Annotated in this window: 59 protein-coding genes (2 of these 59 cut by a window edge); 16 read left to right on the top strand and 43 right to left on the bottom strand. The window is 62.2% G+C overall.

The window, feature by feature from the left end; all coding sequences use genetic code 11:
- The 6 genes from soxB to AAFG50_RS16380 form a co-directional block, all read right to left on the bottom strand.
- Positions 1-534 carry the 5' portion of a thiosulfohydrolase SoxB gene (gene soxB, locus AAFG50_RS16405; protein WP_028171927.1) on the bottom strand. Its footprint begins 1,158 nt before the window's first position, so only the first 534 of its 1,692 coding nucleotides appear in the window; it begins with the start codon at positions 532-534; its stop codon lies off the left edge, out of view.
- Positions 535-561: 27 nt separating this feature from the next.
- Entirely contained in the window at positions 562-1,383 is an 822-nt protein-coding gene (gene soxA, locus AAFG50_RS16400; RefSeq protein WP_028171928.1) for a sulfur oxidation c-type cytochrome SoxA, read from the bottom strand.
- A gap of 28 nt (positions 1,384-1,411) precedes the next feature.
- Positions 1,412-1,738, bottom strand: coding sequence for a thiosulfate oxidation carrier complex protein SoxZ (gene soxZ / locus AAFG50_RS16395; RefSeq protein ID WP_011086297.1), 327 nt, complete (start codon positions 1,736-1,738; stop codon positions 1,412-1,414).
- Between the two features lie 17 nt (positions 1,739-1,755).
- On the bottom strand, positions 1,756-2,208 hold the full coding sequence (soxY, locus tag AAFG50_RS16390) for a thiosulfate oxidation carrier protein SoxY (RefSeq protein ID WP_011086296.1): 453 nt from the start codon (positions 2,206-2,208) through the stop codon (positions 1,756-1,758).
- An 18-nt stretch (positions 2,209-2,226) separates the two neighbouring features.
- Positions 2,227-2,670 (bottom strand): sulfur oxidation c-type cytochrome SoxX, encoded by a 444-nt coding sequence (gene soxX, locus AAFG50_RS16385; protein ID WP_028171929.1) that lies wholly within the window; start codon positions 2,668-2,670, stop codon positions 2,227-2,229.
- Between the two features lie 129 nt (positions 2,671-2,799).
- Complete coding sequence (locus tag AAFG50_RS16380; protein ID WP_011086294.1) at positions 2,800-3,414, bottom strand: thioredoxin family protein; 615 nt, start codon at positions 3,412-3,414, stop codon at positions 2,800-2,802.
- Positions 3,415-3,468: 54 nt separating this feature from the next.
- Here AAFG50_RS16380 and AAFG50_RS16375 point away from each other — a divergent pair, with 54 nt between their 5' ends.
- Complete coding sequence (locus tag AAFG50_RS16375) at positions 3,469-4,188, top strand: hypothetical protein (RefSeq protein WP_028171931.1); 720 nt, start codon at positions 3,469-3,471, stop codon at positions 4,186-4,188.
- Between the two features lies 1 nt (position 4,189).
- Here AAFG50_RS16375 and AAFG50_RS16370 read toward each other — a convergent pair whose 3' ends face one another.
- Positions 4,190-4,921 carry a cytochrome c biogenesis protein CcdA gene (locus AAFG50_RS16370; protein ID WP_028171932.1) on the bottom strand — a complete coding sequence of 244 codons (732 nt, stop codon included), beginning with the start codon at positions 4,919-4,921 and terminating at the stop codon, positions 4,190-4,192.
- A gap of 75 nt (positions 4,922-4,996) precedes the next feature.
- On the opposite strand from AAFG50_RS16370, the gene AAFG50_RS16365 reads away from it, so the two are divergent.
- The 4 genes from AAFG50_RS16365 (at position 4,997) to AAFG50_RS16350 (ending at position 8,870) form a co-directional block, all read left to right on the top strand.
- Complete coding sequence (locus AAFG50_RS16365; RefSeq protein WP_028171933.1) at positions 4,997-5,368, top strand: thioredoxin; 372 nt, start codon at positions 4,997-4,999, stop codon at positions 5,366-5,368.
- A gap of 37 nt (positions 5,369-5,405) precedes the next feature.
- Positions 5,406-5,756, top strand: a complete 351-nt coding sequence (locus AAFG50_RS16360) for a metalloregulator ArsR/SmtB family transcription factor (RefSeq protein WP_011086290.1) — start codon at positions 5,406-5,408, stop codon at positions 5,754-5,756.
- A 72-nt stretch (positions 5,757-5,828) separates the two neighbouring features.
- The gene (locus tag AAFG50_RS16355) at positions 5,829-6,908 is read left to right on the top strand and encodes a YeeE/YedE family protein (protein WP_011086289.1); all 1,080 of its coding nucleotides are present in this window, start codon (positions 5,829-5,831) and stop codon (positions 6,906-6,908) included.
- Between the two features lie 1,464 nt (positions 6,909-8,372).
- Positions 8,373-8,870 carry a hypothetical protein gene (locus AAFG50_RS16350; protein ID WP_231166682.1) on the top strand — a complete coding sequence of 166 codons (498 nt, stop codon included), beginning with the start codon at positions 8,373-8,375 and terminating at the stop codon, positions 8,868-8,870.
- A 90-nt stretch (positions 8,871-8,960) separates the two neighbouring features.
- Here AAFG50_RS16350 and AAFG50_RS16345 read toward each other — a convergent pair whose 3' ends face one another.
- From AAFG50_RS16345 to AAFG50_RS16250, 20 genes are all read right to left on the bottom strand, one after another.
- Positions 8,961-9,497: a tetratricopeptide repeat protein gene (locus tag AAFG50_RS16345; protein WP_028171935.1), complete on the bottom strand. Its 537-nt coding sequence runs from the start codon at positions 9,495-9,497 to the stop codon at positions 8,961-8,963.
- An 80-nt stretch (positions 9,498-9,577) separates the two neighbouring features.
- Positions 9,578-9,976 carry a hypothetical protein gene (locus AAFG50_RS16340; protein ID WP_028171936.1) on the bottom strand — a complete coding sequence of 133 codons (399 nt, stop codon included), beginning with the start codon at positions 9,974-9,976 and terminating at the stop codon, positions 9,578-9,580.
- A gap of 9 nt (positions 9,977-9,985) precedes the next feature.
- Positions 9,986-11,650: a type II and III secretion system protein family protein gene (locus AAFG50_RS16335; protein WP_028171937.1), complete on the bottom strand. Its 1,665-nt coding sequence runs from the start codon at positions 11,648-11,650 to the stop codon at positions 9,986-9,988.
- Between the two features lie 400 nt (positions 11,651-12,050).
- Positions 12,051-12,464 carry a TadE family protein gene (locus tag AAFG50_RS16330; protein ID WP_231166681.1) on the bottom strand — a complete coding sequence of 138 codons (414 nt, stop codon included), beginning with the start codon at positions 12,462-12,464 and terminating at the stop codon, positions 12,051-12,053.
- Positions 12,464-13,792, bottom strand: a complete 1,329-nt coding sequence (locus AAFG50_RS16325) for a pilus assembly protein TadG-related protein (protein ID WP_028171939.1) — start codon at positions 13,790-13,792, stop codon at positions 12,464-12,466. Before AAFG50_RS16325 ends, AAFG50_RS16330 begins: the two co-directional genes overlap by 1 nt.
- A gap of 8 nt (positions 13,793-13,800) precedes the next feature.
- Positions 13,801-14,301, bottom strand: a complete 501-nt coding sequence (locus AAFG50_RS16320) for a hypothetical protein (protein WP_231166680.1) — start codon at positions 14,299-14,301, stop codon at positions 13,801-13,803.
- A 24-nt stretch (positions 14,302-14,325) separates the two neighbouring features.
- Positions 14,326-14,973, bottom strand: a complete 648-nt coding sequence (locus tag AAFG50_RS16315; RefSeq protein WP_028171941.1) for a methyltransferase — start codon at positions 14,971-14,973, stop codon at positions 14,326-14,328.
- Positions 14,974-14,975: 2 nt separating this feature from the next.
- Complete coding sequence (locus AAFG50_RS16310; protein WP_028171942.1) at positions 14,976-15,884, bottom strand: type II secretion system F family protein; 909 nt, start codon at positions 15,882-15,884, stop codon at positions 14,976-14,978.
- Positions 15,881-16,723 carry a type II secretion system F family protein gene (locus tag AAFG50_RS16305; protein WP_231166679.1) on the bottom strand — a complete coding sequence of 281 codons (843 nt, stop codon included), beginning with the start codon at positions 16,721-16,723 and terminating at the stop codon, positions 15,881-15,883. Before AAFG50_RS16305 ends, AAFG50_RS16310 begins: the two co-directional genes overlap by 4 nt.
- Before the next feature lie 86 nt (positions 16,724-16,809).
- Entirely contained in the window at positions 16,810-18,186 is a 1,377-nt protein-coding gene (locus AAFG50_RS16300; RefSeq protein WP_028171944.1) for a CpaF family protein, read from the bottom strand.
- Complete coding sequence (locus tag AAFG50_RS16295; RefSeq protein ID WP_039184189.1) at positions 18,183-19,385, bottom strand: AAA family ATPase; 1,203 nt, start codon at positions 19,383-19,385, stop codon at positions 18,183-18,185. The genes AAFG50_RS16300 and AAFG50_RS16295 overlap by 4 nt, the downstream gene beginning before the upstream one ends.
- A complete protein-coding gene (cpaB, locus tag AAFG50_RS16290) occupies positions 19,385-20,341 on the bottom strand; it encodes a Flp pilus assembly protein CpaB (RefSeq protein WP_028171946.1) in 957 nt (318 codons plus the stop codon). The genes AAFG50_RS16295 and cpaB overlap by 1 nt, the downstream gene beginning before the upstream one ends.
- A gap of 1 nt (position 20,342) precedes the next feature.
- Entirely contained in the window at positions 20,343-20,849 is a 507-nt protein-coding gene (locus tag AAFG50_RS16285; RefSeq protein ID WP_028171947.1) for an A24 family peptidase, read from the bottom strand.
- Between the two features lie 104 nt (positions 20,850-20,953).
- On the bottom strand, positions 20,954-21,295 hold the full coding sequence (locus tag AAFG50_RS16280) for a hypothetical protein (RefSeq protein WP_080668053.1): 342 nt from the start codon (positions 21,293-21,295) through the stop codon (positions 20,954-20,956).
- A gap of 657 nt (positions 21,296-21,952) precedes the next feature.
- A complete protein-coding gene (locus tag AAFG50_RS16275) occupies positions 21,953-22,423 on the bottom strand; it encodes a hypothetical protein (protein ID WP_028171949.1) in 471 nt (156 codons plus the stop codon).
- Entirely contained in the window at positions 22,407-23,324 is a 918-nt protein-coding gene (locus tag AAFG50_RS16270; protein WP_028171950.1) for a DUF2950 domain-containing protein, read from the bottom strand. The genes AAFG50_RS16275 and AAFG50_RS16270 overlap by 17 nt, the downstream gene beginning before the upstream one ends.
- Entirely contained in the window at positions 23,321-24,988 is a 1,668-nt protein-coding gene (locus AAFG50_RS16265; protein ID WP_028171951.1) for a DUF3300 domain-containing protein, read from the bottom strand. Before AAFG50_RS16265 ends, AAFG50_RS16270 begins: the two co-directional genes overlap by 4 nt.
- 94 nt (positions 24,989-25,082) lie before the next feature.
- Entirely contained in the window at positions 25,083-26,996 is a 1,914-nt protein-coding gene (locus tag AAFG50_RS16260) for a HAMP domain-containing sensor histidine kinase (RefSeq protein ID WP_039184186.1), read from the bottom strand.
- Between the two features lie 467 nt (positions 26,997-27,463).
- On the bottom strand, positions 27,464-28,696 hold the full coding sequence (locus tag AAFG50_RS16255) for a biotin/lipoyl-binding protein (RefSeq protein WP_011086267.1): 1,233 nt from the start codon (positions 28,694-28,696) through the stop codon (positions 27,464-27,466).
- The gene (locus AAFG50_RS16250) at positions 28,689-29,123 is read right to left on the bottom strand and encodes a hypothetical protein (RefSeq protein WP_039185057.1); all 435 of its coding nucleotides are present in this window, start codon (positions 29,121-29,123) and stop codon (positions 28,689-28,691) included. Before AAFG50_RS16250 ends, AAFG50_RS16255 begins: the two co-directional genes overlap by 8 nt.
- Positions 29,124-29,303: 180 nt before the next feature.
- On the opposite strand from AAFG50_RS16250, the gene AAFG50_RS16245 reads away from it, so the two are divergent.
- Both AAFG50_RS16245 and ppk2 read left to right on the top strand, forming a co-directional pair.
- Entirely contained in the window at positions 29,304-29,756 is a 453-nt protein-coding gene (locus AAFG50_RS16245) for a hypothetical protein (RefSeq protein ID WP_011086265.1), read from the top strand.
- Positions 29,757-29,798: 42 nt separating this feature from the next.
- Positions 29,799-30,599 (top strand): polyphosphate kinase 2, encoded by an 801-nt coding sequence (gene ppk2, locus AAFG50_RS16240; protein ID WP_028171954.1) that lies wholly within the window; start codon positions 29,799-29,801, stop codon positions 30,597-30,599.
- 94 nt (positions 30,600-30,693) lie between these two features.
- Here the strand turns inward: ppk2 and AAFG50_RS16235 are convergent, their stop codons facing one another.
- The 6 genes from AAFG50_RS16235 to AAFG50_RS16210 form a co-directional block, all read right to left on the bottom strand.
- Positions 30,694-31,128, bottom strand: a complete 435-nt coding sequence (locus AAFG50_RS16235) for a hypothetical protein (protein ID WP_053815118.1) — start codon at positions 31,126-31,128, stop codon at positions 30,694-30,696.
- A gap of 181 nt (positions 31,129-31,309) precedes the next feature.
- Positions 31,310-31,744: a hypothetical protein gene (locus tag AAFG50_RS16230; protein WP_028171956.1), complete on the bottom strand. Its 435-nt coding sequence runs from the start codon at positions 31,742-31,744 to the stop codon at positions 31,310-31,312.
- Positions 31,745-31,774: 30 nt separating this feature from the next.
- Positions 31,775-33,475 carry a transporter gene (locus tag AAFG50_RS16225; protein WP_028171957.1) on the bottom strand — a complete coding sequence of 567 codons (1,701 nt, stop codon included), beginning with the start codon at positions 33,473-33,475 and terminating at the stop codon, positions 31,775-31,777.
- Positions 33,476-33,488: 13 nt separating this feature from the next.
- The gene (locus tag AAFG50_RS16220) at positions 33,489-36,242 is read right to left on the bottom strand and encodes a decarboxylase (RefSeq protein WP_028171958.1); all 2,754 of its coding nucleotides are present in this window, start codon (positions 36,240-36,242) and stop codon (positions 33,489-33,491) included.
- Between the two features lie 194 nt (positions 36,243-36,436).
- Positions 36,437-38,128 (bottom strand): SulP family inorganic anion transporter, encoded by a 1,692-nt coding sequence (locus AAFG50_RS16215; RefSeq protein WP_011086257.1) that lies wholly within the window; start codon positions 38,126-38,128, stop codon positions 36,437-36,439.
- Complete coding sequence (locus tag AAFG50_RS16210; RefSeq protein WP_028171959.1) at positions 38,125-38,808, bottom strand: YoaK family protein; 684 nt, start codon at positions 38,806-38,808, stop codon at positions 38,125-38,127. Before AAFG50_RS16210 ends, AAFG50_RS16215 begins: the two co-directional genes overlap by 4 nt.
- A gap of 143 nt (positions 38,809-38,951) precedes the next feature.
- Between AAFG50_RS16210 and AAFG50_RS16205 the strand changes: the two genes are divergently transcribed.
- Genes AAFG50_RS16205 through AAFG50_RS16195 form a run of 3 tightly spaced genes read left to right on the top strand, consistent with a single transcriptional unit; the run spans position 38,952 to position 42,154 of the window.
- On the top strand, positions 38,952-40,640 hold the full coding sequence (locus AAFG50_RS16205; protein WP_028171960.1) for a TrkA C-terminal domain-containing protein: 1,689 nt from the start codon (positions 38,952-38,954) through the stop codon (positions 40,638-40,640).
- 11 nt (positions 40,641-40,651) lie between these two features.
- Positions 40,652-41,545 carry a dienelactone hydrolase family protein gene (locus tag AAFG50_RS16200; RefSeq protein WP_028171961.1) on the top strand — a complete coding sequence of 298 codons (894 nt, stop codon included), beginning with the start codon at positions 40,652-40,654 and terminating at the stop codon, positions 41,543-41,545.
- A gap of 30 nt (positions 41,546-41,575) precedes the next feature.
- A complete protein-coding gene (locus AAFG50_RS16195; protein ID WP_028171962.1) occupies positions 41,576-42,154 on the top strand; it encodes an invasion associated locus B family protein in 579 nt (192 codons plus the stop codon).
- A 21-nt stretch (positions 42,155-42,175) separates the two neighbouring features.
- Here AAFG50_RS16195 and AAFG50_RS16190 read toward each other — a convergent pair whose 3' ends face one another.
- Both AAFG50_RS16190 and AAFG50_RS16185 read right to left on the bottom strand, forming a co-directional pair.
- Positions 42,176-42,682 (bottom strand): response regulator, encoded by a 507-nt coding sequence (locus AAFG50_RS16190; RefSeq protein ID WP_028171963.1) that lies wholly within the window; start codon positions 42,680-42,682, stop codon positions 42,176-42,178.
- A gap of 47 nt (positions 42,683-42,729) precedes the next feature.
- Positions 42,730-43,362, bottom strand: coding sequence for a response regulator (locus tag AAFG50_RS16185; protein ID WP_162185827.1), 633 nt, complete (start codon positions 43,360-43,362; stop codon positions 42,730-42,732).
- Positions 43,363-43,688: 326 nt separating this feature from the next.
- Here AAFG50_RS16185 and AAFG50_RS16180 point away from each other — a divergent pair, with 326 nt between their 5' ends.
- Complete coding sequence (locus AAFG50_RS16180; protein ID WP_011086250.1) at positions 43,689-44,372, top strand: helix-turn-helix domain-containing protein; 684 nt, start codon at positions 43,689-43,691, stop codon at positions 44,370-44,372.
- Between the two features lie 137 nt (positions 44,373-44,509).
- Here AAFG50_RS16180 and AAFG50_RS16175 read toward each other — a convergent pair whose 3' ends face one another.
- The 4 genes from AAFG50_RS16175 to AAFG50_RS16160 are packed head-to-tail and all read right to left on the bottom strand — an operon-like array spanning position 44,510 to position 48,761.
- Entirely contained in the window at positions 44,510-44,953 is a 444-nt protein-coding gene (locus AAFG50_RS16175) for a potassium channel family protein (protein ID WP_011086249.1), read from the bottom strand.
- A 59-nt stretch (positions 44,954-45,012) separates the two neighbouring features.
- Positions 45,013-45,363, bottom strand: coding sequence for a phasin (locus AAFG50_RS16170; RefSeq protein ID WP_011086248.1), 351 nt, complete (start codon positions 45,361-45,363; stop codon positions 45,013-45,015).
- A gap of 17 nt (positions 45,364-45,380) precedes the next feature.
- The gene (locus AAFG50_RS16165) at positions 45,381-46,244 is read right to left on the bottom strand and encodes an alpha/beta hydrolase (protein WP_028171965.1); all 864 of its coding nucleotides are present in this window, start codon (positions 46,242-46,244) and stop codon (positions 45,381-45,383) included.
- 9 nt (positions 46,245-46,253) lie between these two features.
- On the bottom strand, positions 46,254-48,761 hold the full coding sequence (locus AAFG50_RS16160; RefSeq protein WP_028171966.1) for an alpha/beta hydrolase: 2,508 nt from the start codon (positions 48,759-48,761) through the stop codon (positions 46,254-46,256).
- 130 nt (positions 48,762-48,891) lie between these two features.
- Here AAFG50_RS16160 and AAFG50_RS16155 point away from each other — a divergent pair, with 130 nt between their 5' ends.
- The 5 genes from AAFG50_RS16155 to AAFG50_RS16135 all read left to right on the top strand — a co-directional run bounded on the left by AAFG50_RS16155 (position 48,892) and on the right by AAFG50_RS16135 (position 52,297).
- Positions 48,892-49,818 carry an alpha/beta hydrolase gene (locus AAFG50_RS16155; RefSeq protein WP_028171967.1) on the top strand — a complete coding sequence of 309 codons (927 nt, stop codon included), beginning with the start codon at positions 48,892-48,894 and terminating at the stop codon, positions 49,816-49,818.
- A complete protein-coding gene (locus tag AAFG50_RS16150; RefSeq protein WP_028171968.1) occupies positions 49,815-50,405 on the top strand; it encodes a hypothetical protein in 591 nt (196 codons plus the stop codon). Before AAFG50_RS16155 ends, AAFG50_RS16150 begins: the two co-directional genes overlap by 4 nt.
- A 112-nt stretch (positions 50,406-50,517) precedes the next feature.
- Positions 50,518-51,171, top strand: coding sequence for a CoA transferase subunit A (locus AAFG50_RS16145; protein ID WP_011086246.1), 654 nt, complete (start codon positions 50,518-50,520; stop codon positions 51,169-51,171).
- Positions 51,172-51,174: 3 nt separating this feature from the next.
- On the top strand, positions 51,175-51,825 hold the full coding sequence (locus AAFG50_RS16140; protein WP_028171969.1) for a 3-oxoacid CoA-transferase subunit B: 651 nt from the start codon (positions 51,175-51,177) through the stop codon (positions 51,823-51,825).
- Positions 51,826-51,838: 13 nt separating this feature from the next.
- A complete protein-coding gene (locus tag AAFG50_RS16135) occupies positions 51,839-52,297 on the top strand; it encodes a MaoC family dehydratase (RefSeq protein WP_011086244.1) in 459 nt (152 codons plus the stop codon).
- 29 nt (positions 52,298-52,326) lie between these two features.
- On the opposite strand, the gene fabI is transcribed toward AAFG50_RS16135, so the two are convergent.
- The 4 genes in view from fabI to AAFG50_RS16115 are tightly spaced (at most 29 nt apart) and all read right to left on the bottom strand, a layout consistent with a single transcriptional unit that may run on beyond the window.
- Positions 52,327-53,115, bottom strand: coding sequence for an enoyl-ACP reductase FabI (fabI, locus tag AAFG50_RS16130; protein ID WP_028171970.1), 789 nt, complete (start codon positions 53,113-53,115; stop codon positions 52,327-52,329).
- On the bottom strand, positions 53,112-54,326 hold the full coding sequence (locus AAFG50_RS16125) for an acetate kinase (protein ID WP_028171971.1): 1,215 nt from the start codon (positions 54,324-54,326) through the stop codon (positions 53,112-53,114). Before AAFG50_RS16125 ends, fabI begins: the two co-directional genes overlap by 4 nt.
- A 5-nt stretch (positions 54,327-54,331) precedes the next feature.
- Positions 54,332-55,294 carry a phosphate acetyltransferase gene (locus AAFG50_RS16120; protein WP_028171972.1) on the bottom strand — a complete coding sequence of 321 codons (963 nt, stop codon included), beginning with the start codon at positions 55,292-55,294 and terminating at the stop codon, positions 54,332-54,334.
- 29 nt (positions 55,295-55,323) lie between these two features.
- Positions 55,324-55,390, bottom strand: the 3' end of a protein-coding gene (locus AAFG50_RS16115; RefSeq protein ID WP_028171973.1) for a TerB family tellurite resistance protein. Its footprint extends 2,153 nt past the window's final position; only the last 67 of its 2,220 coding nucleotides appear in the window; the start codon falls outside the window, past its right edge — the gene reads right to left on this strand; the stop codon is at positions 55,324-55,326.

Below are 55,390 nucleotides of genomic sequence, written 5' to 3'. Positions count from 1 at the left end.
TCCGGTCATGGCGTCGGGCTTGAGCAGGGCCATGCAGTCGATCATGTCCTGGCCCCGCGTCTTCAGCGAAGACCACGAGCCCTGCCAGGTATCGCCGCCGTCGAGCAGCGCGACCTTGTCGCCGCGCTCGGCGCGGATCGCCTTGATCACGGTGGCGGCCCGATCGAGCCCGCCGATCTTGCCGTAGGTCTTGGCCAGCGCCTCGAAATCCTCCGACGTCAGTGCGTACGCGGCCGAAGAACCGGGTGCGATGCCGAAGCGGGCGAGAAACTCCTTGGCCGTCACGTGCGGCGGCAGCCCCTTCGCCTCGCCGACGCCGAGATTGGTCGAAGGCTCGCGGAAGTAAAGCGGCATGAGCTGGCCGTGAATGTCGGTCACATGCACCAGCGTGACGTTACCGAGCGGCTCGAAGGCCAGCAATTCCTTCTGGGTCAGGCGCTGCTGGGCGAACGCCCGGGTCAGGCTCGAACCGGTACTGGTCGCCAGTGTCGCCGTTGCTGCAGCAACCTGGATGAACTCGCGACGAGAGATCATGCGCAATGCTCCTGCAGGCTCATCGTTTCAATTGCGCACCGAGGGCGTCTCGACCGGCAGCCCGATGCCGCGCCAGGCGACATAGAGCTCAAGCGCGAGAAACTCGTCGGAGAGCGGCTTGAACGGCTCGGCGCGTACATCGAACATGCAGCCTTCGAAGCGCTCATGCAGCGGCACCAGGCGCTGGTCGCGCAACCGATAGGTCGGAAAGCCGTTGGTCTGGCCCTGGCTGAGAAAATCGGCGCGCATGAATTTTCCGTTGTTGCGCTCGTGGCACGACTCGCAGGCCAAATCGAGCTGGCCGTAGCGCGCGTAATAGATCTGCTTGCCGCGCTCGAACCAGGGCGACATCGGACCGTCGGTCTTCACCGCCACCGGCATACCGTGCGATTGGTATCGCACGAAGGTGGTCATGTCGGTCAGTTCCTGGGACTTGAATTTCCAGGGCTCCGCCTTCATGTGCTCGGTGCGGCAGATGTTGATGCGCTGCTCGAGATTGACCGGCCTCTTCCGCTTGTCGTCCCATTTCGGTATGGCGGCTCCGACGCCCTTCATGCTCGTTTCGGCCTCGCCGTGACAGCTCATGCATGACTTCCCTTCGCTGCCCTCCGCCCTCTTCCAGACGTCGGCGGCACGCTCCACCGCCAGAAAGCCGGGGTTCTCCAGGTCGTCGTCCTGCAGCGCCCGCGTTTCCTTGCTGCGGAACTGGTAGCCGGAGACGATCGTCTTGAAGACGTGTCCAGGCGGCGCGGAGATGCCTTTGCGTTCGGTCTCCTGCGCGAAAGCACGCGTCGCAAGCGATGCGACCGCGACGATCGCAACGGCGAGTCCAACGTATCGCGAAAGCATCCGCTGTCTCCCTCGAAGCTCTCCGGCATTACGCCTTGAGCGCGATCTTCTCTTCGGCCGTGATCACCGAGCCGTCGTCATCGGTCCAGGAGAACTTGAAGGTCCCGGCTTCCTCCACCTTCGCATCGAACTGGATGTAGGGGTTGGCCGAGATCGCTGGCTCGAGCGCGCAGGCGAAGACCGGCTTGCCGTTGAATTCGCAGGCAAACCTGTTGATGATCCTGCGCGGGATGGGCTTGCCTTGCGCGTCCTTGCGCTGGCCCGATTCCATGACGTGCGAGACCAGGGTCTTGATCTGGATGACCTCGCCCTTGGCCGCCTCCTTGGGAAGCTTGATGCGTGGTTTGTCTGCCATTGTTCTCTCCTTGCGCCCTAGCCGCCGCAGCCGCCGATCGTTACCTTCACGGTCTTCTGCTCCGTGAACAGCGCGCCGTCGCTCATCTTCGCGATCGCAACCACGTTCTGCGTGGCCGCGAGCCGGATCCGGATCGAGGCCTCCGCCTTGCCCGAGACCGGTGTGAACATCAGCGTCGCGACGCCGGCGTTCGGATTGCCGTCGGCGAGAATCATGACTTCCTTGACGTAGGATTCCGTGGTCATCGGGCTCTCGACCGTGAGCGACAGCGGCACGGTATTGCCATTCTCCGCGATCTCCGGCAGGTCGAGCGCGATCTTGCCCTTGACCGGCTGCTTGCCGCCGGTGAACTTCTCGATCCACTTCGCGGCGTCATTGCTCACTTCGGCATCGGCCGCCATCGGCATCAGGGTCAGCATGACGAAGCCACCCCCGAGCGCGAATGCCTGCCGTCGATTGATGGCTTTCATTCCAGATCCTCCTCGCCGTCAGTTGAGCGTTTTGAGATAAGCGACCACGTCCTCGACCTGCGCGGCCGACAGAATCGACTTGCCGACGAACTCCGGGCGCACACGGCTCAAGCCGTCGCTTTTGAAGAACGCCGGCATGACCGTGTCGGTGAAGATGCGCTTGGGATCGGCGACGATGAGGCGCAACTGTGCCTCGCTGTAGCGGCCGGCGACGCCGTCGAGCGACGGGCCGAACTCGCCGTGGAATTCCTCGGATTTCAGGCTGGTGACCTGGTGGCAGGCGAGGCAATTGCCCAGCGTGCGCGTCAGGAACACCTTCTTGCCGGCATCGGGATTGCCGGGTGCGCCGGTCAGCGATTTGGGCAGAGCGTCATTGACGACGTCGAGCTTGATCGGCTCCTGCGCGCAGGCGCTTCCGGCCGAAAGACATAGCGCAAACGCAGCCGCGAGCGAGCGCCGCATGTTCCCTACCCTTGATGGCGAGGTGACGCCCGCCTCGTTTGCGATGGACTCACAATCCATCAAATTCAGTTATTATGATATGTTCATATAAGAAGCGGCGTCAAGACAAATTCGCAGGGCCGGTGTCAACTAGCCGTTTGTGGTAAGAAAATCCCGGAACGAGCCGCGCTCGTAAGCCCGCTCCCGCACGAAGCGAAACATCGCCAGAAAATGCTGCGGCTTGAGATAGCCGGGTGCCCGCGCCACCTCCCGCGCCATCGGCTCCTTTGCCTCAATGCCGTTGGACGATGGAGGAAAGAACTGGAATGTCGGGGTGAACCTGATCCCGTATTTCTGGGCCAGATCCTTCTCGGACAATTCCTGGCGATCGAAATCCGTAACCTTGCGGGAGCCGATCAGATTGAGTTGCAACACCTCGAAATTGTCGCGAATGTAGGTCGTGATCGCCGCATCGGCAAAGTTTACCAGATGCGTCTCACGGCAATAGGGGCAACCGCGCAGCTCCCACATGATCGCAAGGCGCTTGCCGCCGGCGGCAGCGCCTTCGAGGTCCTCGCGCAGATCGAGGAAGCTCTGCAGAAACCAGGGCTCGTGATAGAGCCCATCTTCTCCAAGCGCCGGCTCAGCGGCCGCCTCGCCGCGGCGGGCGACAAGAGCCGCGCCCGATGCTAATGCGAGAAAGCCGCGTCGCGTCAGCCAGCCGGGCGACGTCAGGGATTTGTGCTTTGGAAGGATCTTGCGCATCGGTCACTTTCATTATGATATTCATATCTACGAATGTGACAAGGATTTCCGATCTTGCGCTGCATCATCGCCCTGTTGGCATGGCTGACGTCGAGCGCGCTCGTTCTCGGCGCGAAGGCCGGCAAACCCACGGATTTCGTATCGGCGATGGGGCCGATCATGGATAATCTGCGCAGCGCGGCGAGCTATGCGCGCACCGGAAGCATCGCGCTGGCACAGATGGAGACCGACGCGGCGGCGGCCACGTGGAAACGGCTTGAGCCAAGCGCGTCCGGTCCCCTGCCCGCTTATGCTCCGGCCGCACTGGCGGAATTTCTTGGTGACGGCGGTGAACGGCTCGCGGCCGCAACGCGCGCGCTGGACGGCGGCGACAATGTCGCCGCCGGTCGCGAACTGCTTGCGCTGCGCAGGTCCTTTCATGAACTCAGGCGTCGTTCGGGCCTCTACGATCTCGGCGACTGCGTATTCGAGATCGCGCCGGCCATGGAAAAGCTACGGGTGGCGGCCACGCGGTATGGCCAGCAGCCGGCGCAGGCATACGCCGAGGAAACCGTTGCCGCCGCAAGCGCATTCCGCGATCGTCTGCAGCGCTGCAACGAATGGGCAAGCACCGAGATCGCCGGACAAGGCGAGTTCCGCCGCCTCATAGACGGCGCGATCGCGAGCAGTGGAGAGATCGCCCATGCAGCGATGGCCGGCGAAGGGCCGCTCGTGCATCGTTACCTGATCGAACTGCAGTCCTATGCCCAACTGCTCGATTTCCGCTACGGCTAGCTCAGCCGATGGTGGTCAGCCCTGGAAAACGCTCCAGCAGCCACTCTGAAACCGCCGGCATTAGACCGGTCAAGAACATCAGGCCGGTCGCGACTAGAAAGACGCCCATCGTCTTCTCGACCAGGCCAAGATGCCGGCGCGCGCGGCCAAGCGCGACAATGAACCTACCGGTGAACGCGGCCGCGATCAGGAACGGAATGCCGGTCCCGATCGAATAGGCGAAAAGCAGCAGGGCTCCTCGTCCGGTCGTGTCCTCCGAGCCTGCCATCAGCAGGACAGCGGCGAGAATGGGACCTGCGCAGGGCGTCCAGCCGAACGCGAATGCCAGGCCCATGACGAAGGCCCCCGCCATCCCGGCCGGCCGGTTGTCGACCTGCACCGTCGCACTGCGATAGAGCAGCGGAATCCTCAGCACACCTAGAAAATGCAGGCCCATGACGGTGATCAGGCCGCCGGCGACGATGCCGAGCGTTGAGAGATGCGCGGAGATGAGGCGTCCCGCGAGCGAGGCGGTCGAGCCGAGCGCGACGAAAACCAGCGAGAAGCCCGCCACGAAAGCGAGTGCGGAGACCAGGATGCGCGGCCGCAGGTCGGGCTTGCCACCGGAGAGATCGTTGACCGAGACGCCGGCCATGTAGCAGAGAAAGGGCGGAACCAGGGGCAGGATACAGGGCGACAGAAACGACAACAGCCCCGCGACGAAGGCCGCCCCCAGCGTGACGTCCAAGGTCATTGCGTCTCATCCCTAGAACATATGCGAATTTAATGATATAAAGCGCCAAGGAAGTCCAGAGGTCCGTTACGCAGGATGAACAGAATCATCGCCTGGCTCGCAGTCATTGTCGCGCTCGCGCTGTCCGCAACGGGATCGCGCGCGGCCGAGCTCGTCATGTTCGAACGGGCCGGCTGCGTATGGTGCGCACGCTTCAATGCCGAGATCGCGCCGATCTATGGCAAGACCGAGGAAAGCCAGACCGCGCCGCTGCGCCGGGTCGACCTGAATAGGCCCCTGCCCGCCGACCTCGCCGGAATCGATCCCGGCGCCTTCACGCCGACCTTCGTCGTGGTAAAAGAGGGCCGTGAGATCGGGCGCATTCGCGGTTATCCGGGGGATGCCTTCTTCTTCGGCCTCCTGAACCGGATCCTGTCCAGCACAGGATCCGAACCGGGCAGGTCGTGACCGCTCTCAAGGATTTTACTCAGGGGAATTTGAGACGATGCCGCTGCCAAAGCTGAAGGAGATCGAGGGCTCCGCCGAGCTCGAGCAGATGATGGAGAAGGCACGCGAGGCGAGCGACATGCTTAAGGCGCTATCGCACGAGTCCCGCTTGCTGCTGCTCTGCATCCTCGCCGAGGGCGAGAAATCGGTGACCGAGCTCGAGCAGTTCCTCGGCGAACGGCAGTCAACCGTCTCCCAGCAGCTCGCGCGGCTCAGACTCGATCGGCTGGTCACCACCCGCCGCGACGGCAAGGCGATCTACTACAGCCTCGCCAACGAGGACGTCCGCAAGATTCTCACCGCCGTCTACGACGTGTTCTGCGAGCCGGTGCGGCGGCGCCGCCGGTAATTTTCCGTTCTGGATTTTCGCGCCTTCCCGGCGCAGACTGTCTAACAAGCAGAACGAACATCCCCGGGAGGAATGCTGGGCTCTTCGACCATAGCGTTTGCATGCGGGCTTGCCGCCGGTGCCGTGCTCGGCGTTTCCGGCCGTGCGGGCCGCTTCTGCACGCTCGCAATGCTCGAGGATGCGTTCTTCGGATCGGATTTTCGCCGGCTCAGATCCTTTGCTCTGGCCGCGGCGGTCGCCCTGCTTACGACCCAAGCGCTGGCCGAGTTCGGCATCATAGACCTGTCGCGATCGATCTATCTCACAGCATCGATCGGCCTGGGCGGCGCGATCATCGGCGGGTTGATGTTCGGCGTCGGCATGGCGCTGGTCGGCACCTGCGGTTTCGGCACGCTGGTGCGCATCGGCGGTGGCGATCTGCGTGCCATCGTGGTCTTTCTCGTGCTCGGCCTGTCCGCGCTCGCGACTATGCGCGGCATCACCGGCATGCTCCGCGTGAAGCTGATCGAGCCATTGTCGGTGCGCCTCGCCGAAGGCAACAACCAGACTCTGACTTCACTGCTCGGGGCCGGCAGCACGACGCATGCAATCCTCGTCATGTCGATTGCCGCCGCGCTCGCTTTCTGGGCACTCGCGGATGGCCGGCTGATCCGGTCGCCGCGACTATTGGTTTCCGGTCTTGCCGTCGGCGCCGCGATTGCGTTCGGATGGTTCGCGACGGGGTGGCTCGCGGATGACGAATTCGATCCCGCGCGCGTCTCCTCGCTCACCTTCGTTGCCCCGCTTGGCGACACTATCCTTTACATTGCCACCTTTTCCGGCGCGCGGTTGAACTTTGGCATCGGCTCGGTCGCCGGCGTCGTCGCCGGCTCGTTTGCGGCCGCCATGCTCGGGCGCGGCTTTCGCTGGGAGGCTTGCGACGACGCCCGTGAATTGAAGCGTCACATGAGCGGCGCGCTTCTGATGGGGATAGGCGGGATCATGTCAATGGGATGCACCATTGGCCAGGGATTGACCGCATTCTCAACACTCGCTCTCTCGGCGCCGATCACAATGCTGGCGATTGCCGTCGGAGCGCGGCTCGGGCTTGAGTTCACGATGACGGGCGAGTGGCTGCCAGCAGTGCGCAAGCTGTTCGGCGTCTCGACGTAGTGGAAAACCACCGCTTCTGCACCGAGGCATTTTCCGCCCCACTCAACTCTCGCGAACGTCCGCGGCGAGATGAAAAGCGGCAGACGCGTACGCATTCACCCCGAATAAAAACCGTCGCCGTCAACGGGAGCCGTGTCGATCAAGCTCATCGATGGGAGCCGGAAACAATTCCCGGATTGATGCCGACGACGTTCAACCCGCACAGACTTCCCAAACGACCGACACGCTCCCACTGATTGGTACTGCGTCCAGAGTACATTGACCAGGCCGACATGCTGGCTTGTCCGACGTTCATGGCGATCGGCGTCATCATGTGGAGACGAAATTCGGCTTCGGAGCGAGGGGCCGTCGCCGCGGCAGATCGGCAGCGCACCAGCTTCCCTCTCGGATATCAGCGTGCGTCGGGCCGCGCTCTACCCCACGATTACCAGCGCGAGCAGGCCGGAGCCAAGCAAGGCGACGCCCGCGAGCGTAACCGCCAAGAAAGCAAGAGATGTGAATTCCTCACGCATGGATGTGTGGCCAAGGATTCACCATGCTCCGACCATCACAAGAGTGGCGATGCTCAAAGCCGAGCAGCACAGAATGATGACTGGCGCGACTAAATCTTGGTGAGATCGCATTGCTGGCTCTCCCAGTTAGAAGGCTTGGAGATAGTAGCTCGGCAATGTGTTTCCCTGACTTCGAGGTTGCTGGAAAGTGGTTTCAATCCGATGTCATTTGTTTCGTCTTCGCGCGGGCGAATGAAGTCTCCTCACGGGTTCGCGAACGCGAAACGGAACCAGAGACCGATTCTCCCAATCTCGGATCAAACCTCTGGATGACGCCTCGTCCGGGTTGATTTTTGACAGACACAGTTGTTCCGAGGCCTCGATCTGGCGTACGCGTCTTTAGGGTGAACCGTCGTGCGCGGCCCCGCGCCCAGGGCTGGCGCGACTGAGACCATCTGCGGATGTCCCGGTTCGATGCTGCTGCCCTTTTCCTCAATTGACACAGGGCTCGCTTATCGGCACGGTTTACGTCCATATCCATGCTGGAATGATTTGCAGATCCGGCGGCGTCGGCCCGCAAACGCGCAGCGTGCAACACGACCGCCTCATTTGATGCTCCGGGCGGAACAACCGCTGAAGTTGGTAGATGGCTCCATCGAGAACGGATACGGGCCGGCTTAATCACCAGATGGAGGATGATCCGTCCCGCCCTCATCCGCACGCCACCGCTCATCCCCCGGCTGACGATCACGTCGCCGAGGACCGAGGGCCGCAGCCACGCACCGATCACGGCAACAGTGCGCCCATAATTCACCCGCCTCACGAGGCCCCCGCCTTGTCGTCCGCGCACTTCGGTTCCGGGCAGGAGGAGTCCGGACGTGTGACAGCGATCGCGAATTGGATGCAGCGAGGACGCCGCATCTGGCGCGGGCACCTTCAACGCGATCAACTTCCCGAGGCGACCGGAGGCTCGATGGGAAACATCGAGCGCTGGTTGCTCGCGTTGCTGAGCGTTCTCGTCATCGTGAGTTGCGTCTGCGCGACCATTGTCTTGATGCAGGCCACGGCGCTCAAAGCGGAGATCGCCACGCTGCAACGCGAAATCATCGCGCTCAAGCTACGCGTAGCCAGGCTCGATCAGATCGCAAGCGCCAATGAGGCCCGCGACAAGCCAAGCACCGAAGCACCCAAGCCGCCGGCCGAGAATCGCCCCGACCAGACTGCTCTCGTCCTGTCGCGCGAAGAGATTCAGCTGATCCGCGACTACATCAAGCCCGCCCCGGTTGCGGGCTCCGCGACCGAACAGATCAAAGTCGGCGATCCCGTCACGGGAGAAACAATCCCGTTCCCCTCTCCGATCACGGAGAAGGTCCGCAAACTACTCGGCGCGAGATTTACCATCCGCAACGGCGTGATCGTCATCACCCGAATCGGCAGCCGTCACGCTGATGTTGTGATCGGGCCCAATTGATGAGAGGCCGCTCACGCCACGTGCAGCCTCCCAAAGCACGTTAGCGTGCATATCCGACCAGCATCCGCCCTTTGCTGGTAGTTATTCCACCTATGGCTGATTATTCGGCGGCCTTTCAATGAACCGACGGCTACCATTGAGAAGCTCAAGGTTATTGGCGATAACCGGGTTACCCGGATCTAGCGAATAGGCCTTTTCAAACTTCCGTCGCGCCGCACTCAGATTGCCGCGCAGCATGTACGAATAACCCTGATCATTCAGGATCTGAACGGTCTCGCCCCCGAGCCGAATCGCCTGGGCATAGGCCTGATCAGCCAGGTCAAAACGACGCAGGCGGTCATAGCTTGCCGCGAGCCCAACCCAGGCCGTCACGTCCTTCGGCGATTTCTCGACGGCGTCCTTGAAATAGCGCTGGGAGATCCCGTAACTGCCGCGGTTGAAATGCTCCAGCCCCAGCCGCACGGGCTCGTCCGAAGGATAATATTTGACGTCGGTCGGCTCCTGCACGGGGTCTCCGCCCGGCGGCTCCACGGGAGCGACGATCGCCGCGTCTCTCAGCGTGGTCTCACACCCCGCAAGGCCGGTCGCCAACCAGCAACAGGTCAGCATAAAGATGATGCGCCGCATAAATCTTGTCCCCGCCCGGCCCATCGGAATCACTGAAATATCATCGTTGAATTACCCAAAGCTCAGGCCCCTTGGCCCCTTTACCTGCTCGGTGCGCCGCCGACCGGCACCGATACGCCACTGGCCGTTCCAGGCGGCAATCCTTCGATGTTGACGTTCTGCGTCGGCGTCGTCCGCACGCCCAGTTGCCTCGTCGCATCGCTGATGTCGGGAAGCTGATCCACCGGCTGTTGTGTCTTGCCATAACGAGTCACGGCGGCGCCAACGCGCCGAGCGTCGTACGCGATCCTGCGGTCACCGACGTTTCGCGGCCATGGATGGATCGTATGGGTGACGGCGTTGACCTGCTTGGCATCGCCGGCGGTCATCGTGAGGGTATCGGAGCGCTGGAAATAGCGGTCCATCTCGTCATGACCGGCGAGGCCGTAACATCCCCCGAGCAGCAAGGGCGCGAACAGAACCAGACACCTTATGGTCATCTCTCGCTCCTAGTTGAGGGTCTTTACGACCGGCTGGTCGACAACGGCGGCCGGGGGTGGAACGGGCGTCCGGAGCTCAGGAGCGATGATGTGGCCGTACGGGCCCTTCACGTCGCCGCCGGAATTGACGTAATCGTTGTAGCGCTTGCGGACTTCCATCTGGCCATTGAGGAAGAAGTCGACGTCATTGGCCGGAAGACGGGAGTCGAGCGGAGATGCCAGTTGCTGACCGGGCGCCGCCGGCGCAACCAGGCGCGGCGTGACGATGATGACGAGATCCGTTTCCTGCTGTTGGTACGACTTGCTGCTGAACAAGCTTCCGATCACCGGCACCGAGCCGATCCAGGGCAATTGCGAAACGTCCTGGCGGTTGCGGGTCTGGAGCAGGCCGGCGATCGCAAAGCTCTGGCCGTCGCGCAGCTCGACCGTGGTCCGCGCGTCGCGGCGGGTCAGCGCCGGAATGATCGTCCCCGCAATCTGCACCGCATTGGCGAAATCAAGCTCGCTGACCGACGGCTCGACCCGAAGGTTGATCACGCCGCGCGAAAGAACGGTGGGCACGAAAGCCAGCTCAACGCCGAACTTCTTGAATTCGATAGTCACGGTTGGCACGAGGCCAGCGGTACCTGCCGTCGACGCCACAGGCACTGGGAATTCACCGCCGGCCAGGAAGCGGGCGGCATCACCGGACAGCGTGGTCAAGTTCGGCTCCGCCAACCGGCGGGCCAATCCCTTGGTTTCCAGCGCCGAGATCAACAAGTCCACCGAGCCGCCATTGCTGGTTCGGATGATGCTGGTCAACAAGCTTCCAAACGGGGCCGGGGCGACACCGCCCGCAGTGCCAATGAGCGTACCCAATGTTCCAAGCACCGGCAGGCTCCCCGTCGGCGGCGTGCCGACAGGAGTCCCGCCCGCGCCGAGGGGACCAGTGGCGGTATTGAGACCCCCAATCGGTCTTCGACCGGCGGCGGTGACACCGCCCTGCCCGGTAATACCGACGTTGGTGCCATTGGCATTCGCCGCATAGAGGTTGACGCCGAGATCTCGGCCGGCGTCCCGGTTGACCTCGAGAAAGCGCACCTCGAGCATCACCTGCTGCGGCGCCGCGACGCTCATCGCGTTGACGACAGTTCCACCTTTCGCAACGGTGCTGGTAGCAATTGCCATGGCCCGCTCGGCCGCAACCGCATCGACGGCGGTTCCGCTCAGCACCACCTGGCCCTCGGAGGCCGAGACGCGAACACCCTGCATGCCGGTGCCGGTCCGGATGTTCTGCTGCAGATTGCCGGTGTCGATCACGACCTCGACGTCGAGGATCCCGATCTGCTTCATCGAGCTGTCGAACAAAATGACGTTGGTAGTGCCAGTCTGCTTGCCCTGGACATAGATCAGGTGATCGCTCAGCGACTTCACGTCGACGATGTCAGGCGAGCCCGCGACAATCGTCGCAAAAGCCGTATCGACCTTGAAGGTGCGTGACTTGTTGACGACCACCTTGACCCGCTGGACGTCGTTCATTTCGCTGACGAAGACGCCGCCGCCAGAGGAGCCGCGCCGATCTGCGGCCGTGGCGCTGTCAACGGAATTGAACAGGGCAAGCGTGGCGCCGAGAGCCATCACGCCGAAGGCGGGAAGCCCCCCTACCGTCTTACCTGAAACGCGACCGCCACCCATTCGAGTCCCCCCGCCGCGATCCGCGGCAATCCCCCGCGAATCTACGTGCTCGATGCCCCTAACAGTTCCCTCCGCGCACCACGTCGCAGAGTTTACATTCCATCCGATTACAAATCGTTATTACGTATTTCCAAGATCACACCCCTCATTCAGCCTCCTTGCAAGAAGAGAGGCTTACCGCACTGCGGCAACAGCTGAGAAAACTCTCCGATGTTGCCAGCCTGCACCACTTTTCCCCGTTTGCTTGGAACCCTCCTGCTGCACAAGCGCGCAGGCGTCCCGCCGGCGCCCCGCTTTGGCGAGTTCCTTGGCAATTTTCGGAAGATCCGTTCGGACAACCGCGACTCACGCTTCCTCTTGCCGAAATCCAGACGCTTTCTGGAATGGTTGCCTGGTTCCACTAAAAGGGAATTGTGGTGGACGCACTCGGCGCGTTCAACGCCGTGCCCCAGATCGGCATCAGCATGTTGAAACTCGGCTGCGATGCCGTAACCGTCAGTGCGGAGGCTCCAGTCGTCGTGTTCAGCGTCGGCGAGAGACCGCCGCGATACAGGAACGGCGCCGCGTTCTGCTTGCCGGTTGGGGACAGGGGATCGCCGGTGCAGGACGGCGACTGAGGCGGGCTTTGAAGCACGGCAGGCGTGTAGCAGTTGATCATGACCGCCCGGGCGCCGGCGCTCGCGAGCATCCGCAAAGACTGCATCGTGATTGCATAGCGTCCAAGATCGAAGATGGCGAAGATCAATGTGAAGAACGACACGAAGACGAGGATAAATTCGAAGGCCGCGAAGCCGCGATTGTCGAGCTTCCTCATCATTGCACCAACGCGACAACTTGAGTGTGAACGATGGTGGCCGGATCACACCCCTGCGTGCTCAGGTAGCCGCCACCGCTCATGTCGAGCGTTTTCGCGATCACTTGTGAACAGGTCGTATTGGTACTGGCAGTCGTTCCGGCCCAGCTAACGTCGACGTGGGGGAAGTACACGGTCCCGCCCAGGCTAACCAGACCATTACCGTTTATGGTGACCTTATTGCTGGTCTTGTTCGGAGCCTGATCATCAATCAGGACGCCATTCAGATCCGACGAGAAACTGTTGGTCGCAGGTGCGGAGAGGTCAACTGTGCCCCCGGTGATGGAAAGCTTCGTGTCTCCGAGCAGTACGAGGGTTACGCCTGTCCCTTTCAGTTGTCCGCCGGTCATCTTTATAGTTGCGTTGTAGAAGAAATATGTTCCCGGGTCCAAAACGTACTTATCCCCGTTCGACACCGTGAAGTTACCGTAAGCTCCACTCCCCGCGCTATTCGGCGCGCAATGCTTCCACCCATCCGCCTGAACAGGACATACCGGGTTTGTATTGCCAGTCCTGCTGTTGAACGATTTGGTGTCCAGTTTGCTGAGCGGATTGTTTGCGTACGGCATGAAATAATTGTGCGGCACGCTGACATTGCTACAGGAGCCTGAGGGGGTGCAGCCACTTGCACCATAAATGGCCCATCCCGAACCGGTGAAGGACGGAGTGCTGGCAAGTTGAACACTGGTGTCCGACATTATCGCGCAGCCAGTTCCGTTGTTGCTGAGGTTACCAGCAAGCTTGAGCGCGCCCGAGTCGGGTCCAAGCGCCAAGGCGCACACCTTGGTCGGCTGCTGGACCAGCGCAATGGCTTGGGAGGGGATGTTGACGGTCGTCAAACCCAGCACTGCCGCCAGGTAGGCGGGCTGTTGCTGGCTGACCCTGGCGCGAACGGCGTTGCCGACGCCCGCGGCCGGCGTTGTGAACGTACCGGCATTGTAATCGCCGATATCGATCTGCACTGCCCGCGAGATTCTGCTCGGAAGGCTCGTCGCACAATTGGTGCCCGGATAGGCGGTGTCGCCAGCGTTGCAGAACGCGTTCTGTGCCGCGAATTGCTTGCCGCGATAATCCACTGATTGTGCATCGCAGGCCGCATTGGCAATATTGCATGAAAGCCGCAAGGCGCCCGAGTAGGCGGCCGCGTCGGCGGCGTTCTGCGTGTGCTGCTTGGTGACGTACCACGATCCCGCCTCGGCCCCGAGTGCGACCACGCCGATGAGCGGCACGAGGGCGATGACTGTTACGAATGCGACCGAGCCTCGTCTGGAACGGAGCAGATTGCGCATGGAAGCACCTACTGGAAGCGTTCAGAGGAAGGCAACGTGTACGTACAACTGCTGGGGCACAGCACCGATCTCAAGACAATCGGCGCCAAAGTGACCGTCGTCGAAAATGTGATGTACTTGGGAGAAGCAATATTGCCTGGCGAGCATGTAGCGCCTGCATCACCGCATTTAACCTGGATGTTGCCGATCGTATAACCGGCGACTGTCGTCTGTAGCCCTGACCTCCAGGTCACCGTGCCGTCGGGGCCGAGCGGATTGTAGTATTGGACATATTGCCCGAAGCTGCGCAACGCCGACCAGGCAGAGATAAACCGGAAGCTGGCAGCGGCCACGTCGGCGAGCGGCATGAGCAGGAACGACACCAAGAAAATGTAGACGATGATTGTCTCGAACGCGACGGCGCCGCGTTGATCCGTGATAAAAGGCTTTTTACGACACGCGCGCCTGCCTCGATCGTTACTCGCCACTTCCGATCGCCGAGTCCGGGCAGCGATTTGGACGATCTCCATGACAATTCGGCCACGCATAGCCACTCACCAAATATAAGGGACCATTCGCCAACGCGACGCTTCGTAGCTGGAATACTCCGGGCAAGTGCGTCGAAGCAGGTCCTCCTCGTAAAGAATTCGGCATACCTGGATGCTGATATGCAGGACCAGCACGATCACCGTGACCGGTGTCAGGTATTGCAGCACGACGCCCAGCACCACGATTTCTTCTGCGGCATAGAGCGGGTGCTTGATCCATCGATACGGACCGGTCTGCACCACCGAACGCGCCTGTGGCACCAGACTGAACGATCGACCTAGATGCCGGATAGTGACAAGCATCATGATCGTGCCGACCAGCACGCAGGCTGTCGATGCTAGGTTTGGCAGCGTTTCGTCGGTCTTGCCCAGGAAGCTGATGGTCCATGGCAAATAGCTGCCGACGAACGCCGCTATTCTTGGAAGCAGGCCATCTGCGTGCGCCTTTGCCGGCGAGCGGGTCATGATCAACAGCGCCAGGAGCACGTAGAAAATGCCAAGGCAAAAGCCCGACAGAAGCGATGGCCATGGATCGGCAAGCGACGACCCAACCTTGATGGCGACGCAAAGTGCCAGCAGCATGAACCACAGGCTGCCGAACAGTTGCATGATCCGATCGTAAGAACAGTTTTTCGACAGGGCGACTGTGCTCATGGCTACTTCCCGAAGCTGGCGAACGAACGCACGAGGTGCAGAATGGGACTTCCTCCCATGATGACGAACATGGCCGGAAGCAGGAACAGCACCATCGGGATGGTCAGCTTGGCGCCCAACTTGTGCGCCCTTTCTTCGAGCTTGGTCATACGTTCCCGCCGCAGGTCGACGGCGATACTGCGTAGCGCCTGGCTCAACGGCGTTCCGTATTGCAGGCTTTGGCTGATCATTGTGCCGAACCGGCGAAGCCCCTCTGAGGTAGCTGCCAAATTATCGAATGCGTCGATGCGATTCGGCAGCATCCGCAGATCCTCAAGGAGACGGTGCAACACCCAGGCCATGGCGGGATTGGACGGTTTCATCTCTTCCGCGACACGTCCCAGCCCGCCCTCCATGCCCATTCCCGCTTCGCTGCACACAACCAGCAAATCAATCATATCCGGCGTGCCTTGCCGAATGGCGGCATCAAAACGCCGTTTCATCACCGACAGAATCAAACGCGGCCCCATAATTCCGACCACGACGCCCATGAGCGTGAAGATCACCACATCGGCAAGTGCCCTTCCCGAAAGCTTCGCAAGAAGCAGCGCAATGACCGGGAACAGGAACATGCTGACGACCTTGACGCCGATCCAGGTCGGCAAGGTTCGATGATGATTGAAACCGGATGAGTGAAGGATCGTTCGCAGCTGATCCAGATTCTCCTCGGCGTAGAAGCGCCGATACCGCATGCCGAGCCATGAAAACCAACCGGTCACGTCCTGGAAGGGTGCTGACCGGTAAGGCATGCCCAGCACGGCGTTTGACACCCGTGTATCCAATGCACGGACGTGCATCTCGCGGATGATCAACACACAGGTCGCCGTCCCAGCTGCCAACGCGAGAGCCACCAAACTGAGACCAAAGGTCATAGTTCTGTTTCCCGTCTGACCATCCAACTTATCACCAGGTGCCCGACAAGCACTGAGGCCACTGCGTAAGCAAGGAGCTTGTTTCCAGTCGGATCAGAGAACAATAGATCGACATTCTGCGGATTGGCCGTGTAGAGCACCCCACCCGCAATCACGGGCGAGATTGCGAGTGCTCGTGAGGAAAAGATCACCTCTCCTGCCAGTGCCTTGGCGCGAGCTGCCAGCGCAACACGCTGACTCACGGTGTCTCCCAGCGTCTGCAAGGTTTCGGCCAAGCTGCCGCCTGACTTCAACTGGACTGCGAGTGTCACCGCAAACATCGCATACTCTGCCACTTGCGATCGCTGATAGACTGCTTCGACGGCCTCCTCCGGAGCTCTCCCCAGAGTCATTTCGCTGCATACGATGGCAAACTGCCCAGCCGTTGGTTGCGGCATCTCGCGCGCGATGGTGCGAAATGCTTCATGCACAGGCAGACCCGATCGAACCGTACCTGTCACCAGCTGGATCGCGTCAGGCAGCTGTCGAAAAAGTTGAACGGCGAAGCGACGTTGCTGCCATCCGAACAGACCTCGCACGACCACCAAGGCAGCAATTGCAGCTACGACAGACGCGTAGAGAATGGAAAATCCCAGCTGGCCGTTAGCATAAAAGATTGCGGCTACCGTGATGGCGGCGGCAACTAGCACATACGCCGGATGCCAGGTGTGAACCATCTCGGGCTTGTAATTGGCCAGGCGGCGGAGAAACAGGGACCGGGCTCCAGTCTCCGACCGGCGAATGGATGGCAGGTTGGCCGGATGGGAGGCCGGTAGAGCTATCGCCAGCTGGCGCTGCATGCGTCGTTCTCGACCGTCGAGCCACAACGAACTGACTGCCGCGCACATCGCGAGTGCCAGAACAGCGAAGATCACCGACTCCGATATCATATTTCCCTCACGGCCTCAGCCCAAGCGCGATCAAGCCCGAAATAGACAAGACGGCTTTTGAATTTCGGGACTGCCAGGGTGGACCTGTAGGTGCCCGATATCCGCCCGTGCTCATCCTCTTCGTGATACTCGAAGGCTGCGATGTCATTGGTGGTGATCACGTCCCCTTCCAGGCCTATCACCTCGCTGATCTGAATAATGCGACGCTGTCCATCGCGCATGCGTTCGACTTGCACGATGATATCCAGCGCAGCGACGATCTGGGTTCGGATGGCCCGCGACGGCAGATTGACCTGTCCCATCTGCACCATGTTCTCGATGCGGGTCAGGGCATCGCGGGCGCTGTTGGCATGGACCGTGGAGATCGAACCATCATGGCCGGTGTTCATTGCTTGCAGCATGTCAAACGCTTCAGCACCGCGCACCTCACCCACGACGATCCGGTCAGGACGCATGCGCAGGGCATTCCACAAGAGATCGCGTTGTGTCACCAGCCCCGTGCCTTCGAGGCTGGGCGGCCGGGTCTCGAGGCTGATCACGTGCGGCTGCTGAAGCTGCAACTCGGCCGCATCCTCGATGGTGACGACGCGCTCGCTGTGATCGATGAACTGGCTCATGGCGTTGAGCAGCGTCGTTTTGCCGGACCCGGTGCCGCCCGAGACCAGAACATTGAGCCGAGATCGGGCGGCAATCTCCAGCAATTGTGCGACGGCCGCGGTCATTGAGCCGTTTTCGACCATCCCGGCGAGGTCCAGACGGCGGCTCGGAAATTTTCGGATCGAAATGCAGGGGCTATGGATCGCCAGCGGCGGAAAGATGATGTTCACCCGGCTGCCGTCCGGCAAGCGGCAATCCACCATCGGACTGGATTCATCGATGCGCCGACCAACTTGCGCGGCGATTTTCTGCGCCACCGATGCAATGTGATCATTGTCGCGGAATCGCACCGCGACCCGCTCCAGCTTGCCGGCTCGTTCGACATAAACGTTGCTCGGTCCGTTGATCATGATGTCGTTGATCGATTGATCGAGCAGAAGCGGACGCAGCGGCCCGTAGCCGGTCATGTCGTCCGCAATCTCATCCGCCAGTTGAAGCTGTTCACGACCCGAAAGCTCGAGCCGTTCCTCGTTGGCGATTCCATGGATGATTTCCTCGATCTGCCGCCGAAGAACATCGCGCGAAACAGTCGCGGCCACCGCTGGCTCAATCTGCTCGATGACCCGCTCGCGGAGCGACGCTGACATCAGGGGCTGCGGAAGCGAAGGTTCGTGCCTGGGCCCGGATGCAGGCAAGCTCGGCATCGACGCAGGCAACGGCGTCAATGCAGGCAAACGAGATGGCGTATCGTCGTCGCGCCTACCAAAGATCTTCATAGTCCGAGCAACCTCCTCACCCATCCCTTTCGCTCGACGCCGAGCCCCGTGATCTCCCGTACGATCGGGGCGAGGTGACGTCGCAGTCCTGATACGTGCTTCAGCGCCGGAATTCCGAGATTGACAGCCTGGGTCATTCCCTTTCCGAGATCGGGAACCACCATGTCCGGCTCTGCGCCCAGAGCCTTGACAATCGTAGCCCTGGGAAGGCCCCCGGGCCGACCGGCGCGGTTGAGCAAGGTGAAGACCCGATCCTTCCCGGCAATGTTGGTGACGGCGGCGCGCAGTGCATGGGCATTGCGAAGTCCGGTTACCTCGGCTTCCAGCAGCACCAGCACGTGACGAGAAAGAGTGATCACCGGATGGATGGACGGCGGAAACGGGACCGGTACATCGACAACGATGTAATTGAACCGCTGGCGGAGCAGGCCCAACACGTGCCTCACGCCCGCTTCAGTGATGTCGAGCTGCGCATCCAACTCCTCATCGGCGGAAATCAGGCAAACCCGCTCGTTGACCTCGATTGCGGCGCGCTCGAGGAACAACGTGTCCGCCCGCATCGGGTTCTCCAATGCGATGCGCAGCCCTGGTCCGGGCTGAACACCCAGCATCACCGCCGTTTCGCCGCCTTGCAGATGAAGGTCGAGCAGCGCGACCTTGGCCTTGGTGGTCTCGGCAAGCTGCAGCGCGAGATTGATGGCGATACTCGTTGCGCCGGCACCACCCTGCGCACCACAGATCGAGATCACATGTCCGCCACGATCAACCGAACCGTGCGTCACGTCGCCAAGCAGCTTCGGGCGGAGCTGGTCCAGCACCATGTCCCGCGTAAGCGGCCTCGGCAGGTACTCGGTCAAGCCGAGTTCCATAAGCTCGCGGTAGAAGGTGATCTCCCTGCTCTCACCGATCAGAGCCACCCGGACATCGGGTGGGCAGACGCCGGCCAGCCTTGCTAGTTCGTCAAATGGATCATCGATTCCACTGATGTCCGCCACCAATGCGAATAATTCGGTGTCGGTTTCGAGCATCCGTATCGCATTGCGGATCGTGCCACGCTTGATCGATATGTTGCTGCCCTCGAGGCCCTTGCGCAGCGCCGCAGCACTAAGCTCGTCGTTTACAAAACAGACGATCCGGTTGCGTGCTACTACCGATGGAGCTTCTTCAAGCGAACTGACGACTGCAATGTTAACGCTCATCAACGTTTCTCCAGCAACTTGCCTGCCTGAACCACCATCGTCGCACCCCGGCGGGAAACTTCCGACCCATCGCAGTTGACGATGGTGTCGCCGTCGCCGGTGTCCTGTCTCCTGACTGAGTATTGCTTTGTCTGTCCGCCAGAATGAACGACTATCGCTGCAGTCCGGCCGGCAATTGCGTTCTGGCGGGCGATTTCCGGCGACACATCGCAGCTGGACATGGCGCCAGTGTCCACCGTATCCCACTGTTCGACTGCTGCCCGTACAGCCAGGGAGAGCGTACCGATCTGCTTTGCGACCGTGACCTTCTTGACCTGGTCTGGCGCAAGCTCCAACGACACAGTTTGCGCTTGCTTGCCGGCCACCGAGGTTATGGTTCGCCCGCCTTGCACAATCTCCTGGTCAATCGCAATGACTCGAACATTTGCCAGAACGGTTTCGCTCATGGCCCGACGCGCGGGATCTGCCTTCTCGAACACCTGGGTCAGTAGGACATCGACATAATCACCCGGCCTGATCAGCCCCGAGACGCCGGACTCCTCGTCCACTTTGATGCTGATCGCACGGCTATCCGGTGCCAGGACGCTGGCCAAGAAACCCCGATCTCGCGGTCGCAATACGTCCTGCAAAGTGATCGGACTGCCAACGTCGACGAACTTGCGAACCAGAGAGCCGGGAAGTCCGGCCTTCGATTCGGAAGTTTCAAGAATCGCCCCTGCCGGAAGCCGTTCAGGCGGCACCGAGCGTACTACGAAATCTTCTTCGCGGGCCAATGTACCTTTCGACAGCGGACGTGCCGCAACAAAATACCCGACAGTCGAAGGAGGCGCCGGCCCCTGCTCCATGACCGCTACCGGAACCTGCTTCGGCAGGTTCATGTTGTAGGCAATCAGCCCGAACGCAGTGGTTGCGAGCAACAGCACCAGGATGATTGAGAGACGCAACGCGGACGACATGTCAAAATCCTTTGCTCAAGATGGTCCAGATGCCACCGCACGCTATGGCTACGCCGTAAGGCAGGGGAGCGTGTCGCACGTGGCGCCACCGCTCGATCGCATAGACGCGGCGTGCGAACGACGATCCGACCGGCGCCAGCTTCGGATATGGCAGGACGCGCATCATCAGATGCACAAGGGCAAGAACGCCGCCGGCCAACGTGGTTGTCGTCAACAACTGCATCACACCTGCCAGCGGCAGACCAATCGACAAAGCAACCAGCAACTTGACGTCGCCGCCGCCAATCCATCCGCGCTGGTAAATCGCGAACAGCAGCAAGAACAGGATCGTCGTGGCAATCAGGGATTCGACGAGCTGCATCGGGCTGGCAAGTTGACCGGCGATCCCAAGGAGCGCCAGCACCAGGCAGATGTCATTGCGGATCAAGCGGGTCGCGACATCGAGCGTTGCGACATACAGCAACAACAGAACTTCCAGTATCGAGGCTATGTAAGAAATCCAGCTCATGAAAATGCATGCCTCAAAGAGGAGGAAGGCACACCAAAAATGGAAGGAGCGCATTCAAGAGGGGGACACGTTCCGATGCCCCCCTCTGGCTTCGGATGGCCGTATCAAACAGCCGCAGTGAAAGCGTTGGTGATAGCGGTGATCCCGCCCCCGAGCGCCAGCCCGATCTGGCCGGCAGCTCCACCACCGAACACAGCCGAGACTGCGCCGATGATGCAAACTGCGACGATAATGTACTCGAACGACACCACGCCGTCCTGGTCCGTGCGCAGACGCTTCAACGCTTCTCTCGTCTCAATATAGTACGTCAACATAGGAGGATCCCTTCCTTGGAGATGACAGACTTCGGAATGTTCGTTGGCGAAAAACCCCTGCGCCAACTGGATTCTTTTATAATGTTCGCTCGGAGGGTTTCGCGTGCTCCATAGAGGGGTGATGCGGAGCATAAGGGGTACTCCTCGCTCGATTAACCATTTCGCCGAGCGGCCGGCGTTCGGTCGACGCGCGACAACGCGCTGGCGCTTGCCGATCGCTCAGCCATCGTGGGCATGACGATGCACGGCGTTGTCGATCGCAGAAAGAGCGTTGAGGAGTTGAACGCAATCGCGGACTGAGGGCGCTATTCAGCCGCCAATGTCGGTGCGCTCTGTTCTACCGATCGGCCGAATCCAGCCATTCCCGACCTTGAATAGCGGACAGCACCGAGATGACCAATCGCCGGCACTTCACACGAAGCACGGACAGCAGCTAGCGTACGCATTGGCGGACGTAATAGCCGTTGACCCGTATCCACTGGCAGGGGCTTGGCCGAGGCTCCTTGATGATTGTGTAGCCGTGGTAGTCGATGTTGGTTGGTGCGGTCAGGCCACGCCAGAATACTGCATTCGCGCTGGACGAGCTCAGGGTCATCGCTGCCCAGAGACAGGCCAGGGCGACACAGAATGGAAAGAGTGTTCGCATCAGCGTCTTCCGGTTTGGAATTGATTACCGTAGCTCGCTTATCCTGACTGCTCCCAAAGACGCTCGCAAGTCCGATCGCGACATGACGCGAGATGTGATCCGGTCTTGCGCAGGACCGGCGACAGCACCATTTCAAGACCGCCTCATCTCATCGTAATCGTGATTGCGCTGAGATTGGCGGCGAATTCCATGCCCGCCTTGGGACCTTGCAGCACGATCGTGACGCCCTTTTCGTTGCGCAGGTGAGCGCCGTTGATGCCGCCGACGAGGGCGGCTCCGCCGCCGACGGAGGTGTAGGTGCCGGCGAAATCGCGCACCTCTCTGATGCCTGACGCCCGCCCCGCCAGTCGCCCGACGGTTGCGCCGGCGGTGATGCCGAAGCTCAGGCCCGACACCCTGAAGGGATAGACGCGCCCTCGATAGGTCAGTACCCCGCTGCCGGCGCCACCGCCAATCAGCAATCCCGCCTTCACGATTTTGACCTCGACGTGACCACTAGCTTGCGCATGTGACGGCGTGGCGGGAATGATGAACGCGAGCAACGCGATTGCTGCCAGGTACCGGGCAATCCAACGCAGCCACGCTCGCCTGCTGCTCTCAGGGTTTTGCGGCATCGACCTTCTTCCAGGTCTGGTCCGGATCGAACAGCGTCGTGCGCTGGGCGATAGATTCGGTGCGCTCTCCCAAGTCCTTCTGGTAGACGGTACCAGCGTGATTGACCAGGAAGGTCATGACGCCGGAATTGCCGTATTCGGCTGGCCAGGCGATCAGGGCGAAGCCACCGATCATCTTGCCCTTGACGACGTAGTTGAGAGCACCGCCGGGCGCATCCGCCCCTTGCCCCTTCAGGATACGGAAATAGTATCCATGATATGGGCTCGGCTCTACACTTCCGGCCTTATAGCCTTCGGCCGAGGCTTCCGCCGCCAGTGCACCGAGTGGGCTCGGGTCGCTATCGTCGCGCCAGAACAGGCCGTCCTTCTTACCCGGGCTGCTGACGATGCGTTGCGCGTAGACGCCCACGCCCTCGCCGCGATCCTTGTCGGCATATTCATTCTGGGCATCGACATAGGCGAGCGCAGTCTGGATCGCGTCGAGCTCGTTGCGGCCGATGCGACGATAGAGAACCTCGATCCGTCCCTCGGCCGTGTCGAATTCCCAGCCGCTCTTTGCATTGACGAGTGGAATTGGGAACGGGAAGTCGTCCGGCCCCAGCATCAGCGTGGCCTTCTTGTTGCCTTCCGCCTTGATCGAATGCTTGGCATCATACATCGACGTGAAGCGCTGGCGTATGTCTGCATCGGCGACCTCGTCGCCGGACGAGACGATGTCGTCAGCAGCCCTGCCGAGCACCTTGAGAATATCGGCCGGACCTCCCTTGACCGCAGAGGCAAGCGCTGCCGCCGCATCCTCGGGCGTAGAAAAGGATTGCTGCGCGGGCGCCGTCGAACTCAGCAGTACCAGCGCCATGATGCCTGGCAACGCCGCGCGATGAAGTGACTTCAGAACATTCATGGCGCGACCTCCGCAGGGATCCTCGCACCACGGGCGAGCCAATCGCTGTAGGTTCGGAATTTCAATCCGAGCTTGTCGTAGTGGACAAGCAGATAACCGTCGTTGCCGCGGGTCACCGCCTCCGGCTTCACGCGTTCGACCTCCTGCGCCATGACACCGACATAGGCCTTGTGGCTGCCGAGATAGCTGAAGCGGTAATAGCCGAGGCCGTTGGCGAGATAGCCGAGCAAGACGACATCGTGCTTCAGCGCAATGTCGGAGCGCCGGCCGCCGCCGCCTCCCCGTCCGCCGCCGCCTCCTCGGAAGCCGCCTCCGGCAGACATGCCGCCACCGCCACGCCCGGCGAAGCTCGCACCACCGCCGCCGCGGGGCATGCTCGCCATGCTCGACCGCCCGCGGGCGGAGGCCGCTGCAGCCGCCCGGCCGGAGGAAACGTTCATGGCACCGCCGCGGCTGCCTCCACCACCGCGATTGGCAGACGCTGCGCGGTTGCCGGCACCAGCGCCGCCGCGGTTGGCGGCCTTGGCGCGGTCACCACCGCCCTTGGCTCGATCGCCTCCGCCCTTCGCACTCCCCTTGGCGCGGTCCGCAGCGCCGGCGCGATCGCCGCCACCGGGCCGGTCCCGCGTACCCGCACGGTCGCCGGTGCGGTCGCCCGCTCGATCTCCTGCACGATCGCCCGCACGATCAGCGGCACCGGCGCCCGGACGATCCTTGAGTACCTGCTGGCCGTCGCGGCCGCGAAAATCCATCCGGTCCGCGGCGCCCGCCTTCAGATTGTTGTTGCCAAAACGCTGCTGAACATTGGTGTTGTTGTAACGCACGCCCTGGCGGTGCGCCGGATTGTGCTGCCAGCCATTTCCGATGTTGGTGGTCCGGTGATTGACATAGACGTTGCGGTTGCCCCAGTTGCAGCCGCCGCCCCAGTAATTGCCCCAGCGTCCGATCGCCCAGGCGGTCCCAAAAGCGAGCCCCCCCGCGATCACGCCTGCGCCGATATAGGACGGATACCCGAAGTAATAAGGTGGGTAGTCCGCGTAGGGCCAGGCCCCGTAAACGGTGGCCGGCTCGTAGTACGGCACGTACATCGTTCCCGGCTCGGCCGGCTCGATGACGACCACCTGCTTGTTTTCCTGCGTCTGAACACTGACCTTCTGCTGTTTGGTCGTAACGAGCTTCTTGTTGTCATAGGCCTTGGTGCGCAATCGCTGGATCGCATCCATCACGTCCGGCTGCTGCGCGAGCACGGCATCACCCAGGCTCTTGGTCCAATCGAGCTTGTCACTCATCATCGTCAGAACGTCCGCCGTGCTGGCGAGCGCCTTGACGCTGTCGTCCCAGGCCTGCTTCTCGACCTCGGTCTTGAGCGCATCGCCCTTCAGCGACTTGTGTTCTTTGAGCCAGCGATCGGCCTGCACCACTTCCAGCGGATAGGTCGACGCGGCCAGCACATTGGCCAGCAGCTCGTCAGGATAGAGCGCGATCGGCGCCACCAGTGCTTCGAGCTGCTCGGGCTTCAGGAGCTCGGCGCTTGGCGGAGCCTGGCTTGCCGCTTGCGGCTGAGCGGTTGGAGCAGCAGGTTTGTCGGCCGTCTGCGCCGAGGCGACGGACGGGATGGCCATCAACAGCGCAAGCGCGATCACGGTCCTGGCACAGCGAAGCATCACATCCTCCATCGGAGTCACAATTTGGAGGATCGGTCCGCGGCCCGACCGTTCTTTGACAAAGATCAAGGGAAATGGCTGCGTCCCGGCTGCGCTAATCGTGCTGCTGCAACGCGAAAGCCTGGCGCGCGATCGGGAGCTTGATCTTGAACAGCGTCCCGCCGGAGGGCGCGTTCGCGGCGGAAATCGTGCCGTGGTGCGCCTCGACGATGGTGCGGGCTATGGCCAGGCCCATGCCCATGCCCTGCGGCTTGGTGGTGAAAAATGGATTGAAAATGCTCTTGAGATCATCCGTCGCAATGCCGGCGCCGGTGTCGCCAACCCGGATCTCCGCCCAAGCACCGGAAACGTTCGTCGTTACGTTGATTTCGCGTTTGCCTGTCTGAATTTCGGACATCGCGTCCAAGGCGTTGACAACGAGATTGAGAACAACCTGTTGCAGGTGAATCGGATCGCCCCGGACACGAAGTTCGGCCGTCGCCGGAAGGTAGTTCAACACGACGCCGCGTCCCTTGGCCACATCTGCGACGAACCCGATGACATCCCGCACGGTATTGTTTAGTTCAATGTCTCGAATTTCAAAGGGCGTTTTTTTCAGCATGCTGCGCAGCCGTCGAATCACTTCGCTTGCCCGCTGATCGTCGCGCCTGATGTCGGCCAGGATGGCTCTGAGTTCATCGAGGTTCGGCGAGGCGCTCTTCAGCATGAGCTCCGCCGTCTCGGCGTTGGTCAGGATCGAGCCGAGCGGCTGGTTCAGCTCGTGCGCGATGGAGGTCGTCATCTCCCCGGCGGCCGCATAGCGGCTGAGATGCGCGAGCTCCGCCAGGCGCTGCCGCGACTCGACGTCCGCCAGACGGCGCCGGCGACGTTCGTGGAGTAGCCCGCTGATCAGCCCGGCCTGGACTAGGAACGCTGCTGCGATCATTGCCATTTGCCAACGATATCTTTCCCAGAGCCCCCGCTCGCGAAATAGAACCTCGCTTCCCGTCGGCAAATCGCTCTCGCTGATGCCCCAACGCTGCATCTCGCGCCAGTCGTATCTCGGCGCGGCAAATCCGATCGGTTCGATCTTGATGTCGCCCGGCTTTTCGCCCGCGAAGATGCGAAGCGCCGCGCTGACAGTCGCCTTGCTGGACTCGGATATCGAGTGCATCGGGCCGCCGACGGTCTCGCGGCCAAAAAATGCTTCCTGATAGGAGAAGATCGGCCCGTTGGCGACCGCGTGCAGCCGGCGCAATGCTAGATCACCTTCGTGGGCGACGCCGACACCATCGACCGACATCAGTTGCCAGAACAGCACCGTATGTGGAGGCAGCGTGGAGGCGCGCTTCAATATCTCCTCAAACGACAGGTCTGCGTACCAGATTAATTCGAACCGGTCCTCGAAGGGCTTAGCCTCCCGTTTGACTTCGTCGAGCCAGAACTTCTCCAGCGGCGAGGCGCCAATGACGACGGCAACGGTCCGGGTTTCCGGCAACACCTGAAGAATGCTGCCGAAGAATGCTGTGAAGTCGTTGCGAACCGGAATGACGACATCGTTTTGGGTCAGTGCCCCCCGGTTCACCAGCCGCTGCTCGACCGCCGTCATCACCAGCGGTGTATCCGGGAAGAGCTGCTCGCGATATTTCTGAACGAACCGCGCCGCCGGCGCTCCGAGGCTCATCACGAGGTCGGGCGGACTGGCCCGGTAAAGCGAGCGCAGATAATCGACGAACGGCGCCTCCGGTCCGGGACTGTTGAACCGCGCTGAGAGAAGCGTGTGCTCTTGGATGTCCAGCGCAAACGAGGATTGCTGTTCGAACTCGGCCTTGATGCTCCGGGCATATTCGCTCCAAGGACGAAAATCCCGGCCGAAGGAATGGAGCAGCAGGAGCCGTTTTGGCTCGTTGCGATCGGCGGCAAGGGCCGCCGGCACCATTGCGCCCCAGACCAGCAAACACAGACTGAGACGTGCAACGATGATCGGCCAGCTTGACTTGATCGGGGCCATAGCGATGCGCCCGCTCATGCTTTCTCCACGAGAGTAACCGCCTCCCGGCCACACTCTAGCGCAAATCGTGCAGGCGCCAATCTTCCTCGCGCCATCGCATCAGCAGCGCGTTGTGACCCGGGCGTAGGCGTCCACGACCTGCACGCAGGACGAGCCATAATAGGCTCCCGCCGCACCCGCCGCTGCGCCAACAGCCACCGCCAGTCGGGTCGTTCGACGGGCCACTCCGGCATAGCTCATGGGGGTCAGCGGCCGCCCTACTCTTGCCTGCGCCTCTGAGAAGAGGGCGCCGTCAGCGAGACGGTTTGTCCCATTCATGGACAATCCCGCGGCAAGGGCGAGTGCCGCGGACGCGCAAACGATGAATTTGCGCGACTGGGTCATTTCTTCGCTCCTGACGGTGTGCCCGGTGTAATTTCGTCGAAATCGGCCATGGCAGCGGAGTCAAGGTCGACCTTGCTGGCGCCCGCGGGGGGCTCGCCGCATCAATGTCCGCTCAGAACGAGCGTCTTGATCGGCAGCAGCAGCGCCTGGATACGTAGCAGCAGCGCGTGCACAAGGCCGACGCCATCGACCACATGCAGCGCGATCTTGCGGAAGGTGCCTGTGTCCTTTGCGCTGATCTCCTCGTGATTGCTGGTATAGGCGTTGACAATGCAGCTGCTGCCCGCCGTCACGCCGTCAAGGCCGCCGTTGTAGAGCGGCTCGAGATAAACCAGGATGGTGCCGGGCCGCGCGATGTTCTGCGGATCGATCAACTGTTCGCCGGAGCGGAACTGTCCGGCCGCGATGTAGTCCTGCACCGTCGTCACAACCATCGGGATGATCACCCAGGGCTTCGAAATGCAGGTGGCTTCGGCGAGCATGCCTTCCTTCATCACCTGCGCCTCGATCTGGCCGAAGCCCGCCTGTAGGGCCCCGCGGCCGGCGCCTTCCGGGATCAGCACGCCGGCCGGCCGCATCAACTGGTTGACGACGTCGCCGGTGCGGACCAGGAACTGCTCGACACGGCCGTCTACGCCGGCGCGAACGACGGTTTTGTCGAGATCGACCTGGGCCTGAGCCAACGCCGCTTCGGCGCTCGCCTTCTGCGCCGGAATGAGCGTCGAGACCTGCAAGGCCGCCGATTGCTTTACGGCTGTCGCCGCGTCAACGCCGGCCTGGCGCTGATCGACCAGCACCTGAAGCTTCTCGATGTCGCGCTGCGGCACGATGCCGGGATTGCGGCGCTGAAGGTCGGACTTGGTGTCGAGCTCATCCCTGGCTTGCTGATAATTGGCTTTGGCCTCCTGGATCTGAGCTTCGGCCCTGACCACGTCGGATTGCGCCGCCAACATGGACGCTTCGACCTCGGCGACCTTGCGCGCGGCGGTCTCGAACGCGGCCCGCTGCCTGGAGCTGTCGAGCGTAAACAGCACGTCACCCTGCTTCACCGGTTCGCTGAAACCAACCTTGACCTCGGCCACCCGCCCCGCCCCTTCGGGCAGGATCGGCACGGTGCGGAAATAGAGCGCGGCCGACGTGGTGGAAGGATGGAAGTAGAAGATCATTGTGATGAGCGACACCGTCAGCATCAGGCAGCCCGTGATGCCCCATCTCAGCTCGTACCAGATTGAGAAGAAGGTGATCTCCTTGCCGAAGCGCTTGCCCTGGGCATAGCGGCGGTAGAGATAGTCGGGCAGGATCGTTAGGAGAGAGCAGAACATGAGCTCAAACATGGCTGTGCTCCTTCTCCTTCGCGGGACCGGATTTCCCCGTCGGCGGTATACCGGCCCCGGCGTCCGATCGGGACTCGGCCACCACGTCGCCTGCTTCGCTCGGCGTTGCGTCAGCAATCCTCTCAACGGAGCCGGCAATGCTGCGCAGCGGCGTGCCGAAATCGGGGAGATCAATCAGCGCAAGCAACAGGCCCGCCACCCAGAAGATATGCATATGGGTAAAGAGCGAGATCAGGCCGAGCACGGCTACGAATTCGAATTGCAGCTTCTGTGACTTGTGCGCCATCCGCTCGGGCAGGCTGTGCAGTTTCCAATAAAGCGTGCCAACCCAGAGCACGGTACCGATCAGGAAGATGCCCATCACGACCATCAGCGTGTCCACCCCGCTTCCCGGCGCGAGATAGAACGGCAGATGATGCGGGGCCATCGGATGAAGCTGCTCGCTCAACGGTCTCTCCCTTTCGGCCCGCGTGTTCACGTCAATGCGGCGAATGCAGTGTCGGTACCGGGTCTCGCAATTGCTTGATCTGAATCAACGGACCTGGAGCGGCCCTACCTAGCCTCGCCTGAAAGCCGACGCGCAACAGCCCAACAGGAGCCGCCCGCCATGCCCGGCATCGATGACCTCATCCCCAGTGCCACGCAGATCCGCAAGGAAGCAGCCCTCAAGGAGGCCGAGAAGGCGGACGAATATGCGCGGCTTGCCGCCGCCGCCGAAGCCGAGAAACGGGCCCTGATTGAACGCCTCAGCAAGCCTTCTGGCAAGACCGAAGAGGAGAAGGTCAAGCTCGCCTCGACCATCATCCAGCGTGCGGTGCGAAATGGCTTGACCGAGGTTCAGGTCTATCGCTTCCCCAACACGCTATGCACCGACAAGGGCCGCGCCATCAATCAGATGGAGAAGGGCTGGGAAAGCACGTTGACCGGCATCCCGAAGGAAATCTTCCAACTCTGGACCGACCATCTGAAGCCACGCGGCTATCGCATCGCCTACCAGATCATCGATTTTCCCGGCGGCGTGCCGGGGGACATCGGCATCACGATTTCCTGGGGTGATTGAGCGCGGGACCGCCAGCTGAGACCTGACGGCGAAAGGGCGAGCATGGCCAAGGACAAGCCTGCCGAGCGGATGAAGCGCAAGGACTACGAGAAGGAATTGGAGAAGCTCCAGGTCGAGCTGTGTCATCTCCAGGACTATGTCCGAGCGAACAAGCTGCGGGTCATCATCCTGTTCGAAGGCCGCGACGCCGCCGGCAAGGGCGGTACGATCAAGGCCATCACCGAAAAAGTCAGCCCGCGCGTGTTCCGCGTGGTTGCATTGCCGGCGCCATCCGACCGAGAGAAGACGCAGCTCTTCTTCCAGCGCTACATGCAGCAGTTTCCCGCCGGCGGCGAGATCGTGATCTTCGACCGGAGCTGGTACAACCGCGCCGGCGTCGAGTATGTGATGGGGTTCTGTACGCCCGCCGAGCACGAGCGCTTTCTCACGCTCTGTCCGCAGATGGAGAAATACGTCATCGACGGCGGCATCATCCTGATCAAGATCTGGCTGGAAGTGGGGATGGACGAGCAGGAGCGCCGTTTCAGGGCCCGCATCGACGATCCGGTGCGGCAATGGAAGTTGAGCCCGATGGATCTGGAATCCTATCGGCGCTGGTACGACTATTCGCGGGCCCGCGACCTGATGCTCAGGAAGACGAGCACCAAGCACGCGCCATGGTACATCATCCGCTCCGACGACAAACGCCGCGCAAGGCTGAATTGTATCGCACATGTGCTGAAGTCAATTCCCTGCAAGCGCATCAAGAAGGACAAGGTCAAATTGCCGAGGCGCTCGGACAAGGGCCGCTACAATGACCAGGCAAGCTTGCGCGGGATGAATTTCGTCGCTGAACGATATTGACGAGGATCGGGCCGCGCGATGATGCGGCCCGATCGCTCGACGCCGGAACCCTCACCGCTGACGGACCACCGTCCCGACCGTCAGCAGCGCGTTCTCAGTATCGATACTGGTTAGGATACTGCGGACAGACCCAATTGCCGTAGGTGTCCTGATAACAGCCATTGTTGTAGTTGTTGTTGTAGTATCCATAGGCTCCGATTGCGGCGGCCCCGGCGGCGGCACCGTAGGCTGCGCCGCGGTAGCCGTACCGGGGATAACCGGCGACCGGGCGGCCTGGCCGACCGGCGATCGGATGGCTCGGTCGCGGGCCTCCGACGCGATAGCCGCGCCCGCCACCGCCGTGGCTCCGTCCGGCGTGAACCGCGCCGCCACGATAGCCGCCACCGTGAAAGCCCCCGGCCCGCATGCCTCCTCCACCGCCGCGATAACCGCCACCACCGCCACCACGACGGGCGTAGGCATCATCGGGGATGAGAGTAGCGGTGAGAAGAACGAACGCCGCAACAGCTGCGAGAAGATAACGAAGCATGGCTAGTCCTCCCTCGATATTAGGGTGCCGTGATCCGCCCTTCGACGATGCCTCGCGAAGTCGCGGACGGCACCCAATGGCAATATGTCCGGCGACTCCCTGGCTCGACCTCGATCAGGAGGGACGCCGCCCCTCGACCACGCGCATCGAGCCGCGCTGAGGCGGCCCGATCGCTTCGCGTCTATTTCAAACGTATGGTCACACCACCCACGGCAGCCGACACTTCGGCGCCGACCTTCGGACCGCTGAGCTGCAGGATCACGCCGTTGGCATTCTGCAGTTGAACGGCTCCCGCACCCGCCGCAATGGCGCCGCCCGCTCCGCCCACCGCGTAGGAGCCCTCGATGGATGCCGGTCCCCTCAAATTGAGGGCGCGGCCAACCAGCTTGGTGGTCGAGGCACCGATCGTGAAGCCGACGCTCATGCCGGATACGGTAAAGGGATATTTCTTACCCCGAAGGAGCAGAACACCTTCGCCACCGCCGACGCCGACGATGAAGCCACCCTTGGTGAAGACGACTGCCACCTGCCCGGTCTCGGCATGCGTCGGCGTGCTGGAACCGAGGGCTCCGGAAAGGAGAGTGGCGAGCGCGGCGCAAGCAGCAAGTCTTTTCATGTCTGTTGTCCCTTGAATGAAGATGCCGCGCTATTGCGCCAGGATCATCGCGAAGTAACCGAATACCGTGAGCAGGATGCCCGAGACGGCGTAACCGACCGGGAAGCCAATCCAGGGCACCGAGCTCTGGATCTCGACCGCGGCCTCGCGACACGGCCCCGAATGCGAACGAGCACCGGCGACGCCGCCCATCAGCACGGCCGGGTTGATCTTGAAAACGTGGAAGCCGATCGCCCAGACGATGAAAGGCGGGATCGTGCAGGCGATAAATCCGACGATGAAGATCTTCAGCGCCACCGCGCCCGTAAGCTGAGCCAGCAAGCCGGCGCCTGCATTAACGCCGACAATGGCGACGAAGACGACGAGGCCGAGGTCCTCGAGCACATTCCGCGCCGCATTCGGCGTGTTGCCGAAGAAGCGCAACCGGGAGACCAAGGAGGAGACGATCACGCCTGACAGCAGGAGGCCGCCGGCATTGCCGAGGCCGATCTTGGCGCCGAAGGCCGGAAACTCGATCATGCCGATCAAGAAGCCGATGATCATGCCGACGGCGAGCGTCAGGAGGTCGGTCGAGGTGTTGGTCCGCGCAATGCGCCCCCACATCTCGCCGAGCTCGTTGACGGCGGACTTCAGGCCGACCACCGAGACGATATCCATCCGCTGGAGCTCGGTCTTCAGACCGGCCGGGATTGCAACGCCACCACGCTCGACCTTGGTGACCTGCAACTGCCCAGCGATCGCCGTCTCGCGGAAGGATTCGAAGGTCCGTCCGACCATGTTCTTGTTGGTGATGAGAATGTCCGCTTGATCCATGGGAATGCCCAGCACCTTGGCATCCGCAACCTCCGGCCCGATCAAGCCCATCTTGTCGGTCAGATGCTCGGTCGAGCCGCCGAGCGCGACGACGTCGCCCTTCTGCAGCACGAAGTCGGGATCGGCTCCCAACAATTCGCCGCCACGCGCCACGTTGACGATGCGGTACTCGGGATTGACCTTGCGGAATTTGGCGATGCTCGTGCCGAATTGCGCCGAGTTTTCGAGCCGGTAGGCGCGCAGTCCGAACTGCCGATAGCCAGTGAGGCCTCCACCCTCGAGATCCTTGACGCCAAAATCCTGCTCGTACTTCTTGGCTGCGGCCTTGGCGTCGACACCCCACCAGCGCGGCAGATACTTGCAGATCAGGATGATTCCGACGGTGCCCCAGATGTAGGTGATGCCATAGGACAGCGCGATCATGCCGGACGCCTCTTCGGGCTTCATGCCCTCAGGCAGCTTGACCACACCGGAGGTGATCGCCTGTTCGGCCGAACCGATCGCGGCCGACATGGTCTGAGAACCCGCCAGCATGCCGCCGGCCGCGCCGGTCGGCAGTGCGAACAATCTCGCTCCGAGCACGACAAGCGTCAGTCCGATCACGCTCGACACCACCGCCAGAATGCAGAATTTGAGCCCGTCCCCCCTCAGACTGTTGATGAAGGACGGTCCCACCCGCAGGCCGACTCCATACATGAAGAGATAGTAGAAAAGGCTCTTGGCGAAATTGTTCAACTCGAGCTTGACGCCGTAAGTCGAGGCCCAGACCGACAGTCCCGCGCCGACCACGATGGCGCCGGCGACCATGCCGAGGCCGTAGCCCTTGATGCTCGCCCGCCCGATATAGACTGCCAGGCCGACGACGAAGAACAGCAGCAGATACGGATTCTGCTGCAGAAAGGTGAAAAAGCCCTGCATGTTCGTCCCCTGTTTACGAGGCGGCCTTCAACTTCGGCTGCGCGCCGGGCTTGGGCCTGCCGATCTTCGCCAAGGCTTCGGTCCGCACGAGCTTCAGGCCTTCCTTGGCGTCGTAGCCATGGATTTCCTTCACATCGAGCTTGCGCATGAAGTCGATGGTCTCCTGGGTGATGACCTGACCCGGCACCATGATCGGGAAGCCTGGAGGATAAGGAATCACGAAACTAGCGGAGACCAGGTCGGGACCGGCCTTCAGGCGCCGGTCGATCTCGGGATCGGCGAGCCGGATGTACTCGCATCCTGCCGCGTCATAGGCCGCGTAGAAGCCACTCCGGATATCACCTTCGTTGGTTTTGGCGCCGGCATCGCCGCGGAAACTCTGGTGGAAATGCGAGAAGTTCGGCAAGTCGGGCACGTCGGTCATCAGGCTCTTCACCCGCGCCTCGAAGGTCTTCTTCGCATTAGCTCCGCCTTGGGTCAGGCCACGGTCGACCTCACCGGCGATCTCCGCCAGCACCCTGACGAGATGTGCCACGTCGCTGCGCGTGTTGTTGATGTTGGACTGGAGCAGCACCGAGTTGCGCGAGGTCTTGTTGACCTGGATGTTGTGGTCGTTCGCTAGGATGCCCTTGAACTGCGTGCCGTCGAAGCCGGCCGTGCCGCACACCAGCGTCATGCGGGTTGGATCGAGGCAAAACTCGTCATCGTCCAGGCTCTTCAGGGCACTCGCCCAGTTCGTTCCGGCCGCCAGATAGTCGGTAAACCCGCTTTGCCGGTATTGTGCCGGCACCATGGCGTCGGCACCGAGGATACGGAAATATCTCGAGATGAGCGGATTGGTGTTGACTGCCTGTCGGATGGCGAGCGCGATCTCGATCGCATTGGCCACGAGACCGTAACCCTCGAGCTCCATCTGGCGCCGCGAGACGTCCAGGCTCGCGATCAGCTGCTGGTTCGGACTGGTGGAGGCGTGCGTGAACACGGCTTCCTTGAACTGCTGCTCGACCGTGTGGAATTCGACGTCCTTGACCGCCAGCATCGAGCCCTGCCGGATCGCCGACATCGACTTGTGGGTCGAATTGGTCTGGTACACGCGAAGACGAATCTGGCGCGGATCGGGGATCAGCCGGGTCTTGAGCAGCACCTGGTCCGACGGATTCTTGCCGAGCTCGGCCTGCTGCGCCTCGTAGGCCGTAACCGATTTCGGGTCGTGCATCCAGGCTTCGATCTCGCTAGCGGCGCCCATCGCGGTGCGCCGTCGCAGGAACGGCGAGAAGCGCGCGAAGCCGAACCAGGCCTCGTCCCACAGGAAGATCAGGTCGGGCTTGATGGCGAGGCACTCCTCCATCACCCGGCGGGTATTGTAGATATGACCGTCGAAGGTGCAGTTGGTCAGATCCAGCAGCTTGACGCGGTCGAGCCGGCCGTCGGCCTTGGCGCTCAACAAAGCCTGCTTGATGGTCTTCAGCGGCACGGCACCGTACATCGAATATTCCGTCATCGGGAAGGCTTCGACATAGAGCGGCTGCGCGCCGGCCAGCACCATCCCGTAGTGATGCGATTTGTGGCAATTGCGATCGACGATGGCGATGTCGCCCGGTCCGATCAGCGCCTGCACCGCCATCTTATTCGACGTCGAGGTGCCGTTGGTCACGAAGAACACGCGATCGGCGCCAAGTGCGCGTGCGGCCTTGTCCTGCGCCTTCTTGATGTTGCCGGTCGGCTCCAACAGGCTGTCCAGGCCGCCGGTGGTCGCGCTGCTTTCGGCCAGGAACAGGTTCAGGCCGTAGAACTCGCCCATGTCTCGGATCCAGTCCGACTTGAAGACCGATTTGCCGCGCGCGATCGGCAGCGCATGGAACGTTCCGATCGGACGCTGTGCATATTTCTTGAGATTGTCGAAGAACGGCGTGTCATAGCGATCCTGCACCCCTTCAAGGATCGAGAGATGCAGTTCGAGCAGCTCCTCGACCGAATAGAAGATCCGGCGGACGACGTCGGCCTCGGGATTTCCGGCCATCTCCTCGACATTGCGATTGGACATCAGGTAGAGGTCGAGCTCGGGGCGGACCCGCTTGATGATATGGGCGAGCCGCAGCGCCGAGGCATCGGACTCGTCTTTCAATCCGGCCGACGCGGTCATCGCGCGGAGTACGGGCGCGTCATGGCGCGAGCGCAGTGCAAAGCCTTCGTTGATGACGACGGCTGCAAGATTGGGGTTCAGCATAGCGGCGCAAAAAGCGTCTTCGAGGCTGCCGACGATAACCGGTTCATAGGCAAACTGATCAACCGGACGCCGAAGCTTGCGCCATTCGTTGGCGAGCGCGGGCCAACTTCCGGACGTGAGGCCGGTGACGATCAACGTCTCGAAATAGGGACGGCGCGCCGCGTGCGGACCGAACATCTGCGGCACCAGATCGGGCGTCTCGCCGTTGCCTTCGTCATTCGTATTCCAGTCGCCCGCATGCTGACGGAACGATCTCGTCGTCAGAGCCTGCGCCAACCGTGTTGCGAGCGCCAGCGAAGTCGCCGCATCACCAGTCGTGGCTGCCTCCCGCAAGGCTGCCATGAGCTGCAAGCCAGGATAGCCGTGAAATTCCTCCGTCACGGAGAGATCGGCCAGCGCAGCGTCATACTTCGCACGGTCTCCGCCACGGGACCATGCTTTGGCCGCGTCGACCAGATCGCGCCAATTGTCCGCCCGTCCGCCGGGCCCGGAGAAGAACTGATCGATGCGCTGCTGCGCAGGCTTGGCGTCCTTGGGCATGTCTCTCCCCATCCTTGGCTCTTGAGGCGAAGGTGATGGCGGATCGTGGGTATCGCGCGGGAGAGCTCCATTGATCCAAGTCAACGGTCGCGCATGAAATCAGTCGGCCTGCGAGCAGCGTGCACGCTTCGCGATGCAACACGGACGCGCGACTGAACGAAAGTCGCGCCGGAGATCGGCAAATGTCCCGGGCGCTATCTGGCCTGGTTGTCGCCGAGCACGTTGTCGAGCGAACGCAACCATTGCCCGCTGTCGGTCCTCTCGGCGAGCCCCTCGGCGCGCAGCAAATCGCGCAATTGCGCATGCGCGCCGGCGATGCAGAATGCGACATGGCGTGACGCAAGTTCGTCGTGGAGATTCCGGAGCATATGCGCGCCGGCCAGATCGATGTAGGGCGACGCCGAGAGGTCGCAGGCAACGAGCCTGACATCCGACGACCTCTGGAGCGCATTCAGAACGACCTCCAGGATCATCTCGGCATTAATATAGAGCAGCGAGGCTTCGGGGCGGAACGCGATGATTCCAACCAGCGGCTCCACGTCCTCGTGCCTGGCGCTGTCGGAATACCGGCCGCTGCCCGGGAGCCTGCCGAGAAATGCCACATTCGGCTGTGACGCGCGCGCCAGCAGCAGGAAGATGGAGGCGATCGACGCCAGCAGGACACCTTGCAGGATGCCGAGCAGCAGGACAGATACCAATGCGATCACCGCCGCGTAGAAATCGATGCGGCTGACGCGCCACATCCGCGCCAACGTACGGATGTCGACGAGCCGGTACACGGCGGCAAAGACGATGGCGGCCAGCACCGCCTTGGGCAGATTGGTCAGTAGCCCTGTGAAGAACAAGAGACACAGCGCCAGCGTCCCAGAGCAAATGACCAGCGCCAACGGTGTGCGGGCACCCGCGCTGTCATTGACGGCGGATTGCGACAACCCGCCAGCCACAGGATAGCCATGACCTAAGGCCGTAGCGAGATTGGCCGCACCGAGGCCCAAGAACTCCTGCCTGACGTCAAGGCTGTCACCATGCTTGGCGGCGAAGCTCCGAGCCGCCGAAACACCCTCTATGTAGGCGAGCAGCACACATCCGGCGGCAAGCGGAAAGAGATCGTCGAACTCCAGCAGGCCGAACGTGGGCAAGCCAGGCACCGGCAGGCCCTGGGGGATTCTTCCCGTCACGGGCACGCCGAGAGCCGGCAGACCGAGCGCGGTTGCCACCGCGATCGCCAGCGCCACAACCGCGATCCCGACCGGCCTACCGGGGAGCAGCCGCTCGCCGGTCAGCAGAAGCAGGAATGCCACCAGACCGACGGCGAGCACCAGCGGATTCACGTCACCGAGCTGCCCGGCGAGCTCAATGCCGCGTTCGAAGAAGTCATGGCCTCCACCGGCAACACCGAACAGGCTCGGCAGCTGGCTCATGATGATGGTGAGCCCGGCGCCAGCCTTGAAGCCGACGAGAATGCTGTCGCTGACCAGACGGACGAGGACGCTGAGCTTGCACAGCCAGGCGATGAGGCACAACACCGCGACCGCGAAGGCAGCAAGACTTGCAATTTGCCCATAACGCACCGGATCGCCCGCGGCGAGCGGCCCTACCGTGCCCACGATCATCAGCGAGATTGCCGAAGTCGGGCCGACCGCAAGCTGGCGCGACGAGCCCAACAAGGCGTAACCGAAGCCGCCGAGCATGTAGCCGTAGATCCCGACCTGCGGCGGCAGCCCGGCCAGCGCGGCGTAGGCCAGCGATACCGGAATTGCGTAAGCGGCAAGCGTGACGCCGGCGACAGCATCCGATGGCAACCACGACCTGCGATAGGTCGCAAGCCAGCTCGACGGCGGAAAGTACCGCAACCAGCTCCCCTGCAGCCCAGACGGGGCGCTCATGCGCGGGCCTCGCTGCGATCCACCTCGCAGCGCAGCAACACGATCAGCAAGGCGATCACGGGCATGCCGAGCGCCAGGTTCGGAAAGGACTTTGTCGCGAAGGCCCCGACCGCCGCTCCCACGCCGAACATGACGCACAGCGCTGCAAACATGCCCGAGCGGCGAAGCGGTCCCGGCGGACCTCCGCCGACGACCGCCGCAAACGCGCCCTCAATCGCCTGGCGCATGTTACCGGTGATCATCACCGAACTGTAGACCACGCCTTCGACCTTGGTGAAAATTGCGGTCTGCATCGCCGCGACAAAGGAAATGCCCAGCGTGCCCGCAAGATCGGGCAGCCGGTTGTGCAGAATTCCGATTGCGATCAGAAGCAGTATCTCGATCAGCGTGCTGATGACACTGGCCCGATCTCCCGTCGCGTGGCGCAGCCATGCCGCAACCAGGACACCGATCGCAAATGACAGGATCGGCGGCACGAAATGGAGCGCCGCGGCCCAATTGCCCACCGAACCATAGACCCAGAGCAGGACCAGATTGGCGGTCTGGGCATTCGCCATGACGCCGTGGATCATCCATGTGTAGGCGTCGAGATAGCCGCCGGCGAAGGCGAGCAGCAGCGCGACCTCAAGCGCCTCATTGCGCCGCAACGATGCGCTCGCAGCTAGATCCAGAGTGCTCATGGCGCGGACTTCGGATGTCGCAGATCCTGCATCGGCCAAAAGACGCCGCAGCGAGGATGGCTTGGGATTGATCTAAATCAAGCAGTCGCCCGGTTCCCGGGCGCGAATTCGACGTCAATCATTGCGCCCGGGAATTTGCGATCATGGATACTGTCAGGTGGATCATTTCCACCGCTCCGGAGATCTTCCTGCTGCTTGCGGTTGCCATCGGCACCATGCTTGGACGCGTCAAGATCCACGGCTTCGCGATCGGCACCACGGCCTGCATCCTGATCGTGTCCGTCCTGATCGGACAACTCGGCACCTTTACGTTCCCCGCGCTGCTGAGGATCGTGCTGTTCAGTCTCTTCGTATTCACGATCGGTTACAAATCCGGACCGGAGTTTTTCGCCTCGTTGAGTGTCCGCACCCTGGCCCAAGTTGCCATGGCGCTCGTGCTCGGCGGGACTGGTCTCGTGATCGTGCTGGCCTTTGCGTTCGCCTTCAAGCTCGATCCCGGCACGGCATCCGGGCTTGCGGCTGGCGCGCTGACGCAGTCTTCCGTGATCGGCACGGCCTCGGGCGCGCTGGCGCAGCTCGGATTGCCGAAGACCGTGCTGGAGCAACAGGAAGCGAATATCGCAGCGGGATATGCCGTCACCTATGTGCTCGGCTACATTCTGACACTGCTCTACGTCCCCTTCGCGGCGCCGAAACTGATGGGGGTCAATCTCAAGGACGAGGCGAAAAAGCTCGAGGTCGAGCTTTCAGGTGGCGCGCCGCCGAAGACCGAGAACCTATCCTATCGCAAGTTCCAGGCTCGCGCCTATCGCGTCACGGCTGCGGCCGGCCGAACCGTCAAGGCGATCGAGGAGGACATCGGCAGCCGCACGGTGATCGAACGGATCGTGCGCCAGGGCGCCGATATCGAACCGCGTCTGGACACCGTGCTCGAGGCTGGCGACGACATCGTCATCGCCGGTCGAACTGCCGCCATTGTCGCCGCCAAGCCGATCATCGGCACCGAGATCGATGCCGACGAGATCCTGAAGGCGATCCCCGGCAATGTGCTTGACGTGCTGGTGGACAACCGCAACCTCCACGGCCGATCCATCCGGGATGTGGCCGATCGCATCGGCGGCGATGCACGCGGTGTGTTTTTGCGCGCCCTGACGCGGCATGGGCGCGAAGCCCCGCTGAGCGCGGACACGCGTGTCTATGTCGGTGACGTCATGACGCTGGTCGGCAGCACCCGCAACATCGAGCGCGCGGCGAAGCAGGTCGGGCAGATCGTGCGCTCCGGCGACCGTACTGACATTGCCTTCCTTGCGGCGGGTATTGCCGCCGGGCTGCTGGCCGGGCTCGTCAGCTTCAAGGTCGGCGGCATCGCGCTGACGCTCGGCGGCGGTGGCGGCGCACTGATCGCGGGTCTCCTCTGTGGCTGGCTGCGCTCGCGCCGGCCGACGATGGGCGCAATGCCGCCGGCCGCGCAGCAGACGCTGAGCGATCTCGGCCTCGGTGGATTCATCGCGGCGATCGGCCTGGCCAACGGTCACGCCGCCTGGGTCGCGATCCAGGCGCACGGCCTGTTGCTGGTCGGCATGGGCCTCGTGGTCACACTGGTGCCGCTGGTCGTCGCGACGCTGTTTGCCTATCACGTCCTGCGCATGAACCCGGTCATCACCTGTGGAGCCCTCGCCGGCGCCATGACGGTCGATGCAGCCGTGACCGGGGCTTGCGAGATCGCCGAGAGCCAGACGCCGGTGCTCGGCGTTGCCGTGCCTTACGCCGTCGGCAATGTGGTTCTGACCGTGCTCGGGCCGATTATCGTAGCCTGCACCTTTGTTGGCTGAGGGAGGACGAAATGCAGCCACGGACATGGATCCAGCCGCTACTGGTGGTCGTGCAGCTGCTTGCGTCCTCCTTGATTGCACCGTCATGGGCCGACAATGAGGCCGCGTCGCGCCGCATCCAGGAGGAAGTGTGGGCATTGCCGTTACCGTTGCCGATGTTCGCCTACGTCGTTCGACCCGTCGGCGATGGCCCGTTCCCGCTCGCAATCATGAACCACGGCGTATCGCTCGACCCTAAACAGCGCAGCTTCTTTCCACTCGTCGAGTTCCGCGACGCGGCGAAATGGTTCGCAAGGCGCGGCTACTTCGTGGTCGCTCCCGTCGGCACCGGTTACGGCGCCTCAGCCATCGATATTCCCGAACGCGGACTCTATGGACCGTTCTTTTCCAAGGTCGGCAAGTGCTCCAATCCCAATTTCCATGACGCCGGCCTCGCGGTGGCACAGGTCGACCTCTGGATCATCGATTTCCTGGCTGCCGAAAAACGCATCACACCGAAGGATGTCGTCGTTGTCGGTCAGTCTGCGGGCGGCTGGGCATCCATCGCGCTTTCCAGCATGAACCCGCCGCAGATCGGAGCGATCATCACCTTTGCCGCTGGCCGCGGTGGGCGTGTCGGCGGCAAGCCGAACAATAATTGCGCCCCGGATAAACTGGTCGAGGCGACGATGGATTTCGGTCGCACCTCCCGGGTGCCGATGCTGTGGATCTATATCGAAAATGACACGTTCTTCGGCCCCGCGTTGTCGAAGCGGATGCATGAGGCCTTCACCTCGGCCGGGGGCAAGGCGCAATACCATCTGGTTCCGCCGTTCGGCGATGAGGGGCATTTCTTCGTCGGCTCGCCGGATGCCATTCCGATCTGGTCGCCACTCGTGAGCAGATTTCTCGACGAAATCAAATAGACGACGCGCTCGATTTCCGGAGGCGACACAATGGCACGCTCACATCGTCAATCCATCCGGATGACACGCAATCACGCGACCGCGCAGTTCGCGCTTCTCCTGCTCGTCGCCACCACCACCATGCCGGCCTCCGCCGAGATTTCACCGCGGGGGCAGCGCATGGCGAATGATATCAAATACGGCGACTGGCGAAAACTATGCTTCAAGCCGGGCGGCGCCAAGACCGTGTGCCGGACCTCGATCACCGGCACGTTCGACACGGGGCAGACGGCGGTTCGGTTGGACTTGATCGAACGTGAGGGCGACCGCACGGCACGGCTCCAGATGTTCGTGCCGGTCGGCATGTTTGTCCAGGTGCCCGTCAAGCTCACGGTCGACAAAGGCAACACCTATGCCGTACCGTACACATGGTGCCTGAACAACGCCTGCATAGCCGCCGATGTGGCAAAACCCGGCCTGATAAGGGAGATGGAAACGGGCAAGACGCTCGCGCTGGAGGTTGTCGACCCCAACATGCTGTCGGTTACCGCCTCCCTGCCACTTGCTCAGTTCGCATCTGCTCACAAGGGGCCGCCGGCCCAAACGTTCGACCAGCAGATCGACGAATAGCGCGCAGCTGACTTGTCCAGCCTAGCTGCCCCAGGCTCTCTCCACACTCTCGATGAGCGAGGCCGCGGCAAAGGGCTTGGTCAAATAGGCGATGCATCCCGATGCAATTGCCGCCGCGCGGCTTTCGTGAGTGTCGTTGCCGGTGACAAAGACAATCGGAACCTGGACCTGCTGTTCCGCAAGCCAGCGTCGCAAATCAATTCCAGATTCTCCATCCAGATTGATATCCAGAATGATACAGAATGCCTGCTGAAAGTTGCCATGATTTACCAGCGCCTCGGCGGATTCGAACAGCTTTGCCTCGAAGCCGTGCTCCTGCAGCAGCCGCTTCATGCTCCTGCGCATGGAAGGGTCATCATCGACAACGAAAATGGACTTGCGGCGCTGCAAGTGGCTCAACTCCATACAGGGAAAGCTTGGCAGAACACGATGGACTTGCGTGAACGCGTCAAGCGCCTCGCGGTTCTTCGTCTCCCGGGGAGCCAACACGTCGGCTTGTTGAAATACCCCTCTCAGGGAGATTTCCATTGACCTTTGGTGCAAGTCACAGGGGGAACCTGCGAATTAGTTATCGCCTAGCCGTGTGAGCCGCTCTCGGGATCCAGCATACCAAGCAGCTGCGCCGTTGAAACCAGTTCCGCGAGCGAGCTCACCTGCATCTTCTCCATCACCTGGTGTCGATGTGCTTTGACCGTGCGTTCGGTCGTTCCCAATTCATACGCGATCTGCTTGTTGATCTTCCCACGCACAATGAGGTCAAACACCTGCCGCTCGCGTGGCGTCAGCGACGCGACATGAGCGCGACGCGAATCGAGCCGGCTGCGCAGCCCGCGCGCGGTCTCCTGTTGTGACAAGGCCCGCTCGATCGCTTCAATCAGTTGCCCCGACGATACCGGCTTGGTCAAGAAATCCTCGGCGCCGGCCTTGATCGCCCGCACAGTCGTCGCGGTATCGGCGTGTCCGGTGAGAAACACGATCGGGACGGTCGATCCAAGCTCACTAAGACGTTTCTGTAGATCCGGTCCGCTCAGGCCTGGCATCTGCACATCGAGGAGGATGCAGCTCGGCAGCTCATCGCGGGGCAGATGATCGAGCAGGTCCTGCGAGGATGCATAGGTCGCGACGTCGTAGCCTGCAAGTTTAAGCCGACGCTCGATCGCTGTTCGAAACGAGGCATCGTCGTCGACCACGTGAACAAGGCCGGGCAATGGACCCTCTCTGCTTCCTGCAATCTGCTTTAACCGCTTACCTAACACCTGGATGGGCTTGAGCTCTAGCCATCCCGTTAATGCCGAAGGTTTCGCAGGCCGGAGTTTGTGGCGCGAAGCTTGATCCGACGCAGGAGCCCGCTCTTCTCATTCCGCGCATCCATCCCACCGACCTGTCCCTTGGTACAATGAACCATGAGACAATGGTGAAGAATACGGCGTTAGTCGTAAACCGACCCGAGCCGGAGTGCGACATCGGCGGCACCTCTCCTGGCGAAATATCAGCCTGGCAGACCAATTCAGCGATCAGTTGAGGAGTTGGGCCTATGTTTGTTCGCATCACGACAGACGCGTCTCCCCGCCCCAATTCGCTCAAAGACCTCGGCATGACGAGCGATTCAAATCCAATCGTCAGTTTAAACGAATTTACATATAAAAAGGGCACTGAGATCTACGGCGAGAAGGAACCTGCAGATTACGTCTACCAGGTCAAGTCTGGTGCAGTGCGAAGCTATAAACTCCTGTCGGACGGTCGCCGGCAGATCGGCGCCTTCCACCTCGCCGGAGACATTTTCGGACTTGAGAACGGCAGCGAGCATCGGTTCACCGCCGAGGCGATCGTGGATACCACCGTCCGGCTGATCAAGCGGCAAAGCCTGGAGCTGGTGGCGGAGAGCGACGCGATGGTCGCGCGCAACTTGCTCAACATGACGACCAGCAACCTGCAACATGCAGAGGACCACATGCTCCTGCTCGGCCGGAAGACGTCCTTGGAGCGCGTCGCCGCTTTCCTGCTCGAAATGGACAAGCGGCTCTCCGGGGTCAATGTCATGGCACTTCCGATGTCCCGGCGCGATATTGCCGATTACCTCGGCTTGACGCTGGAGACCGTCTCGCGGGCGATATCGCACCTTCATGATCTCGGCGTCCTCGGCTTCATCGGCAATACCCAGCGCCAGATCGTGCTGCTCAACCGGCAGCAGCTCGCCAGTCTCGACCTGCAACACTGAGCGCCTGAGAGCGGGCACTTGCCTGCGTCTTGGCTGCCGCAGAGTGGCCTTGTCGGCAAGCGGTAAAAGCTGCACACCACACTGGCTAGCGCCAATGTTGCAGTCGATCCATGGAACTGCCATTCGTCAGCATCAGATCACCTGCCGTCCGGCAGCCTCGTCACTCCGAGATCGTCGAGCGTCTTGCGCAAGACCTCGAACAGGACTGCGGTCGACCAGCCGAACATCAAGATGCCGTTCATCGCGGTCATCGGACCCGTCAGCCGCCACGCCTGTATGGGCGTGATGTCGCCGTAGCCCAGCGTGGTGTAGTTGACGAAGGCGAAATAGATCAGGTCGCTGCCGGCAGGCGCGGCACCGACCAAGGCATAGGCCAGCGCCCAGACCAGAACCTCCATCGTATGCGCCACCATCAGCGCCGACGCTGTTGCGACCATGACGGCCATCAGATGCAGCCGGGGCCACGCATCATGCCGCAGCCCGGCTGTGCGGGCGATGCCGATGGCTCCCACCGTCACCAGGGCGTGGATCATGATGTTGATGACGCTGACGATCGCGCCGACGATGAATTGAAGCGCCATTGTGCTCGCATGGGCAAGGCGGACGGCTGTTCATCGCCTCACGCCTGGGTTCAGTCCATTCAGTTTTTGGGCGTGAACGCGCCCGTCGCCGCCTTCATGGCCGACTCGCCCATGCTCCTGGCCTGATCGGTCAAGGCCTGCATCTGCCCCTGAAAGAATTCGGACTGAAGCTTGAGCGCGTCCTGAACGTCCTTGGCTTGAACGAGCTTGTCGCCAAAGTCGAACGTCGCGCTGGCGTTGCGCTGCATGAAACTGCAAAACTGCTTGGCCTGGTCCGCGATCGGTAGCGGCGAGGAACTGAGCCCCCGCTCCAGCAGCTCAAAATACTCCGCATTGGCCTTTCGCAACCGCACAAGCGCTTCGGTGAGCATCCCGCGGATGTTCTCGGCGGATGGATTGATCTCTGCCATGACGTTACTCCCTCTGATTATGCCGCGAGCCCCCCGAACCAGGCGCCGAAATAGCCGGCGTAGAGGGCCGGCACTTCCAGGTTCATCGAATGTCCGATGTTTGGGACGACCACGAGCCGGCAATCCGGCATCGCCTCGGCCATGGCGCGCAGGTCGGCGGGCGGGATCCAACCGTCCCTTTCCCCCCACAGCACCAGATGCGGATGCCGGATCTCCGACATACGGCGCTCCAATTCCCTGCTCTCCCGCTCCCGGGTGAGATTGACCGGCGTTCCGATCCAGATGCCTTCGGAGACGCCAAGGGTCTGCTCGATGATCCGGTTGAACAGCGCCTCGATTTCGCCGAGCCCTTCACGGAAGCGCGGGATTGCGTTCGGGGCCATGCTATCCGGCACGAACAGCGAGGACGCGGCTGTCGCCATCACGGTCCGCGTCAGCTCCTTGCTTGCCATCATCGCCCGGAAGAGGCCGATCTGGTCGTCATTGAAGGACATGCCAAGCGGCGTCACCGGATCGAGCGCAAACACCCGCCCGAACCGTTGCGGCTGCATCAACAGCATACGGGCGGCGATGATGCCACCGGTGGAGTGGGTTGCCAGATGGCAAAATCCGATGTCCAGCGCATCGAGTGCCGTCAACATGTCGTGCGCATGCTGCTGCATCGAATAGTTGGAATAGTCGGCGGCGGGCTTTGGCCGATCGCTTTCGCCGCAGCCGCGCCAGTCGATCCCGATCACCCGCAGCCCGCTCGGAAACATTGGTGCGGCGAGTTCGATCCAGTCCTTGCTGGCAAGATTGCCGTGGACGAAGACGACGGTGACGTCGCCTCGTCCCCACTCCCGCCAGCCCAGCTCGACGTCGCCCGCGCGCACCCTCGGCATGAACCGACCCTACTTGTTGAGACCGGCCGTCGGCGCCGCACCCGGCGGCGTCGGGGCGACCGGGATGGCCGATGCCACGGCGCCCTTGATCATGCGATCGGTGCCGAGCGGCGATGAGGTGTCGACCGTTCCCTTGGTGACGAAGTCCACGACGTCAGCGGAGTATTCCACCGGATTGTCCGTATGGATGAAGTGTCCGGTCTCCGGATAGATCTTGAGCATGGGCCGGTTGCCGGCGTTGGTCATACGCGTCATGAACGGCGTGATGACGTCGCGTCCGAGATCCGTCAGCCCGTTGAATGCGGGCGTCGGGATAAACGGCTCCTTATCGCCGAACGCCAGGAAGATCGGCGCCTTGATCTGGGTGACGCGCTCGTACAGGTTCTTCGGGTCATTCTGCTGCAGTTCCGCCCCGATCGTGTAGATGTCGAAGATGAAGATGTTGCACCACTGATCGAGCTCCTTCGGATTGCCCTTGGTGAGCCCGACGCGCTGCTCGGTGTGTAAGCGGGCGTATTCACTGTCGCTGAAGAAATAGCCGCTCTTGGCCGCCGACACCGCACCGGTGTCAGCGTCACGCTTCTTGAAGTAGAAGAAGTCGCGGATGTTCTGCTCGCTGCGGGCCTTCTCCGCGGCCAGGATACCGGTCTGGTCCCAGACCTCCTTCCACTTGTCGAAGTCGCGGCCGAGGCCCTGCTCGAACAGCGGCGCCTTCTTGTCCTTGGCGATGGTGATCTCGCGCGGATATTCCTCGAGGCCTGACGGCGCCTCGAGCGCGAGGCCTTGCACCGCGTCGGGCCAGGTCAGGGCATAACCCACCACGAACTGACCGCCGAGTGAGTGGCCGTGATAATAGGCCTTCTTGACGCCAAGCTGATTGACCACGAGGTCATAGATCACCTCGCGCATGTCCTGCATGGTGCGTGCCGGACTTTTGTCGAGATTGCCGGGACCGGACATGCCGTAGTGCGGCAGGTCAGGCACGATCACGCGCAGGCCGCTGCGCAGGGCATACTGCATAACGTTGCCGTAGTGCCCACCGAACGCACCCTTGCCGTGGATGATGACGAGCACCTTCGGATCCCTGTCGGTGCCGGCATACTCATCCATGTAGCCGATCTGCCAGGTGGTGCCGCGCGCGTCCTTGGCATTGGCGTATTTGACCGGGTAGGGATAGGTCACAAAATCCTTCCAGAAGGATTTGTTCGGATCGATTTTCTCTGCAACGCCGGGTACGCGATAGTTCTTGTCAACGAATTTTTGCGCGCGATCGAGCGCCGCGACGTCGTCCATGAAGGCGACGAACTTCGGATCGTTCTTGCGCTGGTTGATGATCGGGAACACCCCGTAGTGTGCGACCGGACTCTCCTGGGCGATCAGGTCCGCGCCGGGCACGCGATCGACGGCCTTCTGCGCCAGCTTGAAGTTCAGCCAGAGATCGTTGGTGATGTGCATCACCAGCGTGCGCGCCTGGATGCGGCCGAGATAGGGATTGATGTTGTGGGTCTCGCCGACCCGGTTGCGCCAGACGAGGTCGACGGCGTCATAGAGCTTGGCGCGATTGACGACGTTCAAACCGGCTTTCTCGTTCGGGGAATCCCAGTAGAAGATCTCAGGCTGCACTGCGGCCCAGTTCTGGGTCGTACGATAGGAAAAGTCGTAGCCCGTCATGCCCAGAATCGACCAGCCGAAGGCAACGCCCGGCACCGGATGCTTCTCCTTGGGCTGCTTGTAGTAGTCGCCCTTGGTCGCCTGCCAGACGGGATCGGACTCGATCGCAGCCGTCATCATCTGGAACGTCCAGTTGCCGACGGGGTCATCGCCGTCCGACTGCGTGGTGCCGCCGATCGGCATCAAGGCGCTCACATATTCCGGATGCATCACGCCCCAGACATAGGTCTGCGTGCCGCCCATCGAGACGCCGGCGACAAGTGCCACACGCGCAACCTTCAGCCCGTCGCGCAGCAGGCGGTAGTTGGCCTGGACCATGTCGTAGTAGCTGTACTGAGGAAACTTGATGCCGAGGCCGTCCGACGGCTTGCTGGCACCCCAAGTGCCCAGCGGATCGACCATGATGACGTAGTACTTGTCGGTATCGATTGGCCGGCTCGGACCGATGATCGGCACGCTGCCGGACAGCGGAGCACCGACGACCCACTGCTCGTACATGTCGGTGGAATCACCAGAATAGTAGGAATTGATCACGACCGCGTTGGTGATCTCGCCGGCGGCGTTGCGCCGCGCATTGCCGATCGCGATATAGGCGGTACGCAGCTTGCCGGCACCGAGTGATTCCAGGGTGACGCCGCCCTCCCCGCCATTCTCCCATTTGGAGGGATTGTTGAGGTCGTACTTGCCGCCAAGACGGAAGTTGGCGATCTCGTACGTCTTTTTCAACTCGTCATGCTTCACTTGCGAGGAGCGGCGAGTGAAGGGTTGTGCAACCGCGAGCGAGGTGCCGATCAGCAGCAAGAGCAGGCTGATGACGTATCGCCGAATGGCGTATCGGCCGATCATGGCGCGTTCCTCCGGTGATTTTGATCGAACGCTAGGAGCAGGGGCGACGCATCCATTGATATAACTCAACGGAATTCCGAAACTCCGGCGGAGGATATCTGCGCACCGAATTACCAGCCAGCTCGCGCAAATGCCCTTCCTCACCCACGGTCCGTACCGGATCCGCTACGAGCTCGACGGACCCGCTGGCGCGCCGGTCTATGTGCTGGTCAACGGGCTCACGCAATATGCCGAGCTTTGGAATGCCTATCGTGAGGCCTTGGTGGCGCGCCGCTTCCGCGTCGCGACTTTCGATCTGCTCGGCCAGGGCGCCTCCGACAAGCCGGCCCTTTTCATCAGCCAGGACGACCAGGTAACCGCGCTCCACCTGTTGATCGGCGAGCTCGGCGACGGCCCCATTTTCCTCAGCGGCATCAGCTTCGGCGGGCTGATTGCGCTGCGCTACGCCATCGAGCACGGCGAACGTCTCTCCGGCCTTGCGCCGATGAGCTGCTTTGCGGAGCTGTCGCCGCAGCTCCTTCTGCTCGGCAATGCGCTGCGAACCGGGCTGATCCTCGGCGGCACCGGCTATCTCCAGGATCTCCTGCTGCCGATGAACCTGTCCGATCACTGGCTGAAGCCGCTGCTCGACAAGCTCGACAGCGTCAAGCGGCAGGGCTGGCTGGTCAACGACCTGTACGCGCTTCAGAACCTGATGGAATCGTTCCTCGATTTCCAGCCATTGACGCCGCGCCTGTCCTCGATCGCCGTGCCGACAATGATCCTGAACGGCGAGTTCGACTTCCTGACGCCGCGGGCCTTGCACGAGACTCTGCGCGCCGAAATCCCGGATAGTTCGCTCGTGATCATTCCCAAGGCCTATCATGCCTTCACGCTCGAGAAGGGCGCGCTCACCGCCGACCTACTCGCGCGCTTTGCGGACGACGTGCTGGTCGGACGCTGGCAGGGCAACAAGGCCGTCTGGATTGCGCCGGAGGAAGCCGGCGGCGAGCTCACGCCATTTCCCGCCGGCTATGATCATTTGCGGGCCATCCCGGTTCGGGCAGCGCCGCCATGAGCAGATTTCTCGGACCGCTCGATTCCGAAGGCCGCGTGCCGTCGCACCAGCAGACACGCGTAGCCGCATTCCTGATCTCGGCGCACGGCGCCTTGGCGCGGCAGTTCGCAATGGCCTTGCCCATGCGCATCGAGGCTGCCTGGCAGACCGAGTTGAACGCGCAATTCTATCGGGAGTCCGAGATAGTCTCGCTCCTGCAGCGCACGGCCTCCTGGGTGCCCGACATCGCCTTGGGCTACATGGCGGCCTCCTGGGAAACGGCCTGGTTTCCCAAGCCGATCGAGGGGATAACCAATCTACCTTTGGCCCTACCGATCGATCTTGCGACGCTGGCCCACGCCGTTCACGCAGGAATCCGCCCGGCGGCCCTGCTGCCGCTAGGCGCCAATGCCGACGATCCCTTCGTGTCGGCATTGCGCCGCATCGAATTCGAGAGCGGCCGGCTGTTGCAGGCGCAAATTCTCTTCCTGAAAGGCGAGAGCCTCGTGCCGTTTCGAGACGCCGTCAACACGGCGCTTGAGCGGCGCCACGCGGAAGTCCGAAGACTATGGGCGGAAGTCCTTGAGAGCATCGGCATCACCACCTGACGTGGGGACGATGAGAAGCCTTGACGCAGATCAAAGGAGTGCGCCGACCGCGCGCCAACATCGTCTCACCGTCGCCTTCGTTTGATCGCCTTTGCTGACTGGAGTTCCCATCATGAGGGCCGTTTCCGTCGAAGAAGCCGTTGCGATGATCCCGTCCGGTGCGAGCATCATGGTCGGCGGCTTCATGGGCGTCGGAACGCCGGAGCGCCTGCTCGACGAGGTTGTGCGACAACACAAGACCGGTCTCTCGGTTATCAGCAACGACGCGGCGACGCCCGGAAAAGGTGTCGGCAAGCTGTTCGACGCGGCTCTCGTCTCGCGCCTCATTGCGACCCATATTGGCCTCAATCCGAAGGCGCAGCAGCAAATGCTGGCCAATCAGATCGCCGTCGATCTCATCCCGCAAGGCACCTTCGCCGAGCGCATTCGCGCAGGCGGGTGCGGCCTCGGCGGCGTGCTCACACCGACAGGTGTGGGCACCCTGGTCGCCGAAGGCAAGCGCCAGATCGAGATCGACGGCAGGCCGTTCCTGCTCGAGACCGCACTGCGGGCGCAGTTCGCTCTGGTCCACGCTTTCCTCGCCGACTATCTCGGCAACCTCTCCTACGCGCTCACGGCACGCAACTTCAATCCGGTCATGGCGATGGCGGCCGACACCGTGATCGTGACAGCGGAGCACATCGTGCCCGTCGGCGTCATCGCACCCGACCACGTGCTGACACCGGCGCCGCTCGTCGACTACCTCATTACGAACCCGAACGGGTGAAACATGGACGCACAGGAGATCATCGCCCGGCGCGTCGCGCAGGAGCTTCATTCCGGCGACCTCGTGAATCTGGGGATCGGCATCCCAACGCTGGTCGCCAACTACGTTTCGCCTGATCTCAAGGTGTTCTTTCAGTCGGAAAACGGTTTGATCGGCACCGGACCAATCCCCGAGCAGGGGTTGAGCCATCCCCTGCTGACGGACGCGGGCGGGCGCCCGATCAGTGCGCTGCCAGGTGCCAGCACGTTCGACAGCGCGATGTCGTTCGGGTTGATCCGCGGCGGCCATGTCGACGTCACCGTCCTTGGCGGCCTGCAAGTCGATGCGCAGGGCCATCTCGCCAACTGGATGATCCCCGGCAAGATGGTGCCGGGCATGGGCGGGGCCATGGATCTCGTCAGCGGCGCCAGGCGGGTCATCGTCGCCATGCAGCACGCGGCAAAGGGCAAGTCCAAGATCGTCGCCAAATGCTCTCTGCCCCTGACATCGGCGCGACCGGTGCACCTGGTCGTGACCGACATGGCGGTGATCGCGTTCCCCGACGGCAGGGCCACCCTGCTGGAGACCGCGCCCGGCATCAGTGTCGGCGAGGTCATGGCGGTGACGGACGCCGAACTTGTCGTACACGACAAGATCCCGGAAATGAAGATCTGAGCAGGTGACCGACATGCGGATATTCAGCGACTTCAGCGAAATCAAATCTGCCGTCGGCACCGAGATCGGCGTCAGCGACTGGGTCGAGGTGACGCAGGATCGCATCAACCAGTTTGCCGAGGCGACCTGCGACCAGCAGTGGATCCATGTCGATCAGGAGCGCGCCAGGAAGGAATCGCCCGGCGGCACCACCATCGCCCACGGCCTGTTGTCGCTTGCACTTGCACCGCTCTTCATTCGATCGGTGATGGGCCTCAAGGGCCTACGCAACACCCTGAATTACGGCGCAGACCGGATAAGATATCTGGCACCGGTGCCAGCGGGCTCGAAGCTGCGCGGTCGTGTCACCGTCGCCGAGGCCGAGGACGTTCCACCCGACGGCCTGCGCGTGAACTACCATCTCGTGATCGAGATCGAAGGCGGCAAGAAGCCGGCCTGCGTCGCCGAGCTGATCGCACTGCACTATCGCTGAGCGGCGTACGAGGCGCCCGTCGTTTTCGTTCAGTCAATGATGTGATATCCACCGTCGATATAGAGCACGCCACCGGTGATCAGCTTGGCGCCGTCGAGTGCCAGAAACGCCGTGGCATTGCCGACATCGTCGATGCTGACGAGGCTGCGCGCCGGCGCCTTCGATTGAGCCTTGTCCATCAGCTCGTCGAACTCCGGGATGCCCGACGCCGCGCGGGTGGCGAGCGGTCCCGGCGAGATCGCGTGCACGCGGATGCCCTTCGGCCCCAATTCGGCGGCGGCATAGCGAACGGCTGCTTCAAGCGCCGCCTTGGCCACGCCCATGATGTTGTAGTTCTCCACGACCATCTGGCTGCCATAGTACGTCATGGTGAACATCGTGCCGCCGTTCTTCATCAGCGGCTCGGCGAGATGCGCCATGCGCAGGAACGACCAGCAGGAGACGTCCATCGTCTTCAGGAATCCGTCGCGGCCGACATCCACCACGCGGCCGTGCAGCGCCTCCTTCGGCGAGAAGGCGATCGAGTGCAGCAGGAAATCGAGCTGGCCCCATTCCCTCCCGATCCGCTCGAACACCGCCTCGGTCTGCCCCTCCACCATGACGTCGAGCGGCATGAAGATCGGCGCTTCCAGCGCCTGCGCGAGCGGTTCGACGTGCCTTCTGGCGCGGTCGTTCAGATAGGTGACGGCGAGTTCAGCCCCGAGCCCACGAAACGCCCTGGCGCATCCCCAGGCGATGGACTGGTCGTTGGCGACACCGACGATGAGGCCTTTTTTCCCCTTCAGGGCAACCTTGGTATCCGGGAACACGGGAATCATGACACCCTCTCTTGTTTGGGGTTGGTCGATGGCGCGTTGACCAGCAGCGCCAGCGTGTGCTGTGCGATCATCAGTTCCTCGTCGGTCGGCACGACATAGACGGGAATGAGACTGTCGGGACGCGATATCAGCCGCGCGTTGCGGGAATTCTCGGTCGGATCCAGCTTGACACCGAACCAACCGAGCTGCTCGGCCACGCGGGCGCGTATGCTCGCGGAATTCTCGCCGATGCCGGCGGTGAAAACGAAGGCATCCAGGCCCTGCAACGCAGCAGCAAGCATGCCGGCGTTGAGGCCGATCCGATACACGAAATAGTCGATCGCCAGTTTCGCCTTGGCATCCTGGCTGGCCTCGAGCTCCCGCATATCGTTGCTGACGCCGGACAGCCCCTTCAGTCCACAGTCGCGATAGAGGAAGTTCTGCACGTTCGATGCCGACATCCCCCTTTCCGAGATCAGATAGAGCACGACCCCGGGATCGATCTGGCCGGGGCGCGTTCCCATCGGAAGCCCGTCCAGCGCCGTGAAGCCCATGGTACTTTCGACGCTCTGTCCTCCCTTCAGCGCGCACATCGAGGCGCCGCTACCGAGATGGGCGACGATCACCCTGCCCTTCGCAACGCCGGGCGCGGTCTGCGGCAGGGTCTTCGCGATGTATTCGTAGGACAGCCCGTGAAAACCGTAGCGCCGCACGCCCTCGGCGTGAAGCTGATGCGGGATCGCATAGTGATCTGCAACTGCACTATGCGTGCGGTGAAAGGCGGTGTCGAAGCAAGCGACCTGCGGCAAGGTCGGGAAGCCCGCGAGGATCGAGCGGATCGGCGACAGGTTGTGCGGTTGATGCAGCGGTGCGAGGCTGACGAACCGCTCCAGGCGGGCGACGACGCCGTGGTCGATCAGCACCGGCCGGTCATACTCGGGACCGCCATGCACGACACGATGTCCGACGGCGATGGGGTGAATACGAAGCTCGTCCCGCAACCATTCCCCGGCGACGCCCATCGCGGCCGGAACATCGGGGACCGTCTCGATCGGGTAGGCGCGGTCGGCGAGCGGATCGCCATTCGCGCCGCTCGCCCTCAACCGTGGGCGGCTGCCGATGCCGTCCATCTGGCCCTTGAGCTGCCGCCGCAGCCTGCCCTCTCCCTCGACCGAAAAGACCTGGAACTTGACGCTCGAGGAGCCCGCGTTGACGACGAGGATCGTATCCATGATGGTCACGCAGCAACTGTCGGGGCGTGTTGACGCCGGGCATTGGCATAGAGCGACGCCACCGCGCAGGATGCCATGCGCGCCCGCGGCGAGTCCGCCCGTGACGTCAGCACGACGGGCACCCGGGCGCCGAGCACGATGCCGGCGCCGTCGGCCTTGGCAAAGTAGGCCAGATTTTTTGCCAGCATATTGCCCGATTCGAGGTCGGGAACGACGAGGATCTGAGCCCGGCCGGCGACCTCGGACTTGATGCCCTTGATGCGCGCGGCTTCGGGATCAATGGCATTGTCGAACGCGAGCGGGCCGTCGAGCACGCCGCCGGTGATCTGCCCGCGATCAGCCATCTTGCAGAGCGCGGCCGCCTCGATCGTCGAGGGAATCTTGGACGTCACGGTCTCCACCGCCGAAAGGATTGCCACCCGCGGCGTCTTGCCGAATCCGGCCTCGTTGTAGAGATCGATGGCGTTCTGGATGATGTCGCGCTTGGCGTCGAGATCGGGAAAGATGTTGATCGCGGCATCCGTCACAAGCAGGGTTTCGGCATAGGCGGGCACGTCCATCACGAACACATGGCTGATACGGCGTTCGGTGCGCAGGCCGCCGACTTTTGCGGTCACCGCGCGCATCAACTCGTCGGTGTGAAGACTGCCCTTCATGAGCATTTCGCCCTTGGCTGCGTGGATCAGCTCGACACCTTTGACGGCTGCCTCTTCGCTATGTGCGGCGTTGACGATCTCGAAGCCGGAGATGTCGAGGCCACACCTGCGCGCGAGATCGCCGATCTTGCTCGCGGGCCCGACCAGAATCGGCCGGATGATGCCGGCCTCAGCACTCTCAACGGCGCCGCGCAGCGAGGTTTCATCGCAAGGATGCACCACGATAGTCGGAACCGGCGGCACCGCCTTTGCTGCCGCAATCAACCGGTCATACTTGCTGGGAGACTGCGTTTGCCTTCCTTCGGTTGACATGATGTCGCTCCCAATCCCTCCAGACAGACCTACGATGCCTTCGCCTTTGGATCGAAAGGGGCGACGTTCGATTCCCCTTCACCTGTATCGACGCCG

Source organism: Bradyrhizobium sp. B039 (genome assembly GCF_038965675.1).
GTDB lineage: Bacteria > Pseudomonadota > Alphaproteobacteria > Rhizobiales > Xanthobacteraceae > Bradyrhizobium > Bradyrhizobium diazoefficiens.
The sequence above is the reverse complement of the archived record's forward strand: the minus strand, read 5'-3'. Positions and strand labels throughout refer to the sequence as shown.

Bases quoted from the DNA above. Each gene is read 5' to 3' on its own strand.
- soxA (WP_028171928.1), bottom strand. From the start codon at position 1,383: ATGCTTTCGCGATACGTTGGACTCGCCGTTGCGATCGTCGCGGTCGCA.
- soxZ (WP_011086297.1), bottom strand. From the start codon at position 1,738: ATGGCAGACAAACCACGCATCAAGCTTCCCAAGGAGGCGGCCAAGGGC.
- soxY (WP_011086296.1), bottom strand. From the start codon at position 2,208: ATGAAAGCCATCAATCGACGGCAGGCATTCGCGCTCGGGGGTGGCTTC.
- soxX (WP_028171929.1), bottom strand. From the start codon at position 2,670: ATGCGGCGCTCGCTCGCGGCTGCGTTTGCGCTATGTCTTTCGGCCGGA.
- AAFG50_RS16380 (WP_011086294.1), bottom strand. From the start codon at position 3,414: ATGCGCAAGATCCTTCCAAAGCACAAATCCCTGACGTCGCCCGGCTGG.
- AAFG50_RS16370 (WP_028171932.1), bottom strand. From the start codon at position 4,921: ATGACCTTGGACGTCACGCTGGGGGCGGCCTTCGTCGCGGGGCTGTTG.
- AAFG50_RS16365 (WP_028171933.1), top strand. From the start codon at position 4,997: ATGAACAGAATCATCGCCTGGCTCGCAGTCATTGTCGCGCTCGCGCTG.
- AAFG50_RS16360 (WP_011086290.1), top strand. From the start codon at position 5,406: ATGCCGCTGCCAAAGCTGAAGGAGATCGAGGGCTCCGCCGAGCTCGAG.
- AAFG50_RS16355 (WP_011086289.1), top strand. From the start codon at position 5,829: ATGCTGGGCTCTTCGACCATAGCGTTTGCATGCGGGCTTGCCGCCGGT.
- AAFG50_RS16350 (WP_231166682.1), top strand. From the start codon at position 8,373: ATGGGAAACATCGAGCGCTGGTTGCTCGCGTTGCTGAGCGTTCTCGTC.
- AAFG50_RS16345 (WP_028171935.1), bottom strand. From the start codon at position 9,497: ATGCGGCGCATCATCTTTATGCTGACCTGTTGCTGGTTGGCGACCGGC.
- AAFG50_RS16340 (WP_028171936.1), bottom strand. From the start codon at position 9,976: ATGACCATAAGGTGTCTGGTTCTGTTCGCGCCCTTGCTGCTCGGGGGA.
- AAFG50_RS16335 (WP_028171937.1), bottom strand. From the start codon at position 11,650: ATGGGTGGCGGTCGCGTTTCAGGTAAGACGGTAGGGGGGCTTCCCGCC.
- AAFG50_RS16330 (WP_231166681.1), bottom strand. From the start codon at position 12,464: ATGAGGAAGCTCGACAATCGCGGCTTCGCGGCCTTCGAATTTATCCTC.
- AAFG50_RS16325 (WP_028171939.1), bottom strand. From the start codon at position 13,792: ATGCGCAATCTGCTCCGTTCCAGACGAGGCTCGGTCGCATTCGTAACA.
- AAFG50_RS16320 (WP_231166680.1), bottom strand. From the start codon at position 14,301: ATGGAGATCGTCCAAATCGCTGCCCGGACTCGGCGATCGGAAGTGGCG.
- AAFG50_RS16315 (WP_028171941.1), bottom strand. From the start codon at position 14,973: ATGAGCACAGTCGCCCTGTCGAAAAACTGTTCTTACGATCGGATCATG.
- AAFG50_RS16310 (WP_028171942.1), bottom strand. From the start codon at position 15,884: ATGACCTTTGGTCTCAGTTTGGTGGCTCTCGCGTTGGCAGCTGGGACG.
- AAFG50_RS16305 (WP_231166679.1), bottom strand. From the start codon at position 16,723: ATGCAGCGCCAGCTGGCGATAGCTCTACCGGCCTCCCATCCGGCCAAC.
- AAFG50_RS16300 (WP_028171944.1), bottom strand. From the start codon at position 18,186: ATGAAGATCTTTGGTAGGCGCGACGACGATACGCCATCTCGTTTGCCT.
- AAFG50_RS16295 (WP_039184189.1), bottom strand. From the start codon at position 19,385: ATGAGCGTTAACATTGCAGTCGTCAGTTCGCTTGAAGAAGCTCCATCG.
- cpaB (WP_028171946.1), bottom strand. From the start codon at position 20,341: ATGTCGTCCGCGTTGCGTCTCTCAATCATCCTGGTGCTGTTGCTCGCA.
- AAFG50_RS16285 (WP_028171947.1), bottom strand. From the start codon at position 20,849: ATGAGCTGGATTTCTTACATAGCCTCGATACTGGAAGTTCTGTTGTTG.
- AAFG50_RS16280 (WP_080668053.1), bottom strand. From the start codon at position 21,295: ATGCTCCGCATCACCCCTCTATGGAGCACGCGAAACCCTCCGAGCGAA.
- AAFG50_RS16275 (WP_028171949.1), bottom strand. From the start codon at position 22,423: ATGCCGCAAAACCCTGAGAGCAGCAGGCGAGCGTGGCTGCGTTGGATT.
- AAFG50_RS16270 (WP_028171950.1), bottom strand. From the start codon at position 23,324: ATGAATGTTCTGAAGTCACTTCATCGCGCGGCGTTGCCAGGCATCATG.
- AAFG50_RS16265 (WP_028171951.1), bottom strand. From the start codon at position 24,988: ATGCTTCGCTGTGCCAGGACCGTGATCGCGCTTGCGCTGTTGATGGCC.
- AAFG50_RS16260 (WP_039184186.1), bottom strand. From the start codon at position 26,996: ATGAGCGGGCGCATCGCTATGGCCCCGATCAAGTCAAGCTGGCCGATC.
- AAFG50_RS16255 (WP_011086267.1), bottom strand. From the start codon at position 28,696: ATGTTTGAGCTCATGTTCTGCTCTCTCCTAACGATCCTGCCCGACTAT.
- AAFG50_RS16250 (WP_039185057.1), bottom strand. From the start codon at position 29,123: ATGGCCCCGCATCATCTGCCGTTCTATCTCGCGCCGGGAAGCGGGGTG.
- AAFG50_RS16245 (WP_011086265.1), top strand. From the start codon at position 29,304: ATGCCCGGCATCGATGACCTCATCCCCAGTGCCACGCAGATCCGCAAG.
- ppk2 (WP_028171954.1), top strand. From the start codon at position 29,799: ATGGCCAAGGACAAGCCTGCCGAGCGGATGAAGCGCAAGGACTACGAG.
- AAFG50_RS16235 (WP_053815118.1), bottom strand. From the start codon at position 31,128: ATGCTTCGTTATCTTCTCGCAGCTGTTGCGGCGTTCGTTCTTCTCACC.
- AAFG50_RS16230 (WP_028171956.1), bottom strand. From the start codon at position 31,744: ATGAAAAGACTTGCTGCTTGCGCCGCGCTCGCCACTCTCCTTTCCGGA.
- AAFG50_RS16225 (WP_028171957.1), bottom strand. From the start codon at position 33,475: ATGCAGGGCTTTTTCACCTTTCTGCAGCAGAATCCGTATCTGCTGCTG.
- AAFG50_RS16220 (WP_028171958.1), bottom strand. From the start codon at position 36,242: ATGCCCAAGGACGCCAAGCCTGCGCAGCAGCGCATCGATCAGTTCTTC.
- AAFG50_RS16215 (WP_011086257.1), bottom strand. From the start codon at position 38,128: ATGAGCGCCCCGTCTGGGCTGCAGGGGAGCTGGTTGCGGTACTTTCCG.
- AAFG50_RS16210 (WP_028171959.1), bottom strand. From the start codon at position 38,808: ATGAGCACTCTGGATCTAGCTGCGAGCGCATCGTTGCGGCGCAATGAG.
- AAFG50_RS16205 (WP_028171960.1), top strand. From the start codon at position 38,952: ATGGATACTGTCAGGTGGATCATTTCCACCGCTCCGGAGATCTTCCTG.
- AAFG50_RS16200 (WP_028171961.1), top strand. From the start codon at position 40,652: ATGCAGCCACGGACATGGATCCAGCCGCTACTGGTGGTCGTGCAGCTG.
- AAFG50_RS16195 (WP_028171962.1), top strand. From the start codon at position 41,576: ATGGCACGCTCACATCGTCAATCCATCCGGATGACACGCAATCACGCG.
- AAFG50_RS16190 (WP_028171963.1), bottom strand. From the start codon at position 42,682: ATGGAAATCTCCCTGAGAGGGGTATTTCAACAAGCCGACGTGTTGGCT.
- AAFG50_RS16180 (WP_011086250.1), top strand. From the start codon at position 43,689: ATGTTTGTTCGCATCACGACAGACGCGTCTCCCCGCCCCAATTCGCTC.
- AAFG50_RS16175 (WP_011086249.1), bottom strand. From the start codon at position 44,953: ATGGCGCTTCAATTCATCGTCGGCGCGATCGTCAGCGTCATCAACATC.
- AAFG50_RS16170 (WP_011086248.1), bottom strand. From the start codon at position 45,363: ATGGCAGAGATCAATCCATCCGCCGAGAACATCCGCGGGATGCTCACC.
- AAFG50_RS16165 (WP_028171965.1), bottom strand. From the start codon at position 46,244: ATGCCGAGGGTGCGCGCGGGCGACGTCGAGCTGGGCTGGCGGGAGTGG.
- AAFG50_RS16160 (WP_028171966.1), bottom strand. From the start codon at position 48,761: ATGATCGGCCGATACGCCATTCGGCGATACGTCATCAGCCTGCTCTTG.
- AAFG50_RS16155 (WP_028171967.1), top strand. From the start codon at position 48,892: ATGCCCTTCCTCACCCACGGTCCGTACCGGATCCGCTACGAGCTCGAC.
- AAFG50_RS16150 (WP_028171968.1), top strand. From the start codon at position 49,815: ATGAGCAGATTTCTCGGACCGCTCGATTCCGAAGGCCGCGTGCCGTCG.
- AAFG50_RS16145 (WP_011086246.1), top strand. From the start codon at position 50,518: ATGAGGGCCGTTTCCGTCGAAGAAGCCGTTGCGATGATCCCGTCCGGT.
- AAFG50_RS16140 (WP_028171969.1), top strand. From the start codon at position 51,175: ATGGACGCACAGGAGATCATCGCCCGGCGCGTCGCGCAGGAGCTTCAT.
- AAFG50_RS16135 (WP_011086244.1), top strand. From the start codon at position 51,839: ATGCGGATATTCAGCGACTTCAGCGAAATCAAATCTGCCGTCGGCACC.
- fabI (WP_028171970.1), bottom strand. From the start codon at position 53,115: ATGATTCCCGTGTTCCCGGATACCAAGGTTGCCCTGAAGGGGAAAAAA.
- AAFG50_RS16125 (WP_028171971.1), bottom strand. From the start codon at position 54,326: ATGGATACGATCCTCGTCGTCAACGCGGGCTCCTCGAGCGTCAAGTTC.
- AAFG50_RS16120 (WP_028171972.1), bottom strand. From the start codon at position 55,294: ATGTCAACCGAAGGAAGGCAAACGCAGTCTCCCAGCAAGTATGACCGG.